This is a genomic window from Streptomyces sp. NPDC032721 (genome assembly GCF_055579625.1).
On sequence record NZ_JBVIMX010000014.1, the window covers coordinates 103,192 to 159,417 of the forward strand.

Genomic DNA, 56,226 nt, shown 5'->3' on the forward strand with positions numbered 1-56,226 from the left:
AGCGCAGCCTGCGCAGCGGCCCACCCTCGTCGGCACCGCGTGCCGCGTCCAGCAACTCCCGTGCGGCTGAGGGCACTTCACGCCGCGCGAGCCACTGCTCGATCTCGGCGCGCACCGCCACCTCGGGGAAGTGGCCGACCGCGTCCAGCAGGACGTCGGCGCCCTTGTCCGCGAGGTCGCCCACCGCCGGGGCGTCCACTCCGGCCTCCAGCATCCGGGCCCGTACGCCGTACAGACCCAGCGGGGTCAGCCGGACCATGCCGTACCGCGCCACGTCGTCCTCGTCCAGTTCGCCGTCCGCCGAGGGGACCGGCTCCTCTCCCTCCTCGGCCATCAGCGCCTCGTCGACGGGCGTGTACTCCACGAGCCCGACCGGCTCCAGCACCCGGAACTGGTCGTCGAGGCGCATCATCGCGTCCGACACCTGTTCCAGTACGTCGTCGGTGGGCTCGCCCATGTCGTCGGGGACGATCATCGAGGCGGCGAGCGCGGGCAGCGGGACCGGGCCCTCGCCCGTACCGCCGTCGGCGACGGTCAGCAGGTACAGGTTGCCCAGGACACCCTCCAGGAACTCCGCCTCCCGCTGCGGGTCCCAGTCCAGGGCGTCGAGGTCGAGCCCGCTGTCCTCGCCGAGCAGTGCGCCGAGGTCGTCGAGCACGGGGGCGGTGGCGTCCGCGAAGGCCGTCTCGAACGCCTCCAGCCACAACGCGAGGACGTCCTGCGGGCTGCCTCCGGCGAGCACGGCCAGCGCCTCACCGGGGGCGGCGGTGCCCTGCGCGTCCTCGGCCTCGGGGTCCTCGGGGTCGGTGATGTCGACAAGTCCGGTGTCGACGGCGGTCCGCCAGGCCTCGCTGGCGTACGCCGCCGCGTCCTCGGCGTCCTCCACCCCGTCCGCCGGGCCGAGGCCCAACTCGGCTGCCGCTGCGGGGAGTTGCTCCTCAACGAGTTCACCGCCGGCGCCGACCCTGGTGTCCGGCGAGGCCCAGCGGGCCAGCTTCACGGCCCGGGCGAACAGCGGCGCGGCCAGCGCGTCCCGCGCCAGCTCCGCGTCCGAGTGCAGCCGCACCGGCGGCAGGGTGGGGCGGTCTTCGGACATCTGGGGGTTCTCCTCGGGCGAAGCGTAGTGAGGTGCGGTCCGGCGCGATGACGCGGATCCGCGGAATGAGGGGGTTCGAGCGGCACCCAGCGTAGACGCATTTGCACCGGTCCCATGGGGTTCATGTACCCGTCAGGTTTCGTGCATCCGGGGATCACCGTCCGAACCTTGACAACACCCCTGCTCAGACAAGAGATTGACGCGCGTAGAAACGTCGTGCGAAACCCCGCTCAAAACGTTTGCCCGAAACCTTCGCCCGACGTCTTCGACCGACACCTTTCCTTCCACGCCTGCCCTCACCCTCGGAGTACCCGATGACGTCCCGCCGTTCCTTGCCGAGAACCACCGCGGTCGCCACTCTCCTCACCACCGCCCTCGCCGCCGGGCTGCTCACCGGCGCGACGAACGCCGCCGCGGGCGACACCGACACCTCGGCCGCGGCCCCGGTCCGCATCCACGACATCCAGGGCACCACCCGGATATCCCCGCTGGCCGGACAGCAGGTCACCGACGTCGAGGGCATCGTCACCGGCGTCCGCGCCTACGGCTCGAAGGGCTTCTGGTTCCAGGACCCCCGGGGCGACGGCAACGCGGCCACCAGCGAGGGCGTCTTCGTCTTCACCGGCTCGAACCCGACGGTGGCCGTCGGCGACGCGGTCAAGGTGTCCGGCACGGTCGGCGAGTACGTCCCCGGCGGCGCGGCATCCGGCAACCAGTCGCTCACCCAGATCGCCAAGCCGACGGTGACGGTCGTCTCGTCCGGCAACCCGGTCCCGGCCCCGGTGGCCGTCACCTCCCGTACGGTTCCCTCGCGTTACGCCCCGGCGGGCGACCCGGCGGCCGGCGGCAGCATCAACGCGCTGGCGCTCGCTCCGGCGCGCTACGCCCTCGACTACTACGAGTCCCTCGAAGGCACCAACATCCGCATCGGCACCTCCCGGGTGGTCGGCGCGACCGACGCGCACGCCGAGCTGTGGGTGACCGTCAAGCCGCACGAGAACGACAACCGGCGCGGCGGCACGGTCTACGGGAGCTACGACTCCCAGAACACCGGCCGCATCCAGATCCAGCAGCTCGCCCCGCTCGCCCAGCAGCCGTTCCCGAAGGCGAACGTCGGCGACGTGCTGACCGGCACCACCGAGGGCCCGCTCGACTTCAACCAGTACGGCGGCTACACCCTCACCGCCCGTACCCTCGGCAAGGTCGCGGACCGGGGCCTGAAGCGCGAGCAGACCCGCAAGCAGTCGCGCGGCGAGCTGGCCGTGGCCACGTACAACGTGGAGAACCTCGACTCGACCGACCCGCAGGAGAAGTTCGACGCCCTCGCCAAGGCGGTCGTCACGAACCTCGCCTCGCCCGACATCATCGCCCTGGAGGAGATCCAGGACGACAACGGCGCCAAGAACGACGGCACCGTGGGCAGCGCGGCGACGGTGAAGAAGTTCACGGACGCGATCGTCGCGGCGGGCGGCCCCGCGTACTCCTCGACATCGATCGACCCGGTGAACAACAAGGACGGCGGCGAGCCCGGCGGCAACATCCGCCAGGTCTTCCTCTACAACCCTGCCCGGGTCTCCTTCACCCACCGCGCGGGCGGCGACGCGACGAAGCCGACCGGTGTCGTACGGGAGAAGGGCCACGCGGCCCTGACCCTCTCCCCCGGCCGCATCGACCCGGCCAACACCGCCTGGGAGAACAGCCGCAAGCCGCTGGCCGCCGAGTTCTCCTTCCGGGGCGAGCCGGTCATTCTGATCGCCAACCACTTCGGCTCCAAGGGCGGCGACGAGGCCCTGACCTCGCACCACCAGCCGCCGGTCCGCTCCTCGGAGGTCCGCCGCCTGCAGCAGGCACAGACGGTGAACACCTTCGTCAAGGACGTCCTGAAGGCCGACCGCCGGGCGAACGTCCTGGTACTCGGCGACATCAACGACTTCGAGTTCTCCGCGACGACGAAGGCACTGACGGCGGACGGCGCCCTGAACGCCGCCGTCAGGTCGCTGCCCCGCCCGGAGCGCTACTCGTACGTCTTCCAGGGCAACAGCCAGGTGCTCGACCAGATCCTGACCAGCCCGTCGATCCGCGACTTCGCGTACGACAGCGTGCACATCAACGCGGAGTTCGCCGACCAGAACAGCGACCACGACCCGCAGGTGCTGCGCTTCCGGCCGTAGGGCTCCGTGTCACACGGTTACACGCCCGCGCTCAGGCTGAGCGCGGGCGTGTAACGCCGCACCCGGTGGGTGCCCTTCAGGCCGGGGAACTCGTGCACCCGCCGCCAGGCCTCGTCCGGTACCCCCTCCTCCTCGCCCGCTCCCGCCATCATGGCCAGGTGCGCGGCGGCATCCGTCCACTCGGCGAAGTTCAGGGCGCGGGTGCCGTCCACGCCCACGTGGAAGTGGGCGGACAGGGAACCCTCGTCCGGACCGGACTCGTCGCCCGACGCGAGGAACACGGCGTCCACCCATTCCCGCACCCGGCCCCGGTCCGGCCCGTCGAACTCCACCTCGACGGTCACCACGCAGCCGGGCACGCGGTCGTCGCCCTCGGTGATCCGGCTGCGGTACAGCTCGTAGGCGTGCAGCCCGAGCCGCTGGACGCCGGGCACGGCGGCGGTGATGTCGGCGTTCCGCTCGTCCCGCCCCCGGGCGAAGAAGGCCTGGTGAGCGGCCTCGTCGCGCCACTGGCTGTAGTGCAGCAGCGTCCGCCCGTCCTCACCCGCGTACACGTTGTACGAGAGCAGCCCCAGGTCCGGCCACGACCTCGACCGCCACGCCTTCCCGATGGCCGCGACGGCGTCGCGCTGCCCCTGCGGCGAACCGACGTCCCAGGTGCTCACCTTCACCACGCCCACTCCCGAACGGGTCAGGTCGGGGTGGCTGTCGACCACTGTGTCAGTCATACGGGACTCTCCTCGCTTCGCTCCGGCCGCGGGACCGGTCCCCGCACGCCGTGTCGACGATCATCCTCAAACGTCAACCGCACCTGAGGTCAACCCAATTGACCGGACGTCTGACGGCACCCGTCACCGGGGCAGGGTCACCGACCACGGAGTGACATCGAACGCGTCGACCATCTCCACGTCCTTCTCCAGCGGGAAGCTCCGCGCGGGATAGCCCGGCCCGGCCCCGATCTCCAGCGCCTCGGCCTTCTCCACCCCGTCGTACGGCCGCCATTCGATCCGCGAGTACGCGACCCCGCCGGGCGGCAGCATCACCACGGCGTCCGCCTTCTTCCCCTCCTCCTCGACGTTCACCTCGACGTCGAGGGCCGTGCCGTCGGCGGCGTACGCCTTGACGGAGGGCCGGCCGGTGAGCTTGTAGGGCTCCTTGCCGCAGTTGGTGAGGGTGAGGGTGGCCAGCCGGTGCATCAGGGCCGACTGGATCGGCCCCATGTCGACGCGTACGCCCGCGTAGCAGTCGTGCGCGACGGGGGGACTGTACGTGGCCCCGGAGGGCGGCACCGCGTCCGCCGCCGGGGGCTGACCGGCCGGACGGGAAGCACCGGGAGCGGGAGCGGTGGGCGTGGGCCTCGGCGCCGCACTGCTCTTCGCCGCCCTGGGCTCCCCCTCCCCCGCGGGCACCAGAAAACCGTCGCACCCGGCCAGCAGCACCGCCCCCACCAGCACGCCGCACAGGGCACCCGCCCCGCCCCTGACCCGTATCGCCACGTCGCTGCTCTCCCCGCCCCGGTAACTCTTCAGCTCGTCGCCCTTGCGGGGATCATGCCAGACCCCCATCGGGCCGAACCGCCAACCCCTCACCAACCCTTAACCTTCAACCGGAGCAGATCTAAGTAGACCTTCACGGTCCTCGCGCCGGACACTGCACCTATGACGCTCCCCGCCCTCGCGGCACCTTTCGGCCGCGCCCTGTGCGCGATGATCACGCCGTTCTCGCCGACCGGCGATCTGCTCGACCTCCCCGGCGCCCAGAAGCTGGCCACCGTCCTGACCGCGCCGGGCGGCTGCGACGGCCTGGTCCTGAACGGCACCACCGGGGAGTCCCCGACCACCTCCGACGCCGAGAAGTCGGCGCTCGTCCGGGCGGTCAGGGAGGCGGTGGGCCCCGACGTACCGCTCGTCACGGGCGTGGGCAGCGCGGACACCGCGCACACCGTCGAACTGGCCCGGCAGGCCGAACGGGCGGGCGCGGACGGCCTGTTGGTGATTCCGCCCTACTACAGCCGCCCGCCCCAGGCGGCGATCGAGGCCCACTTCCGCCGGGTCGCGGACGCGGTGGACCTCCCGGTCGTCCTGTACGACATCCCGGGGCGCACCGGAGTCCGCATCGAGGTCGAGACGATGCTGCGCCTGGCGGAGCACCCGCGCATCACGGCGGTCAAGGACTGTGCGTACGACCTCCTGGGCAGCTCCAAGGTGATCGCCCGCACGGGCCTCGCCTACTACTCGGGCTGCGAGGAACTCAACCTGCCGCTCCGCGCGGCGGGCGGCGTCGGCTTCATCAGTACGGTGGCGAACGTCGCGCCGCAGACGATGCGCGCGTCCCTGGACGCGTACGCGAACGGCGAGGTCGCCCCGGCCACGCGCCACCACCAGCGCGCACTCCCCCTGATCGACCTGATGATGGCCTCCGGCCTCCCGGGCACCGTCACCGCGAAGGCCCTCCTGTCCGCACTCGGCCTCCCCGCCGGCCCGGTCCGCGAACCACTGCAGCCCGCCGCCACGGAGGTGGTCGACGAGCTGCTGGCAGCCCACGAAGAACTCACCACACCTCAGGACTGACCAGCACCCCCCGGAACCTCGGGCGCATCCGGCGCCTCGGCCCCCTCCACGACATACGTCCGCCCGAGGATCGCCGCATGCTCCAGCACGTCTTCGAGGGGGTCGTCGATCTGCCCGGTGTCGATGAGGGTGACGCGGGGCGCGTTGTGCGAATTCTGATGGGTCTCATCGGCGTAGGCGGCCGGGGCGGCCGCGAGGAGGACGGCGCCGAGACCGAGGGCGCCGAGCAGACGGATCAGCTTGTGTGCTTCATTCATGATCCGCTTAACCACTCCCCCGGCCCAAAGGACACGGACCCCCGTGACCCCCCGGCCACCGTCGAATGCCCCTCCCCGCCCCTTCCCTAGACCGCTGGCCGCGGGGCCGGGGGTTCGTTACGCGCGGGCCGGTGGTGGGTTGCTCGCGCAGTTCCCCGCGCCCCCAAAAAACAACCACTCGTGTCCAGCGCCGCACAGTTCCTGGCGCCCGTCGGCGACGAGTACTTCAGGGGCGCGGGGAACTGCGCGATCAGCCACGCACACACCCGCACATGACCACCGGCCGTGGCCGGGCCCGCCACCTCTGCCCCACCCCGGGGGCCGGAAGCCCACCCACCCCCGCCCGGGCCGCACGGGCCGGGGCCTGGGGCAGCGCCCCAGTTTCGGGAAGGGGCGGGGAGGGGAAGAGCCCCGCGCAGCGGACCCCGCCCCCACCGCCCCGCCCCCCTCACTCAGTTGTGGCTGTGCAGCACCTCGTTCAACCCACCCCACACCGCATTGTTCGGCCGCGCCTCAACCGCCCCACTCACCGAGTTCCTCCGGAACAGAATGTTCGACGCCCCCGACAGCTCCCGCGCCTTCACGATCTGCCCGTCCGGCATCGTCACCCGCGTCCCCGCCGTGACATAAAGCCCCGCCTCGACGACACACTCGTCCCCGAGCGCAATCCCGACCCCGGCCTCGGCCCCCACCAGGCACCGCTCGCCGATGACGATCCGTACGTTGCCGCCGCCCGACAGCGTCCCCATCGTGGACGCCCCGCCGCCGATGTCCGAGCCGTCGCCGACCACGACACCGGCCGAGATGCGGCCCTCGACCATCGAGGTCCCCAGCGTGCCCGCGTTGAAGTTGACGAAGCCCTCGTGCATGACCGTGGTCCCGGCGGCCAGGTGCGCGCCGAGGCGCACCCGGTCGGCGTCGGCGATCCGGACACCCTTCGGCGCGACGTAATCCGTCATGCGCGGGAACTTGTCGACCGACGTCACCTGGAGATGCAGCCCCTCGGCACGCGCGTTGAGGCGCACCTCTTCGAGAGAGTCCACCGCGACCGGGCCGAGCGAGGTCCAGGCGACGTTCGCCAGGAGGCCGAAGAGGCCGTCGAGGTTCTGGCCGTGCGGCCGCACCAGGCGGTGCGAGAGGAGGTGCAGGCGCAGGTACGCGTCGTGCGCGTCCAGCGGCTTGTCGTCGAGCGAGGCGATGACCGTACGGACCGCGACGACCTCGACGCCGCGTCGGGCGTCGGGGCCGATGGCCTTGGGCGCGGAAGCACCCAGCAGTTCGGTGGCGCGCTCTGCGGTGAGCCGCTCGGTGCCGGCCGGGCCCGGCTCGGCGACCAGCTCGGGAGCGGGGAACCAGGTGTCGAGGACGGTGCCGTCGGCGGCGATCGTGGCGAGTCCGGCGGCGACGGCGCCGGTGGTGCGAGAAGCAGTCGTTTCGGTCATGACAGGAAACCTAACCGGCACCGCCCCGCCCGGGCGAACCGGTCTCGGCCTACGAACGCGCGCCACCCCCGACCAAGGCCACCTCACCGCCCTACGAGGACACGTCACCGCCCCGCGAGGCCACTTCACCACCCTGCGAAGACACGCCACCATCCCCCGAGGACACGTCACCACTCCTCAAAGGCACGCCACTACTCCGCGAGGACACCTCACCACCCCGCGAAGGCACCTCACCACCCCCCGAAAGCACATCACCTCGCACCTCCCCCCGCTCCCTCCCCCTCAGCCGCCCCGCCCCCATCACCGCAAGCCCCGCCGCCACCGCCACTCCCGTACACACCGGCCACAACAGCCCCGGCGCCGCCGCGTAAAGCGAGCCACCCAGCGGCGGCGCCAGCACCACCCCGCTCACCGACACACCCGCGTACAGGCTCTGGAACCGGCCCTGCGCGTGCTCCGGCGCCTGGTCCGCCACATAGGCGCTGGCCGGGGTCTTGTAGAGGATCTCCCCCGCCGTGACCAGCAGCATCATCGCCACCGCGAGCGCGATCCCCGCCCCGAGCATCAGCACCCCGTACCCGAGCCCCACGAGCACCAGCCCTGTCCCGACGATCACCAGCGGCGCGAACCTCCGCAGCACCGCGGCAGCGGGCAGTTCGAGCAGCAGGATCACGCCGCCGTTGATGGCGAACAGCCACCCGTACACCTGGCTGTCGAAGCCGTGGTCGCCGAGGAAGACCGGGAAGGTCGAGAAGAGCTGCCGGTACACGAGGTCGGCGAAGAAGCTCGCCACCAGCAGCAGCAGAACGGCCGGGCGGTCCCTCAACTCCCGCCAGATACCGCGCCGTTCACCCCCTCCACCCTCCCCGCCCGACTCCTTGACCCTGCCCCGCGCCGGCAGCACCCGCGCCGCGTACGCGGCGAAGAGCAGCGTCCCGACGCCGTCGGCGATGAAGATCGTGGCGTACGAGAACTGGGTGGCGATCAGCGCCCCGAGCGGTGCGCCCACGGTGAACCCGGCGTTGCCCGCCGCCCGCATGACCGCGAAGCCCTGGCGGCGCACGCCGTCCGGGACGGTCACCGCGACGAGGGTGGAGTTGCAGGCGCGGACGGCGCCCTGCGCGTAGTTGCAGACCGGCAGGACCGCGTACAGCGCACCGATCGGCACCAGGGGCAGCAGCATGAGCGCCGACCCGGCCAGCACGGCGGCGCACAGCAGCGCCCGCCGGTGTCCGAAGCGGTCGCCGAACCAGCCGCCGGTGAAGTTCCCCGCGATCAGCCCGACGCCGCCGATGCCGCTGATCAGGCCCGCCTGCGCGAGGGGCAGCCCGCGCTCCTCGGTCATGTAGAGGAAGAGATAGATGAACGTGAAGGCGACGGCGCTGTTGAAGAAAACCCCGAAGGCCAGCATCCAGACGACTCTCGGAATGTCCCGATAGGTCCCCAACTCCGCCACCCCGTTTCTCAGTTCCCATTCGGAACTGACTATGGCAGCATCATCACCGCAGGTCAACGACACGGGGAGCAGATCCAATGAGCACCACACCGGGCACCACACCGGGCATGACGACGGACATGGCGACGGACTCGACGGCGAGCCTCGCAGCGCCCCCGACAGCCGGATCAACGACCGGATCGACAGACGGATCGCCGGTCGGATCGCCGGTCGGATCGCCGGTCGGATCGACAGCCGGATCAGCGACCGGCCTGACCCGCCCCGAGCTCCACCGACTGCACTCCCTCCGCGGCACCCGCCTCCCCGACCTCCGCCTCCAGGACGACACCGACCGGCCGCGCGACCCGGTCGCCCCCGACACCCCGTACACCGTCCTGTACTTCTTCCCCGGCGCGTACGCCCGCCGCGACGCCTATCCGCCCGGCTGGGCCGGCATCCCCGGCGCCACCGGCTGTACGCGCCAGTCCTGCGCGTACCGCGACCAGCTCGCCGAGTTCCGGGCGGCGGGCGCGACCGTGCACGGTGTGTCGGCCCAGCCGCCGCACGAGCAGCGGGAGTTCTCCGCGAAGGAGGGGCTGCGCTTCCCGCTGCTCTCCGACGCGGACCTCGCCCTGGCCACCGCCCTCGGCCTGCCGGTCTTCGACGTCGCGGGGGTACGGCGGCTGCGGCGCCTGACGATGGTCGTCGACCGGGACCGTACGATCCGCGAGGTGATCCCGGCGGCCGGCGACGTGGCCGACAGCGTACGGACGGCCCTGGCCGTCGTCCTCAGTGCGCCCCGCCGAGATTGAGCAGGACCACTCCGCCGATGACGAGCCCGACGCCCGCAAGTTTGGCGGCGCTCGCCGACTCACCGAGGAAGACCATGCCGATACAGGCGACGGCGGCCGTGCCGACTCCCGCCCAGATCGCGTAGGCGGTGCCCACCGACATGGTCTTGAGGGTCTGCGCCAGCAGGCCGAAGGCCAGCAGATAGCCGACGGCAGTGATGAGGGAGGGCCAGAGACGGGTGAAACCGTCGCTGTACTTCATGGCGGTGGTACCCGCCACTTCCGCCGCGATGGCCGCGGCCAGCAGAACGTAGGGCATGCGCCCGAGAGTACGCATGCCCTGCACACCTATCCCCCGTTCTCCTCGCCGCGCACCACGCCGTACGTCCGCACGGAGCGCGCCCGCCCGGACGCGGTGGTCCGGTCACTCGCTGACGGTGAAGGTGACCGCCCGCGCCTTCTTCCACTCCGCCTGCTCCAGGTCCTTCGCCGCCACCCCGTCCCCGTACCAGTCCACCGCCCCGCAGTCCGCGACCAACTGCACGCGCGCGCCCGGCACTTCGAGGTCCGGCACCGCGACGACGCACTCCCAGCCACCCGGGTCGCCGCCCGGCAGGTCCATCAGCCGGGCCGCGCCGTGCCCCGGCTGCCCGTCCCACGCGTACAGGGCGTACGGCCCGCTGCCGCCGTCGTCGCCGTCGGCACCCCACGCGCCGGCCACGATCAGGTACTGGTCGGCGGAGTTGCGCCGCAGGTCACGGATGCCCAGCCCGTCCAGATCGAGCAGCACGGGCTCACCGAACCGCGCCCGCCCGCCGCAATCGGCCCACTCAGCCACCAACTCGTCCACGTTCATCACGGGCACGAGCAGCGCCTCACCGCCCGCCTTGGCGGGGACCAGCGGCGCCCGGAAGCCGACGTACGCGACACTCGTACTGCCGGGGGCGAATTCAAGGCCCTCCGCGTTGAACCCGTCGATCCGCCCCGGCACCCGCCCCCCGGCCGCCCCGGCCGCGAACCCCAGCTCGCCGCCGCGCCGTTCGTCCCAGGCGATCAGGTCGGCACGCAGATGCCGGTAGGCGCCCGCGTACTCCAGGACGGTGTCCCGGCCGGCGCCCCGTACGACCGTGGCGAACACGGTGGAGCGGTCCTCCTTCACCTTGCCGTCCTTGCCGTTGGACATCGACCCCAGCCAGTACGCGGTGTCCCCGGCGCGGGCCACGCCCTCGATGTCGATCTCCTTGCGGACGGCGAGCCGGTCGGCGAAGTCCCAGGTGCGCAGCGGGCCGCCGGAGGTTCCCCGGTCGTAGAGCCGCAGCAGGTTCGACTCGTCCTCGGCGAGTACGAGGTACCCGTCACCGGCGTCGAGGGCGGCGGACGCGTCGCTGAGCCCGGTGAAGTAGCGGGTGTCCCCGGCGCACCGGACGGCCCCGGACGCGGCGAAGTGCAGCACCGCGGAGGCCGTGGCGCCGCCGAGGCCGGTGGCCCGCAGCGTCAGGTCGCAGTGGCCGCGCGCCCGCGCCCGTACCGACACCTCACGCCGGTCGCCGCGACCGCGCACCGTGACGTCGCCCGCCCCCGCCACCCGCGAGTCGGTCGAGGCGACCGCCACCACGGACAGATCGGCGGCCCCGGCCCCGTCCTGTGTGACGGAAACCGGAACCGTCGGATCGGCGGTCGCGCCGACCGCACCGGAGAGATGGTCGAAGGACAGGGCGAGAACCGGGGCAGCGGACGACGAGCTCATGGCAACGCCCTTCTCCAGCACGGCTGTTGGGCGACAACCTAGGACGGACCGGCCTTGAGCAGAACACCCGGCGCCGCTCTTGCGACCGTCCCGTGCCGCGCCCTTGGTGTTCCTTTGGCATTCCCTTGGCATTCCGCGGTCCATCCGAACCCGGCTACGGTGGACCGCCGATCACGCGTACGGCCACCACGAACACAGCCCCACACCACACACACCACGGAGCACGCAGTGACCCACTTCTCGGGCGGTCCCTACGGAAGCCCCCCGCCCGGCCCGCCGGGCTCGCCGGGGCCCGGCTGGGGAGGCGGCTGGGCGCCGCCGCCACCGGAAGCACCGAAGCCCGGGGTGATCCCGCTGCGCCCGCTCACCGTCGGCGACATACTCAGCGGCACCTTCGCCGCCTTCGGCCGCCACTGGAAGCAGCTGATGGGCATCGCCGCGCTGGCGTACGGCCTGGCGCTCGCGGTCACCGGCGGGGCGGTGGCCCTCGCGATCGGCTCGCTCGGCGACGAGTTCGACGTGATCGAGCGGTCGATCCGCGCCAACGAGCACGACCCGCCCTGGGAGGCGTTCCGCACGATCGGCATCACCTTCGGCGTCGTCGCGCTCCTCGGCATGCTGTGCATGCTGCTCGCCACCGCGCTGACCCAGGCCGCCACCCCGGCAGCGCTCCAGGAAGCGGTGCTCGGCAACCGGACCACCTTCGGGACGGTCTGGAACCGCACCCTCCGCAGGTTTCCCTCGGTGCTCGGGGTGCTGATGGTGCCGTGGCTGATCATGTTCGTGGTGCTGGGGCTGCTGATGACCGGTTACGGGGCCCTGATGTACACCGTGCTCGACGAGGGCGGCACCGGCCTGTCCGCCACCCTGACCGGCGTCGGCCTGCTCGGCGGCCTGCTGCTCGGCCCGCTGGCGACCTGGCTCTGGGTGCTGTTCAGCCTGGCCCCGTCCGTCGCCGTCTTCGAGACCGCGGGCCCGGTACAGGCACTGCGCCGCTCGGCCCGGCTGGTCAAGGGCGCGTGGTGGCGGATCTTCGGGATCTCCGCGCTGGTCTGGATGATGGCGATGGTGGCGAGCTGGTTCATCCAGGTGCCGTTCGGGTTCCTGGGGATGTTCTCGATGATTCCCGGGATGACCGTCGACGGCACGAGCAGCCCCGAGACGGAGTTCTTCCAGGTCATGACCGCCCTGGGCGGCTACCTGCTGATCACCATGCTGGGCGGCTTCCTCAGCCAGATCCTGGTGACCTTCTTCCCCCAGCTCGCCACCGCCCTGCTCTACGTCGACCAGCGCATCCGCCGCGAGAACCTGGCCCCGGCGCTCGCCGAGGCGGCGCAGGTCCCGCCCGGGTACCCCCCGTACTAGACGGGGACAGCGGGGAAAACGGCTGTGCCCCCGGCGCTCGCAGGAGCTCCGGGGGCACAGCCACAGGTACGGCTCAGATACGGCTCAGACGTTGAAGCCGAGCGCGCGCAGCTGCTCGCGGCCGTCGTCCGTGATCTTGTCCGGGCCCCACGGCGGCATCCAGACCCAGTTGATCTTGAGTTCGTTGACGATGCCCTCGGTGGCGGACTTCGCCTGGTCCTCGATGACGTCGGTCAGCGGGCAGGCCGCGGACGTCAGCGTCATGTCGAGGGTGGCGATGTTGGCGTCGTCGACGTGGATGCCGTAGATGAGGCCGAGGTTGACGACGTCGATGCCCAGCTCGGGGTCGACCACGTCGTACAGGGCTTCGCGGACCTCTTCTTCGGAGGCCGGCTTGGTGGTCAGGGTCTCTTCGCTCATGCCGTCTCCTTCTTCGCGTCCGCGCCCAGGGCCTGGGCGGTCGCGTCCTTCCATGCCATCCAGCTCAGCAGCGCGCACTTCACCCGGGCCGGGAACTTCGACACTCCGGCGAACGCGACCGCGTCCTCCAGGATGTCCTCCATCGCGTCGTCCGGCTCGACGGAGCCCTTGGACTGCATCAGCTCCAGGAAGGTCTCCTGGATCTTCTGCGCCTCGGCGAGGTCCTTGCCGACGAGGAGGTCGTTCAGTACGGAGGCGCTTGCCTGGCTGATCGAGCAGCCCTGCCCCTCGTAGCTGACGTCCTCGATGCGCGCGCCGTCGTACTTGACCCGGAGCGTGATCTCGTCGCCGCAGGTCGGGTTGACGTGGTGCACCTCGGCGTCGCCGTCGCGCAGCCCCCGCCCGTGCGGGTGCTTGTAGTGGTCCAGGATGACTTCCTGGTACATCGAATCCAGCTTCACTTCGCTACCCGCCCCTACCCGAAGAAATTCCGTACGTGCTCCAGGCCGTCGACCAGGGCGTCGACCTCGGCCGGCGTGGAGTACAGATAGAAAGACGCTCGCGTGGTCGCGGGAATTCCGTACCGCAGGCAGACCGGACGTGCGCAGTGGTGTCCGACGCGGACCGCGATGCCCTCCTCGTCGAGGACCTGGCCCACGTCGTGCGGGTGGATGTCGCCGAGCGTGAAGGAGATCGCCGCACCCCGGTCCTCGGCCGTGGCCGGGCCGATGATCCGCAGGTCGGGGACTTCGAGCAGGCGCTTGACCGCGTACTCGGTGATCGCGTGCTCATGGCGCGCGATGTTCTCCATGCCGATCGCCGAGAGGTAGTCCACGGCCGCACCGAGGCCGACGGCCTGCGCGATCGGGGGCGTACCCGCCTCGAACTTGTGCGGCGCCGGGGCGTAGGTGGAGGAGTGCATCGAGACCGTCTCGATCATCTCGCCGCCGCCGAGGAACGGCGGCAGGTCCTCCAGGAGCTCCTGGCGTCCCCACAGCACACCGATGCCGGTCGGGCCGACCATCTTGTGGCCGGTGAAGGCCACGAAGTCGGCCTGCAGCGCCTGCACGTCCAGCACCATGTGCGGGGCGGCCTGCGAGGCGTCGATGCAGACCAGGGCGCCGACCTGCTGGGCGCGCCGGATGATCGTCTCGACCGGGTTGACGGTGCCCAGCAGGTTCGAGACCAGCGTGAAGGAGACGATCTTCGTCTTCTCGTTGATGATCTCGTCGATGTTGGACAGGTCGAGGCGGCCGTCGTCGGTGAGGCCGAACCACTTCAGCTTCGCGCCGGTGCGCTGCGAGAGCAGCTGCCACGGGACGATGTTGGAGTGGTGCTCCATCTCCGTGATGACGATCTCGGTGTCGCGGTCCACCCGGTAGGGCTCGTCCGCCCAGCCGAGCATGTTGGCCACGAGGTTGAGCGACTCCGAGGCGTTCTTGGTGAAGATCACCTCGTCGCGGCTCGGCGCGTTGATGAAGGCCGCGACCTTGTCGCGGGCGCCCTCGTACAGCGCCGTGGCCTCCTCGGCGACCGTGTACACACCGCGGTGCACATTGGCGTTGTGCCGCTCGTAGTACTCGTTCAGCGCGTCGAGCACCTGGCGCGGCTTCTGCGAGGTCGCGGCGGAGTCCAGGTAAACGATCTTCTTGTCCCCGTGGACGATGCGGTCCAGCAGGGGGAAGTCCTTGCGGATCGCGTCCGTGTCGAGGAGGCCCGGCAGGTTTGTCACGCGGCTGCGCCACCCTTCGTGTACTTCTCGTAGCCCTCGGCCTCAAGCTGGTCGGCGAGCTCGGGGCCACCGGACTCGACGATCTTGCCCGCCGAGAAGACGTGCACGAAGTCCGGCTTGATGTAGCGCAGGATGCGCGTGTAGTGCGTGATCAGCAGGGTGCCGACGTCACCGGTCTCGCGGACGCGGTTGACGCCGTCGGAGACCTGGCGGAGCGCGTCGACGTCGAGGCCGGAGTCGGTCTCGTCGAGGATGGCGATCTTCGGCTTCATGAGCTCCATCTGGAGGATCTCGTGACGCTTCTTCTCACCGCCGGAGAAGCCCTCGTTGACGTTGCGCTCGGCGAAGGACGGGTCCATCTGGAGCTGCTCCATCGCGGACTTGACCTCCTTCACCCAGGTGCGCAGCTTGGGGGCCTCGCCGCGCAGCGCGGTGGCCGACGTGCGCAGGAAGTTGGACACCGAGACGCCGGGGACCTCGACCGGGTACTGCATGGCCAGGAACATGCCGGCGCGGGCGCGCTCGTCGACGGACATCTCCAGGACGTCCTCGCCGTCGAGGGTGACGGTGCCGCTGGTGATCGTGTACTTGGGGTGACCCGCGATCGAGTACGCGAGGGTGGACTTGCCGGAGCCGTTGGGGCCCATGATGGCGTGGGTCTCGCCCTGCTTCACGGTCAGGTCGACGCCCTTGAGGATCTCCTTCGTACCGTTCTCGGTGTCGACGGAGACGTGCAGGTCGCGGATTTCAAGCGTTGCCATGGGGTACTCAGGACTCCTGGGTGACGGAGACGAGCACATCGTCCCCTTCGATCTTTACGGGGTAAACGGGGACGGGGCGCGTCGCGGGAAGGCCGGACGGCTTGCCGGTACGGAGGTCGAAGCTGGAGCCGTGCAGCCAGCATTCGATGGCGCAGTCCTCCACCTCGCCCTCGGACAGCGAGACGTTCGCGTGCGAGCAGATGTCGTTGATCGCGAAGACTTCGCCCTCGGTGTGGACGAGCGACACCGGCGTGCCGTCGACCTCGACCCGCTTGGGGGTGTCGGCCTGAAGCTCGCTCAGCGCGGCAACCTTCACGAACGCCATCAGACGGACGCCTCCAGCTCCGCATCGATCTTCGCGAGCAGTCGCTCCTCGACGTCGTCGAGGCCGATCTGCTGCACCAGCTCGGCGAAGAAGCCGCGGACGACCAGGCGGCGCGCCTCGTCCTCGCGGATGCCGCGCGACTGGAGGTAGAAGAGCTGCTCGTCGTCGAAGCGGCCGGTCGCCGAGGCGTGGCCCGCTCCGGCGATCTCGCCGGTCTCGATCTCCAGGTTGGGGACCGAGTCGACGCGCGCGCCGTCGGTCAGCACCAGGTTGCGGTTCATCTCGTACGAGTCGGTGCCCTCGGCGGCGGCCTGGATCAGGACGTCGCCGATCCACACGGCGTGCGCGTCCTGGCCCTGGAGGGCGCCCTTGTAGGCCACGTTCGACTTGCAGTGCGGGACGTTGTGGTCGACCAGGAGGCGGTGCTCCTGGTGCTGGCCCTGGTCCGTGAAGTACAGGCCGAACAGCTCGGCGGAGCCGCCGGTGCCGGCGTACGAGACACGGGGGTGCAGGCGGACCACGTCGCCGCCGAAGGTGACGACGACCGACTTGAAGGAGGCGTCGCGGCCGATCAGCGCGTTGTGCTGGGCGACGTGGACTGCCTTGTCGTCCCAGTCCTGCACCGAGACGACGGTCAGCTTGGCGCCGTCACCGAGGACGTAGTCCACGTTGGCGGCGAGCACGCCGTCACCGGTGTGGTCGATGACCACGACGGCCTCGGCGAACGCGCCGAGCTCGATCACCTGGTGCCCGTAGGCGGTGCCGCCCTCGCCGTGCACCGCGATGCGGATCGGCTCGGTGAGCACCGCTTCCTTGGGAACCGAGACGACCGAGGCCTTCTCGAAGGAGGAGTACGCCTGGGCGGCGACCCGGTCCACCGGCTTGCCGGCCCTGCCGAGACGCGCGTCCGTGCGGTCGACCGTCTCGACGGTGACGGCCTCGGGGGCCTCGACCCGGACGGTCAGCACGCCGCCCGCTTCGGCGGTGCCGTCGTGCAGCCCGCGCAGCCGGGAGAGCGGGGTGAAGCGCCACTCCTCCTCGCGGCCGTGCGGCACCGGGAAGTCCGCCACGTCGAAGGACGGCGGCGCACTCATGCGGGTGGCGGTGGTGGACTCCGCCGCTACCGCGAGGGAACCGGCGGTGGTGGAGCCCACCGGGATGTTCTGAGCCTCAGCCATGGCTGTCGTAGCGCTCTCTCTCTGGATCAAGAAGAAGTCGGTTGCTGCTAAAGGGAGTCCGGTCAGCCGACCGAGCCCTCCATCTGCAGCTCGATCAGCCGGTTGAGCTCCAGCGCGTACTCCATGGGGAGCTCCTTGGCGATCGGCTCGACGAAGCCGCGCACGATCATCGCCATCGCCTCGAACTCGGTCATGCCGCGGCTCATCAGGTAGAAGAGCTGGTCCTCGGAGACCTTGGAGACGGTCGCCTCGTGGCCCATCGACACGTCGTCCTCGCGGACGTCCACGTAGGGGTACGTGTCCGAGCGGGAGATGGTGTCGACCAGCAGCGCGTCGCAGAGCACGTTGGACTTGGAGCCCGGGGCGCCCTCGCCGATCTCGATCAGACCGCGGTACGACGTACGACCGCCGCCGCGCGCCACCGACTTCGAGACGATGTTGGACGAGGTGTTCGGCGCCATGTGCACCATCTTGGCGCCGGCGTCCTGGTGCTGGCCCTCGCCCGCGAAGGCGATGGACAGGGTCTCGCCCTTGGCGTGCTCGCCCATCAGGTAGACGGCCGGGTACTTCATCGTCACCTTGGAGCCGATGTTGCCGTCGACCCACTCCATGGTCGCGCCCTCGTACGCCACGGCGCGCTTGGTGACCAGGTTGTAGACGTTGTTGGACCAGTTCTGGATCGTCGTGTAGCGGCAGCGGCCGCCCTTCTTCACGATGATCTCGACGACCGCGGAGTGCAGCGAGTCCGAGGAGTAGATCGGGGCGGTGCAGCCCTCGACGTAGTGCACGTAGGCGTCTTCGTCGACGATGATCAGCGTCCGCTCGAACTGGCCCATGTTCTCCGTGTTGATACGGAAGTAGGCCTGGAGCGGGATCTCGACGTGCACGCCCTTCGGCACGTAGATGAACGAGCCGCCGGACCACACGGCCGAGTTCAGCGACGCGAACTTGTTGTCGCCGACCGGGATGACGCTGCCGAAGTACTCCTGGAAGAGCTCCGGGTGCTCCTTCAGCGCGGTGTCGGTGTCCATGAAGATGACACCCTGCGCCTCCAGCTCCTCGTTGATCTGGTGGTAGACGACCTCGGACTCGTACTGGGCCGCGACGCCCGCGACGAGGCGCTGCTTCTCCGCCTCCGGGATGCCGAGCTTGTCGTACGTGTTCTTGATGTCCTCGGGCAACTCCTCCCAGGAGGTCGCCGCCTTCTCGGTCGAACGCACGAAGTACTTGATGTTGTCGAAGTCGATCCCCGACAGGTCCGAGCCCCAGTTCGGCATGGGCTTCTTGCCGAACAGCTTCAGACCCTTGAGACGCAGCTTCAGCATCCACTCGGGCTCGTTCTTCTTCGCCGAGATGTCGCGGACGACAGCCTCGGACAGGCCTCGCTTGGCCGCGGCGCCTGCCGCGTCGGAGTCGGCCCAGCCGAACTCGTACGTACCCAGGCCCTCAAGTTCGGGGTGGGCAGTCTCCTCGATAGGGAGAGTCATGCGGGGTTCCTCCCGGCCGTGCTTGCTGATGCTGAATGACTGGTCTTGGGGATGTACGTCGTGCAGACCCCGTCGCCGTGGGCGATGGTGGCCAGTCGCTGGACGTGGGTCCCGAGCAGCGCGGAGAAGACCTCGGTCTCCGCCTCGCAGAGCTGCGGAAACTGTTCCGCGACGTGGGCGACAGGGCAGTGGTGCTGGCACAGCTGCTCTCCGACCGGTGCGCTACGCGCCGTAGCAGCGTACCCGTCGGCGCTCAGGGCCTTGGCAAGAGCCTCGGTGCGCTGTTCGGGGGGTGCGGCCTCGACGGCCTCGCGGTAGGCCTCGGCCTGTGCGGCGATCCGGGCGCGGGCGAACGCGGTGACGGCCGCCTCGCCCTGCTCGCCGCCGCCGGCCGCCCGGGAGATCCAGGTGAGGGCGTCCGCCGCGAGCTTGTCGTAGGACTGCTCGAAGGCGTCCCGGCCGCAGTCGGTGAGGGCGAAGACCTTGGCGGGCCTTCCTCTCGTACGAGCGCCGTAGACGCGCTGTTCCTTCGCCTCGACCACCTCGTCCCCGGCCAGGGCGTCGAGATGGCGGCGCACTGCGGCCTGGGTGAGGCCGAGGCGCTTCGCCAGGTCGGCGACGGTGGACGGGCCGTGGTCCAGGATGGAGCGCGCGACGCGGTTGCGGGTGGACCGCTCGCCGGTCGCGACATCCTCCTGCGGGACCTCGCCAACGTATTTCACAACGCCATTGTTGCGTAATTCCTCAGGGCCTGACAACCCGGGTCCGGGCCCCGGCCCGGTGCCCTGCGTCACTTAGGCAAACCTAAGCTGACCTGCGGAAATGATCATTTCGGCAGGTCAGCGCCATCGGCCGGGGAGGTACACGTCAGCCCTCCCGGCACACCCCGGAGGCGTAGAAATAAAGCCCGCCGAGCCTGCCCGGCGGTCTCCTCGACGTTCTCCGCGATGCTGATCACCCTTCGACGCCAGGACCGTCCCGCGTCCCCTCCTGTCCGAAAAAGTCACCTGTTGCGAGCCTTCCGGCCCCCGCGCCGCCGGGACCTACGGCTCCTGCCTAGACTTCCCCGCATGTCACATGAGCCCGTCGTCCAGGTCCAGGGCCTGGTCAAGCGGTACGGCACCAAGACCGCGGTCGACGGCCTCGATCTCACCGTCGCCGCAGGCACCGTCACCGCAGTACTCGGCCCCAACGGCGCCGGGAAGACCACCACCGTCGAGACCTGCGAGGGCTACCGGAAGCCGGACGCCGGTTCGGTACGGGTCCTCGGCCTCGACCCGGTCGCCGACGCCGCGAAACTGCGCCCGCGGATCGGGGTGATGCTCCAGTCCGGCGGCGTCTACTCCGGCGCCCGCGCCGACGAGATGCTGCGCCACATGGCCAAGCTGCACGCCCACCCGCTGGACGTGGACGCCCTCATCGACCGCCTCGGGCTGGCCAGCTGCGGCCGTACGACCTACCGGCGGCTGTCCGGCGGGCAGCAGCAGCGGCTCGCGCTGGCGATGGCCGTGGTCGGCCGCCCGGAGCTGGTCTTCCTCGACGAGCCGACCGCCGGGCTCGACCCGCACGCCCGCCGCTCCACCTGGGACCTGGTGCGCGAGCTGCGCACCTCGGGCGTGAGCGTCATCCTCACCACCCACTTCATGGACGAGGCCGAACAGCTCGCGGACGACGTGGTGATCGTCGACGCGGGCAGGGTCATCGCCCAGGGCGCCCCGGCCGACCTGTGCAAGGGCGGCGCCGAGAACACCCTGCGGTTCACCGGCCGTCCCGGCCTGGACCTCGCGTCCCTGCTCAAGGCCCTGCCGACCGACACCGTCGCCCAGGAGCTGATCCCCGGGACGTACCGCATCGGCGGCGAGATCGACCCACAGCTGCTGGCCACCGTCACCTCCTGGTGCGCCCAGCACGGCGTCATGCCGGACGGCATCTCGGTCGAACGCCGCACCCTCGAAGACGTCTTCCTTGAGTTGACCGGTAAGGACCTGCGTCCATGAGCACTGCCCCTTACACCCCCATGCCGGGAGCGGCCCCGCTCGGCCGGATGATCGGGGCGCAGACCGCGCTCGAAACGAAGATGCTGCTGCGCAACGGCGAGCAGCTGCTGCTCACCGTGATCATCCCGGCGCTGCTGCTGGTCCTCTTCTCGGCCGTCGACATCATCGACACCGGAAAGGGCAAGTCCGTCGACTTCCTCGCGCCCGGTGTCCTCGCCCTCGCCGTCATGTCCACCGCCTTCACCGGGCAGGCCATCGCCACCGGTTTCGAGCGGCGGTACGGAGTGCTCAAGCGGCTCGGCACCTCGCCGCTGCCGAGGTGGGCGCTGATGACCGCCAAGACGCTGTCGGTGCTGGTCACCGAGGTGCTCCAGGTGGTGCTGCTGACCGCCATCGCGTTCGGTCTCGGCTGGTCGCCGCAGGGCAGCCCGTTCTCGGTGCTCCTGCTGCTCGTCGTCGGTACGGCGGCCTTCTCCGGGCTCGGACTGCTGATGGCAGGCACGCTCAAGGCGGAGGCGACGCTGGCCGCCGCGAACCTGGTCTTCCTGCTGCTCCTGGTCGGCGGCGGCGTCATCGTGCCGCTGGACAAGTTCCCCGACGCGGTCCAGTCCGTGCTCGGGATGCTGCCCATCTCGGCGCTCTCCGACGGGCTGCGCGACGTCCTCCAGCACGGGGCCTCGATGCCGTGGGGCAACCTCGGGATCCTCGCGGTGTGGGCGGTGCTGGGGCTCGGCGCGGCGGCGAAGTTCTTCCGCTGGGAGTAGCCCGGCGAGGGGCCTGAGCGGGCGGCGGGGGCCGGTTGGGAGTGACGTCACAGGCCGCCACGGCCCCCCTCGTGAAATCCTGCACAAGCACCCGCCTACGATGGTTGCCGTGTTGAACCCCCTCGCTCTCATCGCCCAGCGGTGGACTCCGACCCCCCGCGCCCTGCGGCGCGCCGCACTCACAGCCGTGGTGATGAGCGTCTTCATCATCGTGACCGGCGGTGCGGTCCGTCTGACGGGTTCCGGCCTCGGCTGCGACACCTGGCCCAAGTGCACGGAAGACAGCCTGTTCGTGACGCCCGAACAGGGCTTCCACGGGTTCGTCGAGTTCGGCAACCGGATGCTCACGTACGTCCTGTGCGCCGCGGTCGGCCTGGCGATCATCGCCGTACGGTCGGTGAAGCCGCGCCGGCGCGGACTGACCCGTACCGCCTGGTCCATGTTCTGGCTGGTGATGTGCAACGCCGTCATCGGCGGCATCACCGTGTGGATGGGCCTCAACCCCTGGACGGTCGCCGGGCACTTCCTGCTCGCCAACGTCCTGCTGACCATCGCGACCGTCGTCTGGCACCGCACCGGCGAGGGCGACGGGGACCCCAGGCCGCGGGTGCCGCGCCCGGTCCGCAAGCTGTCGTGGGCGCTGGCCGCCGTCACCGTGGTCCTGATCGTCCTCGGTACGTCGGTGACCGGTTCGGGCAAGCACGCGGGCGACAAGAGCGAGGTGCCGCGCATGCCGTGGGACTGGACCGCCGCCGCCCATCTGCACGCCATCGCCGCCTGGGTGGTCTGTGCGCTGGCCATCGCGATGTGGCTGGTGCTGCGGATGGTCGACGCCCCCGCCGACACCCGGGCCCGCGCCCGTGACCTGCTGCTGGTGCTGCTCGCCCAGGGCGCCATCGGTTACGTCCAGTACTTCACCGGCGTACCGGAGATCCTGGTCGGCCTGCACATGCTGGGCTCGGCGCTGCTGTGGATCGCGGTGGTGCGCCTCATGCTGAGCCTGCGCGAGCGGACCGAGGAGAGCGCGGAGATCCCCGCGCAGCCGGCCGCCTCGCTCGGCGCGGGCGTCTGAGCCCCAGCGGTCCGAGCTCCGGCGGTCCGGGCTCCGGCGGGTCCGAGCCTCAGCTCTTCTGCCCGCCCCGCTCCGAAAGCCCGTAGACGCGGCGGGCATTGCCCGCCGCGATCAGCCCCGCCACCCGTTCCGCGTCCGCCCCGGACCACGCCCCGTCGGCCACCCAGCCGCCGAGCACCCGGCCCAGTGCGGCGCGGAACACCTGTGCGCCCACCACGTGCAGTTCGGGCAGCCCGCGCGCGCCGCTGGAGAACAGCAGCTTGCCGAAGGGCGCCAGTTCGAGCACTTCCGCCAGTACGTCGGGGGCCCGCGCCCCGGTGTGCGCCAGTACCGGCCCCAGATCCGCGTACACGTGCGGGAAGGCGCTCGCCAGCTGGGCCGCCTGCCGGTGGTACGGGTAGCAGTGCAGCAGCACCAGGTCCGTGCCGAGCCCGGCGCTCGCCGCCGCGAACTCCGTCAGCAGCTCCGGCTCCCCCGCCGTGTGCAGCTGGAGCGGCAGCCCCCGGCCGATCGCGTTCCACAGCAGGTGCCGCAGGAGTACGGGGTCGGCCAGCCGGCCCCCCACCCGGCGCCCGGCCAGCCACCGCGCCGCCGCCCCGCGCACCTCACCGGGCCCCGGCGGGTGCGGTGCGAGCGCGAGGCCGTGCCGTACTCCCGCCACCGAGGTGAAGGCCACCGCCGACGAGGTCGCGGCGTGCATCGCCTCGGCCAGATTGGCGAGAAACCCCTCGGCGGTCCCCGAGGTGTCGGCGATCTGCTCCGCCAGCGGTTCCAGACGTACGATCTCCCGCGCCTCGGCATCCCCCGCGGCCGCCAGTTCCGCGGGCCCCATCAGGTCCCCGCCCGGCCCGGTGTCCACCAGGTACGTGACGATGCCGGTGCCGCGCAGCAGCAGCCGTCCGGCCTCGGGGACGCCCAGCTCGCGGCGTCTGGCCAGGTAGTGGGCGGGCGGGCAGTGCGGCTCCAGGCCCAGCAGGGGCGGGCACCAGCGGCGTACCGCGAAGCCGGTCTGGGTGTCGAAGAAGGTGGTGCCCGGTGCGGGCGGCGCGGGGGTGCGGCCGAGGTGGGCCTCGAAGGTGCCGAGGCCCAGCTCGGTGCGGAGCACCCCGTGGCAGTACTGGTCCACCAGGGGCAACGGGGTGACGAACATCGGGGCTCCCGGTACGGATCCGTGCGGATGTGACTCCTGCACAGGGCCTAACGGGTGAGCCCCGCCCCGGGGTACTGCCGGGACTCGGGGGCTAAAACCTGGCGGCTAGGACTTGGCGGCGGGCGGGTTGGGCGTGCCGCCGATCTGGAGCCCGGCCATCCGCTTCCACTCGTAGGGGCCGGTCTCGACCTTGGCGGCGAACTCGCCGTCGAAGTCCTCGTGAACGGTGATGCCGGCCTTCTCGGTGGCCGCCTTCGCCACGTCGTACGTCGGGGCCACCAGGTCGCCCCAGGCGCCGTCCTCACCGACCAGGACGATGCGGGTGCCCCGCTGTCCGATGTACGCGAGCTGCCCCTCGGCACCGCCGTGCTGCCCGGCGAACGCACCGATCTGCTTGGCCAGCTTGGCGGTCCTGCGCTCGGCCGACTTCTCGGCCCGCTCTGCCTGCTTGGTGTCTGCCATGAGCAGGATGCTACCGACGAGTAGCCCCACGCGCGACGGGCGGGACACGTGGCCTTGACCACGTGTCCCGCCCGTCGGCGGCGGCGTACCGGCCAGGTACCCGCTAGAAGCGCAGGAAGGGGTCCACGGCGACCGCCACGAAGAGCAGCGAGACGTAGGTGATGGACCAGTGGAACAGCCGCATCTCCTTGAGCTTGGCGCCCGTCACCTCGGCCTTGGCGCGGTTCTGGAGGCCGTGCGCCTCCCAGAGCCACCAGCCGCCGGAGACGGCGGCGACCACGGTGTAGAACCAGCCCGTGTAGCCGAGCGGCTGGAGCAGCAGGGAGACGGCGACCATCACCCAGCTGTAGGCCACGATCTGCTTGGCGACGGCCTTGTTGCCCTTGATCACCGGCAGCATCGGCACGCCCGCGCGGGCGTAGTCGTCCTTGACCTTCATCGACAGCGGCCAGTAGTGCGGCGGCGTCCAGAAGAAGATGACCAGGAAGAGGATGACCGCGGCCCAGGACATCGAGTTGGTCACCGAGGACCATCCGATGAGCACCGGCAGACAGCCCGCGATGCCGCCCCAGACGATGTTCTGCGCGGTACGGCGCTTCAGGATCATCGTGTAGACGACGACGTAGAAGAGCAGCGCGCCCAACGACAGTGCGGCGGACAGCCAGTTGACCAGCAGACCGAACCAGAGCGTGGAGATCACCGCGAGCGAGATGCCGAAGACCATGCACTCGGCCGGGCTGACCATGCCGGTGACCAGCGGCCGCTGCGAGGTCCGGTCCATCACCGCGTCGATGTCGCGGTCGATGTACATGTTCAGCGCGTTCGCGCCGCCGGCGGAGAGATAGCCGCCGAAGCAGGTGGCCAGTACCAGCCACAGATCCGGGACACCCTGCTCCGCCAGGAACATCACCGGAACGGTGGTGATCAGCAGAAGCTCGATGATCCTCGGCTTGGTCAGTGCAACAAACGCCTTGACCCGCGCTCCGAACGGCCGATGGCCCCCCGGGATGGGAGTCGAAGCGACCCCTGCGGGTCGGGACTCGACGGCCGTCACGCACACCCCTGACAGAGAATTCCTGAAGCAAGCACCGGGCGTGAAGGCCCGGTAAAGACTTGCGCGTACCACGCCACTCTAGACGTTGCCCATACGTCGCCCTTCGTCGGGGTGCCCCGTGTTGGGCCGACCGTGAACGGGCCACGGAGCGGGCCGGGAGCCGTCGTACGTGAGGAGTACTGTCCGTATGTATACGCAAATGCACCCGCCGGGGGTCCGCCGGGAGGCGAACTCCATACCCCGCACGCACTCTGGATGTACGTGCCTTTTTCAAGTCGCGGGTGTCCACGAGGAGCCGAAATTTCGCACGTTCCTGCGGGGGTAGGCTCGACAGCGCCCCGGTGCGGCGAATAGTCACCGGGCCTTAAATCATTGTGGAGAGGAGCCCTGACCCAGGGTGAGCACCAAGCCGACCACCACAGACCTTGAGTGGACCGAATTGGACCAGCGGGCCGTAGACACCGCCCGCGTCCTGGCCGCGGACGCCGTACAGAAGGTCGGCAACGGCCATCCGGGTACGGCGATGAGCCTCGCGCCGGCCGCGTACACCCTCTTCCAGAAGGTGATGCGGCACGACCCGGCGGACGCCGAGTGGACGGGCCGCGACCGCTTCGTCCTTTCCGCGGGCCACTCGTCCCTCACGCTCTACATCCAGCTGTACCTGGCCGGATTCGGCCTGGAACTGGACGACCTGAAGGCGTTCCGTACCTGGGGTTCCAAGACGCCGGGACACCCGGAGTACGGCCACACGACCGGTGTCGAGACCACCACGGGCCCGCTCGGCCAGGGTGTCGCGAACGCGGTGGGCATGGCGATGGCCGCCCGCTACGAGCGCGGTCTCTTCGACCCCGAGGCGGCGCAGGGCGAGTCCCCGTTCGACCACTTCATCTACGCCATCGCCGGTGACGGCTGCCTCCAGGAGGGCATCTCCGCGGAGGCGTCCTCGATGGCCGGGCACCAGAAGCTCGGCAACCTGATCCTGCTGTGGGACGACAACCACATCTCGATCGAGGGCGACACGGAGACGGCGATCTCCGAGGACACGCTGAAGCGGTACGAGTCGTACGGCTGGCACGTCCAGCGGGTCGCGCCCAAGCCGGACGGCGACCTGGACCCGGAGGCGCTCTTCAACGCCATCCAGGCCGCGAAGGCCGTCACCGACAAGCCGTCGTTCATCGCGATGCGCTCGATCATCGCCTGGCCCGCGCCGAACGCGCAGAACACCGAGGCCGCGCACGGCTCGGCGCTCGGCGACGACGAGGTCGCGGCCACCAAGCGCGTGCTGGGCTTCGACCCGGAGCAGACCTTCGAGGTCACCGACGAGGTCATCGCCCACACCCGTGAGGCCCTCGACCGGGGCCGCGAGGCCAGGGCCGAGTGGGAGAAGGGCTTCGCCGCCTGGCGCACCGCGAACGCGGACCGCGCGGCCGAGTTCGACCGCATCTCCGCGGGCGAGCTGCCTGCCGGCTGGGAGGAGAAGCTCCCCGCCTTCGAGACCGGCAAGGGCGTGGCCACCCGTGCCGCCTCCGGCAAGGTCCTCCAGGCGCTCGGTGCGGTCATCCCCGAGCTGTGGGGCGGCTCCGCCGACCTCGCGGGCTCGAACAACACGACGATCGACAAGACCTCGTCGTTCCTGCCCGAGGGCAACCCGCTGCCGGAGGCCGACCCGTACGGCCGCACGATCCACTTCGGCATCCGCGAGCACTCGATGGCCGCCGAGATGAACGGCATCGCGCTGCACGGCAACACCCGCATCTACGGCGGCACCTTCCTGGTGTTCTCCGACTACATGCGCAACTCCGTGCGCCTGTCCGCGCTGATGCACCTGCCGGTGACGTACGTCTGGACGCACGACTCCGTCGGTCTCGGCGAGGACGGCCCGACCCACCAGCCGGTCGAGCACCTCGCCTCGCTGCGCGCCATCCCGGGCCTCAACGTGGTCCGCCCGGCGGACGCCAACGAGACGGCCATCGCCTGGCGCGAGATCCTCAAGCGCTACACGAAGGTCTTCGGCAAGGGCGCCCCGCACGGCCTGGTGCTGACCCGTCAGGGCGTACCGACGTACGACGCCAACGAGGACGCCGCGCGCGGCGGTTACGTGCTCTTCGAGGCCGAGGGCGGCGAGGCCCAGGTGGTCCTCATCGGCACCGGCTCCGAGGTCCAGCTCGCCGTCGAGGCGCGCGAGGCGCTCCAGGCCGAGGGCATCCCGACCCGTGTGGTCTCGATGCCGTCCGTCGAGTGGTTCGAGGAGCAGGACCAGGAGTACAAGGACTCGGTCCTGCCGCCGTCCGTCAGGGCGCGAGTGGCGGTCGAGGCCGGTATCGGTCTGACCTGGCACCGTTACGTCGGTGACGCGGGCCGGATCGTGTCGCTGGAGCACTTCGGTGCCTCGGCGGACGGCAAGGTTCTCTTCAAGGAGTTCGGTTTCATCGGCGAGGCAGTCGCTGCCGCCGCCCGGGAATCGATCTCCGCCGCCCAGCGCTGACGCCCGTACACACGACATAGGAGATGCAGAACTCATGACAGACGCACTCAAGCGCCTCTCCGACGAGGGCGTTGCGATCTGGCTCGACGACCTGTCGCGCAAGCGGATCACCTCCGGCAACCTCGCCGAGCTGATCGACCAGCAGCACGTCGTGGGCGTCACCACCAACCCCTCGATCTTCCAGAAGGCGATCTCGCAGGGCGACGGCTACGACGTCCAGCTGACCGACCTGGCGGCCCGCAAGGTCACCGTCGAGGAAGCCATTCGCATGATCACGACGGCGGACGTGAGGGACGCCGCCGACATCCTGCGTCCGGTCTTCGACGCGACGCAGGGCCAGGACGGCCGGGTCTCCATCGAGGTCGACCCGCGCCTGGCGCACAACACGCTGGCGACGGTCGCCGAGGCCAAGCAGCTCGCCTGGCTGGTGGACCGCCCCAACACGCTCATCAAGATCCCGGCGACGAAGGCCGGCCTGCCGGCCATCACCGAGGTCATCGGCAAGGGCATCAGCGTCAACGTCACGCTGATCTTCTCGCTGGAGCGCTACCGCGAGGTCATGGACGCCTACCTGGCGGGCCTGGAGAAGGCGAAGGCCGCGGGCCTGGACCTCGCCAAGATCCACTCGGTGGCCTCCTTCTTCGTGTCCCGCGTGGACACCGAGATCGACAAGCGCCTGGACGGCCTGGGCACGGACGAGGCCAAGGCCCTCAAGGGCAAGGCCGCGCTGGCCAACGCCCGGCTCGCCTACCAGGCGTACGAGGAGGTCTTCGCCTCCGAGCGCTGGGCGGCCCTGGACAAGGCGCAGGCCAACAAGCAGCGTCCGCTGTGGGCCTCGACCGGCGTCAAGGACCCGTCGTACAAGGACACGCTGTACGTCGACGACCTCGTCGCGCCGGGCACGGTGAACACCATGCCGGAGGCGACCCTGGAGGCCACCGCCGACCACGGTCAGATCACCGGCAACACCATCGCCGGGACGTACGAGCAGGCGCGCGCCGACCTCGACGCGGTCGAGAAGCTGGGCATCGCCTACGACGACGTCGTGGCGCTCCTGGAGACCGAGGGCGTCGACAAGTTCGAGGACGCCTGGAACGACCTGCTCAAGTCGACCGAGGCCGAGCTCAAGCGCCTCGCACCTTCGGAGGGCTGACCACTTTGTCCAGCAGCAATCCGCTGCGTGACGCACAGGATCGACGGCTCCCGCGTATCGCGGGGCCGTCGGGCCTGGTCATTTTCGGCGTCACGGGCGATTTGTCCCGTAAAAAGTTGATGCCTGCTGTGTACGACCTGGCCAATCGCGGCCTGCTGCCGCCGGGCTTCTCGCTCATCGGCTTCGCGCGCCGCGACTGGGAGAACGAGGACTTCGCCCAGGTCGTCCACGACGCCGTCAAGGAGCACGCGCGCACCGAGTTCCGCGAGGAGGTCTGGCAGCAGCTGATCCAGGGCATGCGCTTCGTCCAGGGCGACTTCGACGACGACAAGGCGTTCGAGACGCTGAAGTCGACGATCCAGGAGCTCGACGAGCAGCAGGGCACCGGCGGCAACTTCGCCTTCTACCTCTCGGTCCCGCCGAAGTTCTTCCCCAAGGTCGTCCAGCAGCTGAAGAAGCACGGGCTGGCGGACCAGAAGGAGAACTCCTGGCGGCGTGCCGTCATCGAGAAGCCCTTCGGGCACGACCTGGCCTCCGCGCAGGAGCTCAACCGGATCGTCCACGAGGTCTTCCCGCCGAACGAGGTCTTCCGTATCGACCACTACCTGGGGAAGGAGACGGTGCAGAACATCCTGGCGCTGCGTTTCGCCAACCAGATGTTCGAGCCGATCTGGAACCGGTCGTACGTCGACCACGTGCAGATCACCATGGCCGAGGACATCGGCATCGGCGGCCGGGCCGGCTACTACGACGGCATCGGCGCCGCCCGCGACGTCATCCAGAACCACCTCCTCCAGCTGCTGGCCCTGACCGCGATGGAGGAGCCCGCCTCCTTCGACGCGGACGCGCTGGTCGCGGAGAAGACCAAGGCACTGGGCGCGGTCAAGATCCCCAAGGATCTGGGCCGGGACACCGTGCGCGGGCAGTACGCGGCGGGCTGGCAGGGCGGTGCGAAGGCGGTCGGTTACCTCCAGGAGGAGGGCATCGACCCGCAGTCGAAGACCGACACCTACGCCGCCGTGAAGCTGGAGATCGACAACCGCCGCTGGGCGGGCGTCCCGTTCTACCTCCGTACCGGAAAGCGGCTCGGCCGCCGGGTCACGGAGATCGCGGTCGTCTTCCAGCGCGCCCCGCACTCCCCCTTCGACCACACCGCCACCGAGGAGCTCGGCCAGAACGCGATCGTCATCCGCGTCCAGCCGGACGAGGGCGTCACGGTGCGCTTCGGCTCCAAGGTCCCGGGCACCTCCATGGAGATCCGGGACGTCTCGATGGACTTCGCTTACGGCGAGTCCTTCACGGAGTCGAGCCCGGAGGCGTACGAACGCCTGATCCTGGACGTCCTCCTCGGCGACGCCAACCTGTTCCCGCGCCTCGAAGAGGTCGAACAGTCCTGGCGCATCCTCGACCCGATCGAGGAGTACTGGGACACGCACGGCAAGCCCGCGCAGTACCCCTCCGGTACCTGGGGCCCCGACGAGGCGAACGAAATGCTCGCACGAGACGGACGGAGCTGGCGCCGGCCATGAGGATCGACCTGACGGACACCACGTCCAGCAAGATCAACAAGGCACTCGTGCAGGGACGGCGGGCGATCGGAACCCCCGCCGTCGGCATGGTGCTGACCCTCGTCATCGTCACCGACGAGGAGAACGCGTACGACGCCCTGAAGGCGGCGAACGAGGCCTCGCGCGAGCACCCCTCGCGCAAGCTCATCGTCATCAAGCGGCCCTCGCGTTCCCCGCGCGACCGCGCCAAGGCGCGCCTGGACGCGGAGGTGCGGCTCGGCGCCGACGCGGGCAGCGGCGAAACGGTTGTCCTGCGGCTGTACGGCGAGGTCATCAACCACGCCCAGTCGGTCGTGCTCCCGCTCCTGCTGCCCGACGCCCCCACGGTCGTCTGGTGGCCGGTGAACGGCCCCGTGGACCCGGCCAAGGACCCGCTGGGTGCCCTCGGCCAGCGCCGCGTGACCGACACGTACGCCGCCGAGCAGCCGATCCACGAGCTGTCGGCACGCAGCGAGAACTACACCCCGGGCGACACGGACCTGTCCTGGGCCCGCATCACCCCGTGGCGCTCGATGCTGGCCGCCGCGCTCGACCAGCTCCCCACCCAGGTCTCCTCCGTCGAGGTGGAGGGCGAGGAGTTCAACCCGAGCTGCGAGCTGCTCGCCATGTGGCTGGCCGACCGCCTCGGCGTGCCGGTGAAGCGCACGCTCTCCGCCGGTCCCGGTCTGACGGCCGTACGGATGGAGACGGCCGACGGCCCGATCGTCCTGGACCGCGCGGACGGCTCGCTGGCCACGCTGTGCATGAACGGCCAGCCGGACCGTGCGGTGGCGCTCAAGCGCCGCGAGACGGCGGAGCTCCTCGCGGAGGAACTGCGCCGCCTCGACCCGGACGACACGTACGCGTCGGCGCTGAAGTTCGGCGTGGACCGGCTGGGGACGGTGGTCGAGACGGAGAAGGCGGACGAGAAGACGGAAGCGGAAGCCCCGGCCTCCGGCTCTGGCTCTGGCTCTGCCTCGGCCTCTGCCTCTGATCCGGCATCCACTCCTGCTCCGTCTCCGTCGGAGAAGAAGGCCGCTCCGGCGAAGAAGGCCGCCCCCGCCAAGAAGGCGGCCCCCAAGTGATGAGCAGCGCACCGCAGTTGGTGGTCCACCGGGACAAGGAGCTGATGGCGCAGGCCGCGGCGGCCCGGCTGATCACCAAGGTGGTCGACGCGCAGGCCGCTCGCGGCAGCGCGTCGATCGTCCTCACCGGTGGCCGCAACGGCAACGGCCTGCTGGCCGCGCTCGCCACCTCGCCGGCCCGGGACGCGATCGACTGGTCGCGCCTGGACCTGTGGTGGGGCGACGAGCGGTTCGTCCCGGCCGACGACCCGGAGCGCAACTACACCCAGGCCAGGGCTGCCCTGCTGGACTCGGTCCCGCTGGACCCGGCCAGGGTGCACGCGATGCCGGCGTCGGACGCGGGGTACGACGACGCGGACTCGGCAGCGGCGGCGTACGCGGCCGAACTGGCGGCGGCGTCCGGTCCCGAGGACCACGGCCCCGTCCCCACCTTCGACGTCCTGATGCTGGGCGTCGGCCCGGACACGCACGTCGCGTCGCTCTTCCCGGAGCACCCGGCGGTACGTGAGACGGAACGGACGGTGGTGGGCGTCCACGGCGCCCCCAAGCCCCCGCCCACCCGCATCTCCCTGACCCTCCCGGCGATCCGGGCGGCCCGTGAGGTGTGGCTGCTGGCGGCGGGCGAGGACAAGGCGAAGGCCGCGGCCATCGCGTTGTCGGGCCCCGGCGAGATCCAGGCCCCGGCGTCGGGCGCGTACGGCAGGGCACGCACGCTGTGGCTCCTGGACGCGGCAGCGGCCTCGGAACTCCCGCGCTCGCTGTACCCCCCGGCATCTGCCTGACACGGCTGTTGCCGGACGGCCCGGCCGCTCCCCCCTTCCGGGGAGCGCCCGGGCCGTCGTGCGCGGGTGGGGAAAAGTCAGTGCGTCCGCTCCAGGAACGGCCCCAGCAACCCCGGCACCGCTTCCTCCGCGAACACCAGCCCCTCGCTGTCCTCCGCGTCGTACGCCGAGTACGCCCCCGCTCCGGCGGCGGTCGTCGCCGTGACGGTGATCAGTCCCGCCCGGCGCTGGAACACCGACTGCTTCACGGTGAAGCCGATCACCCCGTCCCGCCGCAGCGCGACCGTGGCCCGGCGCACCGTCCCGGACCGGACCACCAGATAGTTCCCCGTCATCCCGTGCCCGAGCGCCCGGTACGCGTCCACCGCCAGCGCCACCGCCGCCGGCAGCAGCACCACCGCGAGCCCTCCGGCCACGTACAGCAGGACGTCCGTCAGCAGCAGGCCGAGCACCACCAGCACCACCAGGAACAGGATCGCCGCTCCCAGCGACCACCGCAGGCGTCGTCCGCGCGCCGCGACCGGATGCGGGCGGAGCCGGGCCGCGGCGGTCGGTGAGACCGGCTCGCGCAGCACCTTGGCCGCCACCTCGTCCGCCAGCGCCTTCGGTGCCGCCGGAACCAGCGTCTTGTGGTCGGTCTTGGTGTCGGCCTCACCCTCGGCGAGGCCCGTCGCCACCGCGTCGACGCGGGCCGCGCCGGCCAGTCGTACGCCCAGCGGTTCGACGACCTCCACGCCTCGCAGTCTGCGCTCCTCGATGGAGATCGACCTGGTGGTGAACAGTCCGCGCTGGACCCGCAGGGTGCCGCCGGGCTCGCGGTCCAGGCGGTAGTTCCACCACATTTCGACGAAGAGTCCCAGTGAGCCGATGAAGCCCGCGACCAGCAGCACCGCCGCGATCACCAGGATCATCCAGACCACGGAGAACTCGCTGAACAGGTCACCGACCCACTGGATGACCCCCATCTGCATCCCGAACCACTCGCTGACCTGCATCACCGCGCCGCCCGCTGCGGCTCCCAGGAGAGGGGCGACGACGGACAGCGGGGCGTACCTGATCCAGCCCGGGTCGAGGGTGGCGAGCCGTCCGTCCGGGTGGTCTCCGTCGGTGGTGGCGGCGGCCCGGGTCAGCAGTTCGCGGCGCAGCCGGTCCGCCTCCAGGCGGGTCACCGGGTGGAGCACCAGGGTGGATTCGGCGGAGCCTCCGTGGTGCTCGCCGGTGCCGATGCGCACCTTGACCAGGCCGAAGACCCGCAGCAGGGGGTGGGCGGTGAGGTCGACGCTGCGGATCCGCTCACGGGCCAGCGAGCGCCGCTTCACCAGCAGCAGCCCGGTGTGCAGTTCCGCCCGCCGGTCACCGATCCGGTACCGGGTGTGCCGCCACCGTATGTACTCGGCGCCGGCGCTCGCCCCGATCAGCAGCACCGCTCCCAGCACCACCCAGCCGAGCGCCGCCAGGAAGCCGAAGGGGACCGTGAGTGCGATCAGGGCGGGCACGCCTCCGCTGACGACGATGCCGCCCATGAGCAGCGAGGCGACCAGGACCGTACGCCGGTCCAGCTGCCGCCACTCCCCCGCCGCACCCTCCCCGGCCGTGTCCTCTCCGGCCGTGTCCTCCCCCGAGGTGCCGTCCTCGCTCATGTCGCGTCCCCCGGGGTGATCCCGGTGATCCGCGTCAGCTGCTCGGCGAGCTCCGCCGCCACCTCGCGGTCCAGGCCCTCGATCTTCACCGCGCCCTTGGCGGACGCGGTGGTGACGACCACGGAGGAGAGCCCGAAGAGCTGCTGGAGCGGGCCGCGCACGGTGTCCACGGTCTGGATCCGGGACATCGGCGCGATCCGCCACTCCTGCCAGAAGAACCCGGTCCGTACGTAGACCGCGGTGTCCGTGACCTCCCAGCGGTGCACCCGGTACCACCACAGCGGCAGCAGGAAGGCGACCAGCAGCCCCGGTACCGCGATCACCACCGCGGGCAGCAGCAGCCAGAACCTGGCCGGAGTGATGAGGATGCCGAGGAGTACCAGGACGAGGACGGGCGGCAGGATCAGTGCCAGCCACTGCGACTGCCACCAGCGGACCGCCCGCGGGTCGAGCTCGTTGTTCGGCGGTCTGAGCCGCACACCCGACGTCCCCGTCACCTGATACCCCTCACCTGGTCAACGGCCTCAGCGACCGCGCAGCGAACGGTACTTGGCGACCAAGCCCGCGGTCGAACTGTCGAGCTGGTCACCACCCTCGCCCTTGGTGAGCACCGGCTCGATCTTCTTCGCCAGGACCTTGCCCAGCTCAACGCCCCACTGGTCGAAGGAGTCGATGTTCCAGATCGCACCCTGGACGAACACCTTGTGCTCGTACAGCGCGATCAACTGGCCCAGCACGGACGGGGTCAGCTCGTCGCTGAGGATCGTGGTGGTGGGGTGGTTGCCGCGGAAGGTCTTGTGCGGGACCAGTTCCTCGGCCACGCCCTCGGCCCGTACCTCGTCGGGCGTCTTGCCGAAGGCCAGCGCCTGCGTCTGGGCGAAGAAGTTCGCCATCAGCAGGTCGTGCTGGGCCTCCAGACCGGGCGTCAGGTCGGCGACCGGACGGGCGAAGCCGATGAAGTCGGCCGGGATGACCTTGGTGCCCTGGTGCAGCAACTGGTAGTACGCGTGCTGCCCGTTGGTGCCCGGGGTGCCCCAGACGACCGGTCCGGTCTGCCAGTCGACGGGGTTGCCCTCGCGGTCCACGGACTTGCCGTTGGACTCCATGTCGAGCTGCTGGAGGTAGGCGGTGAACTTCGACAGGTAGTGGCTGTACGGGAGGACCGCGTGGGCCTGCGCGTCGAAGAACGCCCCGTACCAGACGCCCAGGAGGCCGAGCAGCAGCGGAACGTTCTCCTCGGGCGGCGCGGTGCGGAAGTGCTCGTCGACCTGGTGGAAGCCGTCGAGCATCTCGCGGAAGCGGTCCGGGCCGATGGCGATCATCAGCGAGAGGCCGATCGCCGAGTCGTAGGAGTAGCGGCCGCCGACCCAGTCCCAGAACTCGAACATGTTGGCCGTGTCGATGCCGAAGTCGGCGACCTTCTCGGCGTTGGTGGACAGCGCCACGAAGTGCTTGGCGACGGCGGAATCGTCGGCACGCAGGTTCGTCAGCAGCCAGTTGCGGGCCGAGGTGGCGTTGGTGATGGTCTCGATCGTGGTGAAGGTCTTGGAGGCGACGATGAACAGGGTCTCCGCCGGGTCCAGGTCGCGCACCGCCTCGTGCAGGTCGGCGCCGTCCACGTTGGAGACGAAGCGGAAGTCCAGCTCGCGGTCGCTGAAGGAGCGCAGCACCTCGTAGGCCATGGCGGGGCCGAGGTCGGAGCCGCCGATGCCGATGTTGACGACCGTCCTGATCCGCTTGCCGGTGTGCCCGGTCCACTCGCCGGAGCGGACCTTGTCGGAGAAGGCGGCCATCTTGTCGAGTACGGCGTGCACGGCCGGGACGACGTTCTCGCCGTCGACCTCGATCACCGCACCGCGCGGGGCGCGCAGCGCGGTGTGCAGGACGGCGCGGTCCTCGGTGGTGTTGATCTTCTCGCCGCGGAACATGGCGTCGCGCAGCTCGGCGACCCCGGTCGCGGCGGCCAGTTCGCGGAGCAGGCCCAGCGTCTCGTCGTTGACCAGGTGCTTGGAGTAGTCGAGGTACAGGTCGCCGACCTGGAGGGTGTAGCCCGTGCCGCGTGCCGGGTCGGCGGCGAACATCTCGCGCAGGTGCGCCTCGCCCAGCTGCTCCCGGTGCTTGCCCAGCGCCGCCCACTCGGGAAGCTGGTTCAGCCTGGCCCGGCCGCTCTTCGAATCCATTGCGTTCATCTCGGACATCAGCCCACTTCTACTCGTATCCGCATGCATCCCCCGCTGCTTCCCCCAACTTAATTGATCAGGGGTACGAGTGCGGCAACGGACAAGGTGAACAGTCCGGCGGCCATCAGCATCGGCGTGTTCAGCCCCCAGGCCGATGCCACCAGCCCGCCGAGCAGGGCGCCCAGCGGGGCCCCCGCGACGGCCAGGGTGCGGAAGGCGGCGCTCATCCGGCCGAGCATCCGCGCCGGGGCGCGCTCCTGCATCAGCGTCACCTGGTTCGCGTTCCACACGGTGCCCATCAGGCCGAACACCGCCAGCGCCGCGACCGCCGCCCACAGCGCGTGCACCGTGCCCAGGACGACCAGGGCGCCGGTCTGGACGGCCCCGGCGAGAAAGACGCTCCGTATTCGGCCGATCCGCCCGGCCAGCCAGCCGGCCCCCAGCCCGCCGGCCACGGCGCCCGCCCCGTACGCCATGACCGCCACCGCGTAGCCGGACTGCCCGGCGTCCAGCCAACCAGTGACGTGCAGCACCAGGGTGGCGATCAGCGCGCCCACCCCGATGTTGCACAGGGTGGTGGCGACGCAGAGCCCCCGCAGCGACCGGTCCGCCCACAGGGCCCTGAGTCCGGCCGCGATGTCCCCGCGCAGGGTGGCGCCCGCCGGACGCGGCTCCCGCTCCGGGGCGGGCGTGCGCAGCGACGCGATGAGCACGGCCGCCAGTACGTAGCTGAGCGCGTCGGCCGCGTACGGCACGGAGGGGCCCCACATCAGCAGCACCGGCACCAGCGGCGCCGCCAGGAAGGTGCCCGCTATCTGCTGCCCGGTCATCAGCCGGGCGTTGGCGCTGCCCAGCGCGTCCGACGGCACCAGGGAGGGCAGCAGGGCGGTGGCCGCGTTGTCGAAGAGCGTCTGGAGGGTGGTGAGGACGAACGCCACCGCGATCAGCAGCGCGATCGAGGCGTGTCCCAGCGCGACCGCCACCGCGAACGCGGCCATCAGCAGTCCCCGTACGAGATCGACGGCCCACATCGCCCGCCGCTGGTCCACCCGGTCCGCGACCGCCCCGCCGACCAGGCCGAACAGCAGCCACGGCAGGAAGCCGCAGGCCGTCACCAGCGAGACCAGCACCGGGTCGGAGGTCAGCGAGGCCGCGAGCAGGGGCATGGCCGCCCCGCGCAGCGAGTCGCCGAACCGGGAGACGACGGCCGCGGAGAACAGCCGCCCGAAGCCCCCGCGCCAGGCGGGCGCGACCCCCCTCCCCGCCACCGCTCGCGCTCCCGCCACAACGACCCCCGCCCGTACGCCTGTTCCGATCTTGCGAGAACCCTAGACGGCACCACTGACAATCGCCCCGGCCTGCGCGAACGCCAGTGGCCCGGACACCTCGAAGGTGTCCGGGCCACTGGCGGAGCATATGCGCGTGCTTGCGTGCGTATCCGTATGCGTGTGCTTGCGTGCGTGTGCTTGATGCGTGCGGGTGCGCTTGCGCGTCCTGTGGTGCGGAGCTAGATCTCGCCGCGCAGTTTCGCCAGCGCCTCCGCGAGGATCGCCTCGCCGTCCGCGTCGCTGCGCCGTTCCCGTACGTACGCGAGATGCGTTTTGTACGGTTCGGTGCGGGGCGGGGCGGGCGGGTCGTCCCGGTCCTGTCCGGCCGGGAATCCGCAGCGGGGGCAGTCCCAGGTGTCCGGAACCTGCGCGTCGCTGGCGAAGCTCGGCTGTGTCTCGTGCCCGTTGGAGCACCAGAAGGAGATGCGCAGGCGGGGCGCGGACTCGCCGCGCTCTGCCTCGCCCATCGGGCCCGCTCCGACCCGGCTTCCCCGGATCGCGTTGCCACTTGCCACGGTCGTAACTCCCTGCGTGATGGTGCTGCGAGGCTCCGTCGAACTGCCTCGCGGCGGGCGCCCAGTCTCGTTAAGGCCCAACGCGCGTCCAGTGACGGGAGTTACACCCCGGCGGCGGGACGCTTGGCCCATGATAGGCCGCGCCCGCCCCGGTGCAGCCGGAGACGACCGGTCAGCCGTTGAGCTTCATCAGCAGCGCGAGCACCACGATGATCGCGAACCAGATCACGGCGACGACGATGGTGATCCGGTCGAGGTTGCGCTCGGCGACCGAGGACCCTCCGACGGAGGACTGCATGCCGCCGCCGAACATGTCGGAGAGGCCGCCGCCCTTTCCCTTGTGCATCAGAACCAGCAGCATCAGCAGCAGGCTGAATACGATCAGGGCGATCGAGAACCCCATAACCACGGCTGGACCAACTTCCTCGGATCTAGAAAAACCAACGGGGCCGGTGGCTGGCCACCGGCCCCGTCAGAGTACGACGGATCGGCCCGAGGGCCTACTCAATGCCTGGTACTACTGGTCGCGGAAACGCACGATCTTGACGAACTCGTCCACGTCCAGCGCCGCGCCGCCGATCAGGGCGCCGTCGACGTCCGGCTTCGCCATGATCGCGGCGACGTTGCCCGACTTGACCGAACCGCCGTACTGGATGCGGACCTTGTCGGCCAGCTCCTGCGAGTACAGCTCGGCGAGACGGCCGCGGATCGCCCCGCAGACCTCCTGCGCGTCCTCGGGGGTGGCGACCTCGCCGGTGCCGATGGCCCACACCGGCTCGTACGCGATGACGATGGACTCGGCCTGCTCGGCCGGGATGTCCTTCAGTCCGCCGTCGACCTGGGCGAGCGTGTACTCGACCTGCTGGCCGGCCTTGCGGACGTCCAGGCCCTCGCCGACGCACATGATCGGGGTCAGGCCGTGCTTGTACGCGGCCTTCACCTTGGCGTTGACGACCTCGTCGCTCTCGTGGTGGTACTGACGGCGCTCGGAGTGCCCGATCGCGACGTACGCGCACTTGAACTTGGCGAGCATGGCGCCGGAGATCTCACCGGTGTACGCGCCGGAGTCGTGCGCCGACAGGTCCTGGGCGCCGTACTTGATCTTCAGCTTGTCGCCGTCGACCAGGGTCTGTACGGACCGCAGGTCGGTGAAGGGCGGCAGGACCGCGACCTCGACCGCGTCGAAGTCCTTGTCGGCCAGCGCGAAGGCGAGCTTCTGGACGTGGGCGATGGCCTCAAGGTGGTTGAGGTTCATCTTCCAGTTGCCCGCCATCAGCGGGGTACGGGTGGTGCTCATGTAAGGATCAGTCCTCCAGTGCGGCAAGGCCGGGAAGGGTCTTGCCTTCCAGGTATTCGAGGCTTGCGCCGCCGCCGGTCGAGATGTGGCCGAAGGCGTTCTCGTCGAAGCCGAGGATGCGGACCGAGGCGGCGGAGTCGCCACCGCCGACGACCGTGAAGGCGTCGGAGTCCAGCAGCCCCTGGGCCACGGCAGCGGTGCCGCCCGCGTAGTCGGGGTGTTCGAAGACGCCCATCGGACCGTTCCAGAAAACGGTGGCCGCGTCGGCGAGCTTCGATGCGTACAGCTTGCGGGTCTCGGGGCCGATGTCCAGCCCCTCCTGGTCGGCGGGGATGGCGTCCGCGGCGACCGTGGTGGGGTGGGCCGGGGCCTTGGTCTTCAGGTCGGGGAACTCCGCCGAGACCAGGACGTCGACCGGAAGGACGAACTCGACGCCCTTCTTCTTGGCCCTCTCCAGGTACTCCAGGACCGTCGGGATCTGGTCCTCCTGCAGCAGCGAGATGCCGACCTCGTGGCCCTGGGCCTTGAGGAAGGTGTACGCCATGCCGCCGCCGACCAGGATGCGGTCGGCCTTGTCCAGGAGGTGGTCGATCACGCCGAGCTTGTCGGAGACCTTGGCGCCGCCGAGGACGACCACGTACGGCCGCTCGACGTCGTCGGTGAGCTTCTTCAGTACGCCGACCTCGGTGGCGATGAGGTCGCCGGCCGCGTGCGGCAGGCGGGCCGGGAGGTCGAAGACCGAGGCGTGCTTGCGGTGCACGGCCCCGAAGCCGTCGCCGACGTAGAGGTCGGCGAGCTCGGCGAGCCGGTCGGCGAAGGCGCCGCGCTCGGCGTCGTCCTTGGCGGTCTCACCGGCGTTGAAGCGCAGGTTCTCCAGGACGGCGACCTGACCGTCGGCAAGGCCCTCGACCGTGGCGCGGGCGGAGTCGCCGACCGTGTCGGTGGCGAACGCCACGTCCGCACCGAGGAGCTCACCGAGCCGGGCCGCGGCCGGGGCCAGCGAGAAGGCCGGGTCCGGGGCGCCCTTGGGGCGGCCCAGGTGGGAGGCGACGATCACTCGGGCGCCCGCGGCGGCCAGCTTGCTGATCGTCGGGGCGACGGCGCGGATGCGGCCGTCGTCGGTGATCGTGGTGCCGTCGAGCGGCACGTTGAGGTCGGCGCGGACGAAGACCCGCTTGCCCGCGACCCCGTCGGCGATGAGTTCGTCGATCGTCTTCATGAAGTACGGCTCCTCAGAAGGGCTGGACAGACGGCAGGGCCCGCACAGCGCTCCTTCGCGCTGCCCGAGCCCTGCCGCTCACATCGTGATGATCTCAGTACTGCGTGATCAGAGCTGACCGCCGACGAAGACGGTCAGGTCGACCAGGCGGTTCGAGTAGCCCCACTCGTTGTCGTACCAGCCGAGGACCTTCACCGTGCTGCCGCCCTGGACCATGGTCAGGGAGGAGTCGAAGGTGCAGGACGCCGGGTCGCTGACGATGTCCGAGGAGACGATCGGGTCCTCGGTGTAGTACAGGATGCCCTTGAGGTCGCCGTCGTCGGCGGCCTTCTTGAACGCGGCGTTGACCTCGTCCTTGGTGACCTCGCGGCCGAGGTCGACGACCAGGTCGGTGGCCGAGCCGGTCGGGACCGGCACGCGCATGGCGATGCCGTCCAGCTTGCCCTTGAGCTGCGGGAGGACCAGGGCGGTGGCCTTGGCGGCACCGGTCGTGGTCGGGATGATGTTCTCCGCGGCGGCACGGGCGCGGCGCAGGTCCTTGTGCGGGAAGTCCAGGATGCGCTGGTCGTTGGTGTACGCGTGGACCGTGGTCATCAGGCCCTTGACGATGCCGAAGTTCTCGTCGAGAACCTTGGCCATCGGCGCCACACAGTTGGTGGTGCAGGAGGCGTTGGAGATGACGTGGTGGTTGGCCGCGTCGTACTTGTCCTGGTTGACGCCCATCACGATGGTGATGTCCTCGTCGGAGGCCGGAGCCGAGATGAGGACCTTCTTCGCGCCGCCGGCGATGTGCTTCTCGGCGTCGGCCTTCTTGGTGAAGATGCCGGTGGACTCGATCACGATGTCGACGCCCAGGTCGCCCCACGGGATGTCGGCGGGGTTGCGCTCGGACAGCACCTTGATGGTGTGACCGTCGACGGTGATGGTGTCCGCGGTGTGCGACACCTCGGCCTTGAGGCGGCCCAGGATGGTGTCGTACTTCAGAAGGTGCGCGGTGGTGGCGGTGTCACCCAGGTCGTTGACAGCCACAATCTCGATGTCCGCACCCTGCTCCAGCAGCGCCCGGAAGTAGTTGCGCCCGATACGGCCGAAGCCGTTGATGCCTACGCGGATCGTCACGAACCGATCTCCTCGTTGGTACGCCGGGTTTCGACGCCACGGCGAGTTGTATGGGATGTCCCCGACCGCTTCCGACCCTACCTCTCCGTAGACCTTGACGCCGCATCGAGTGGGCCCGAGCGGGGGCCGGAAGCGGGCCGACGACCCGTACTCCCCAGTAATGGAGCGGGGAGTACGGGTCGTCGGGACCTTCGCCCCGACTACTCTCGGTGAGCATCAGAAGCGGTACTTGACATCAGATGAGCGAGGTGCTGCTCACCCCTTGATGCTCTTGAGCGCCTTCTCCAGGATCCTGGCGCGCTGTCCGGCATCCGGGACGTGTTCCAGGCCGAAGCCGAGGAGTGCGGTGTCACGCGTGGTGATGGCCGCGTACGTCTGGAAGAGCTCGCCGGTACGGGCCCAGGGGGCCGTCACCGCCGGGCTGCCGGCGGGCGCGGCGGTGGGTGCCCAGACGCCCAGCGAGGTCTCGAAGCCCTCGGTGTCCCTGTCGGCGCCGCCGACGGAGAGCCGGGTGTCGTCGAAGAACACGCCCCGGCCCAGGTCGCTCGGGTCGGTGACGTAGCCGAGGGACAGCTCGACCTTCTTGCCCGCGTAGGCGCTCAGGTCGAAGGAGACCTGCTTCCAGCCGCCGGAGGAGCCGGTGAAGCTGTTCCAGGCGCCGGAGGTGCCCGACGCCGTGCAGCCGGCGTCGCCGCGCGTCAGGTAGTGCGTCAGGAAGGGGTGCGCCTCCATGAAGAAGCCCTGCTCGCACTGGGACGGGACGGTGGTCTTCGTGGCGCCGCCCAGTTCGGGGAGCGTCGTCCAGTCCTCGGCCCCGGCGGTGTGCGCCTCCAGGAGGGCGTGGTCGTAGCCGTTCTCGGTGGACCAGTTGAGCGCGCCCTTGAGGGTGGGCCGGTCGGCTGCGGTGACCCCGGTCAGGTCGACGGTGCGGGTCAGCCGCTTCCAGTTGCCGCTGTTGCTGGTCGCGGACGCCATCCAGGAGCCCTGGTACGGGGCGTACGGGTTGGCGACCCCGGTGTAGCGGCCCGCCTGCGCGCTCTTGAACTGCGGGAACTGCGCGGCCGGCAGGGCGTCGGAGGTGACCAGGTAGGCGCCTGCGGTGTCCAGCGGGTTGGCCGGGGTGCCCGCGAGCGGGGAGCTGACCCCGGCGAGGCCGCCCGCTCCGGCGATTCCCGTGACGCCTGGGGCGTTCACCCGGCCGTACGCGCCGAGGTAGTACTGCGCGAAGTCATCGGTCAGGGCCGGGCCGAGCTGGGCGGCGCCGCCCGCCTTCTCACCGGCCTCGACCAGCTTGCCGCCCTCGTTGAGGTACTGGCGCAGCTGGTACTGGGTCGCTCCGCCGGGGGTGTTGGCCCCGGTGTAGTGCACGACCGAGTCGAAGTGGCCGAGGACGCCGAGCGAGTGCGGGGCACCCTGTGTGGCGACGTCCCAGACGGTGGCCGAACGGCCGTTGGCCCTCAGCGCGTCGACGTACTTCTGGACCTCGGTGGCGGGTGCGCCCTCCTCGGCGACCACCAGGTGGGCGGCCTTGGGGCGCTGGGCGAGCGTGTAGGTGAAGTGCTCGCTCTCGGTGCGCTTCCCGGCCTTGGTCTCGCCGGTGAACCAGACCTCGACCTTGTCGCCGGGCCTGCCGTCCTGGACCTTGGCGCGGTAGTCGTCGAAGTACGTGTTGTCCTCGTCGCCGTACGTCTCGCCGCCGTCCCAGGCCTTCAGCGCCTGGTCGTGGACCTTGCCACCGTTGACCCGGTACCGGAGTTCCTTGTCGCGCACCGACTTGCGGGCGGTGACGTTGATCTCCTGGTCCTTGTCACGGGCGTACGAGGTGGTGAACGGGTCCAGCGTGAAGTCCGGGGCGTCGATGCCGACGGAGGAGACCGGCTGGTCCGGCGTCAGGGAGGTCTCGGCGACGGAGATCGCGAACGGGATGTTCTTGGCGAACTCCTGCTGGATCAGCTTCTCGTCGTCGGGGAAGTTGAAGCCCGACATGCAGTCGCGGGCGTTCCACCGGTCGTTCGGGTCCAGGTCGGAGATCGTCTGGCAGGTCGACATCTCGGGCGTGAACATCTTGATGCCGTTGACGTTGCCCGCGTGGCCGTCGGCCTCGCCGTTGGTGACGTACAGCTCCGAGGAGACCTGCGGGTAGTAGCCGGGGACGGCCGAGTTCTCCGGGGTGCCCGCGAGGGCCTTGAGGGCCACGTCGTCGGGGGTCGGGGTGGCGACCTGCCAGCCGACGCCGTAGAGGAGCAGTTCGGCGGCCGAGTGGTAGTTGATGGCGTACTTGAAGCCGATGCGCTTCTGGAAGCGGTCGAGCGCCGTCGTCTCCGGCTCGGACATCGCCTTGGGGCCGCGGTAGGTCTCGTCCGTCGGGTCGGGCGACGAACCCTCGTTGTCGTAACCCCACTTGTAGGCGAAGTTGCGGTTGAGGTCGATGCCGTCGCCGGTCTCGGTCTTTCCGGTGCCGTTGGTGTCGCGCAGGTTCTTGCGCCACAGCCGGACGCTGCGGTCGGTGGGAGCGGTGTGCGTGTAGTCGTAGCCGTCCGGGTTGGCGGAGAGCAGGAACCACAGCTCGCTCTTGTCGACCAGCTTGGTGATCTTCTGGTCCTTGCCGTAGTTGCCGATGTAGTGGTGCATCAGCCGGCGGGTCATCTCCGGGGTGATCCACTCACGTGCGTGCTGGTTCGACAGGTACAGCGTCGAGGGCTTGGAGCCGTCGGCGGACTGCTTGGCGTTCTTGGTCAGCTTGAGCGCCAGGATGTCCTTGCCCTGGACGGTCTTGCCGATGGAGACGACCTTGGTGATGCCCGGGTTCTGCTGGGCGGTGGCCAGGATCTCCTCCTGGAGGCCGCCCTTGCCGCTGTACGGGCGGTAAACGCCGTCTCCGGCGATCTTGGCCCTGGCGTTGTTCGCGACCTTGTGCTCGGCGATCTCGACGCCCTGGGTGCGGAGTTCACCGGCCTGCTTCGCGGTGAGGATGAGCTCGACGGTGGCGGTTCCCTTGGCCGGCACCTGCTCGCTCAGCTCGTGGGCGTCGGTGCCCGCCTTGAGCAGGAGCGGCACCTGGGCCTTGCTGACCTTGGCGTTCCACACCGAGATGCTGTCGCCGCCCCCAGCGGCGTTCCCGGCACTCCCGGCGTTCCCGGCGGGCTGGGCCTGGGCCGCGGGTACCGCTGCGACTCCGGCTATCAGCAGTGAAGAAGCGGCGAGGATCGATCTCGCTCTGCGTCTCATGTGCCCCCCTTGCTGTTGTCTGTCACGTGAGTGAACAGACGTCAGAATCATGACCATTCATGGTCATGTCAATAGGGCATTGCGGACACAAACAAACTGCCCCTGACAGCCAAGTGGGCGTCAGGGGCAGCGAGTTGAAGCGGAGCCGGGGATTCGGCGGAGGCGGTGCGGATCAGCCGCCCATGGCGCCGGTGAGACCACCGGCCATTCCGTTGGCCAGACCCTTGGCCATTTCTTCCTCGATCTCCTCGGTCATGTCCTCGGTCAGATTGCACTCCGTACCGGGGATGCCGAGGTCCTGGGCGCGCTTGTCCGCCATGGCAAGCAGCCGGCGGATCCGGCCCGCGACCGCGTCCTTGGTGAGCGGCGGGTCGGCGAGTGCGCCCAGCTCCTCCAGCGAGGCCTGCTTGTGCTCCATGCGCAGCCGGCCGGCCGCCGCGAGGTGCTCGGGCACCTCCTCGCCGAGGATCTCCAGCGCACGCTGTACGCGGGCCCCGGCGGCGACCGCGGCACGCGCCGAGCGGCGCAGGTTGGCGTCGTCGAAGTTGGCGAGCCGGTTGGCGGTGGCCCGGACCTCGCGGCGCATCCGCCGCTCCTCCCAGGCCAGTACGGACTCGTGGGCGCCGAGCCGGGTCAGCAGGGCGCCGATCGCGTCGCCGTCCCGTACGACGACCCGGTCCACGCCGCGCACCTCGCGCGCCTTGGCGCCGATGGAGAGCCTGCGGGCCGCGCCGACCAGGGCGAGCGCCGCCTCCGGGCCGGGGCAGGTGACCTCCAGCGAGGAGGACCTGCCGGGCTCGGTGAGGGAGCCGTGCGCGAGGAAGGCCCCGCGCCAGGCCGCCTCGGCGTCACAGGTGGCTCCGGAGACCACCTGCGGCGGGAGACCCCGGATGGGCCGTCCGCGGCCGTCCACGAGGCCGGTCTGGCGCGCCAGTTGGTCGCCGCCCGCCACCACCCGTACGAGATAGCGCGAACCCCGGCGCAGTCCGCTGGGGGCCATCACCACCAGCTCCGAGCTGTGCCCGAAGATCTCCAGGATGTCCTTCTTGAGCCTGCGTGCCGCGTAGCTCGTGTCCAGCTCCGCCTCGATCACGATGCGACCACTGACCAGGTGGAGTCCGCCCGCGAACCTGAGGATCGCCGAGACCTCCGCCTTTCTGCAGCAGGTCCGGGTGACGGGGAGCCGGGAGATTTCGTCCTTCACCGCTGCCGTCATCGCCATGGGCCGATCCTTCCATGCATCCGAAAAATACGGTCGTACGCGGCTGCCAGGAGCTCCGGGTCGTGCTTGGGGGCTCCGTCGGGCCGGGCCACCGGCGCCAGCTCGACCGTCGCACCGAACCGTTTTGCGGCATCGGCGAGTGAGGGAAGGTCGGGCACGGCGGCCTGATCGGCCAGCACCACGTCGAGGGCGAGTTTAGGGGCGTGTCGGGCCAAAACCTCCAAATGACGCTGCGGTGAAAAGCCCTCGGTTTCGCCCGGCTGGGGTGCCAGATTGAGGGACAGGATCCGCCTCGCCTTGGTCTCCACCAGGGCATCGAGCAGTTCCGGCACCAGTAGGTGGGGGATCACCGAGGAGAACCAGGAACCGGGTCCGAGAACCACCCAGTCGGCGTCAAGAACCGCCGCCACGGCCTCCGGAACGGCGGGCGGATCGTGCGGTACGAGGTGCACCGACTGGACCTCGCCGGGGGTGAGCGCGACCGTCGCCTGCCCCCGTACGGTGTCGACGTCGTCCGGGCGCGCCGGGTCGTGGCCCCGTACGAGCGCCTGGAGCTCCAGCGGGACCGCCGACATGGGCAGCACCCGGCCGTGCGCGCCGAGGAGCTTGCCGACCAGGTCCAGGGCCTGGACGTGGTCGCCGAGCTGTTCCCACAGGGCGACGATCAGCAGGTTGCCGACCGCGTGCTCGTGCAGGTCGCCCTTGGACTGGAAGCGGTGCTGGATGACCCGCGACCAGGTCTGGCCCCAGTCGTCGTCCCCGCACAGGGCCGCCAGGGCCTTGCGCAGGTCGCCGGGGGGCAGCACGCCCAGCTCCTCCCGGAGCCGGCCGCTGGAGCCGCCGTCGTCGGCGACGGTGACCACCGCGGTGAGGTCGCCGGTGATCCGGCGCAGCGCGGCGAGCGACGCCGACAGGCCCATGCCGCCGCCGAGGGCGACGACCTTGGGCGTGGCGCCGCGCTTGGCGCGTGCGGCGCGCGGGGCCGGTGAGCCGTCCAGGCCGGGGGTGACCCGGCGCAGACGGCGCAGCCGGACAGTGCGGTTGGTCACTCGCGCCCCATGTCCCGGTGTACGACGACGGTCTCGACGCCCTCGGAGGCGAGGCGGGCGGCGAGCTTCTCGGACATGGCGACCGAGCGGTGCTTGCCGCCGGTGCAGCCGACGGCGATGGTGACGTACCGCTTGCCCTCGCGGCGGTAGCCGGTGGCGATCAGCTGGAGCAGCTCGGTGTACTGGTCGAGGAACTCCTTGGCGCCGGGCTGGTTGAAGACGTAGCCGGACACCTCCTCGTTGAGGCCGGTGAAGGGGCGCAGCTCCGGGACCCAGTGCGGGTTGGGCAGGAAGCGGCAGTCCACGACCAGGTCGGCGTCGACGGGCAGGCCGTACTTGTAGCCGAAGGACATGACGGTGGCGCGCAGCTCCGGCTCCTCGTCGCCGGCGAACTGGGCGTCCATCTTGGCGCGCAGCTCGTGGACGTTGAGGCTGGAGGTGTCGATCACCAGGTCGGCGTCGCCGCGCAGCTCGCGCAGCAGGTCGCGCTCGGCGGCGATGCCGTCGGTGATGCGGCCGTCGCCCTGGAGGGGGTGCGGGCGGCGGACCGACTCGAAGCGGCGGACCAGTGCGTCGTCGGAGGACTCCAGGAAGACGATGCGCCGGGTGACGCCCTTGGCGTCGAGGTCGGCGAGGGACTCGCGGAGGTTGTCGAAGAAGCGGCGGCCGCGGACGTCGACGACGACGGCGATGCGGGCCACGTTCCCCTGGGAGCGGGCGCCGAGCTCCACCATGGTGGGGATCAGCGCGGGCGGCAGGTTGTCGACGACGAACCAGCCGAGGTCCTCCAGGCACTTCGCGGCCGTGCTGCGGCCGGCCCCGGACATGCCGGAGATGATGACCAGCTCGGGGATGGGCGTCTCGGCCGGCTCGGCGGTGTCCCGCGTCGTGCCCGTACTCACGTGTGCTCCGTCTCTGTCGCGGTCCTGGACCTGGTCGCGGTCCTGGACCGGGTCATGTTCTTGGCGCTGTTCGGTCATCTGTGCTGCCCCCGTTCTCCGACGGGACTGCCGCGGTTGCGGTTGCCTCGTCGTCCTCAATGATCTCTCCTGTCGCCGTGTTCACGGCGGGTGCGGCCGGGGCCGCGTTCGCGAGGGTGGCGGCGACGGTCTCGGCGGTCTTGCGTCCGATGCCGGGAACCTCGCAGATCTGGTCAATTGTGGCGGATCGCAGCCTCTTCACCGAACCGAAGTGCTTGAGCAGTGCCTGCTTGCGGGTCTCGCCCAGTCCGGGGACCTCGTCGAGAGGACCGCTGCGGAAGCGCTTGGCCCGTTTGTTGCGCTGGTAGGTGATGGCGAAGCGGTGGGCCTCGTCACGCACCCGCTGGAGGAGGTAGAGGCCCTCGCTGCTGCGGGGCAGCACCACCGGGTCGTCCTCGTCGGGCAGCCAGACCTCTTCGAGCCGCTTGGCCAGACCGCAGACGGCGACGTCGTCGATGCCGAGCTCGTCGAGCGCCCGCTTGGCCGCCGCCACCTGCGGCTGGCCACCGTCGACGACCACGAGCTGCGGCGGGTAGGCGAACCGCTTGGGCTTCCCGTCGTCCTCGTCCGCCGCCTCCGCCGAGACCTCACCGCCCACCCACTCCCCCGTCTGCTCCTTGTTCTGCAGGTACCGCTTGAACCTGCGCCCGATCACCTCGTGCATGGACCGGACGTCGTCCTGCCCCTCGAAGCTCTTGATCTCGAAGCGCCGGTACTCGCTCTTGCGCGCCAGCCCGTCCTCGAAGACCACCATCGACGCGACGACATCGTCCCCCTGGAGGTGCGAGATGTCGAAGCATTCGATCCGCAGCGGTGCGCCGTCCAGGTCCAGGGCCTCGGCGATCTCCTCCAGGGCCCGGGAGCGGGTGGTGAGGTCGGAGGCGCGCTTGGTCTTGTGCAGGATCAGGGCCTGCTGGGCGTTGCGCTGGACCGTGGCCATCAGGTCCTTCTTGTCGCCGCGCTGCGGGATGCGCAGCGAGACGTTCGACCCGCGCTTGCCGGCCAGCCACTGGTTGACGGCGGCGGCGTCCTCGGGGAGCGCGGGGACCAGGACCTCCTTGGGCACCGCGTCGCCGCTCTCCTCCCCGTACAGCTGCTGGAGGGCGTGCTCGACGAGGCCGGCCGTGTCGACGTTCTCCACCTTGTCGGTGACCCAGCCGCGCTGGCCGCGCACGCGTCCGCCGCGTACGTGGAAGATCTGCACGGCGGCCTCCAGCTCGTCCTCGGCCAGGGCGATGAGGTCGGCGTCGGTGGCGTCGTTGAAGACGATCGCGTTCTTCTCCAGGGCCCGCTTGAGTGCCTCTATGTCGTCGCGGAGGCGGGCGGCCTTCTCGTACTCCATGTCCTCGGCGGCGATCATCATCTGCTGCTCGATGCGCTTGAGGTACGTACCGGTGCGGCCGGCCATGAAGTCGCAGAAGTCCTCGGCCAGTTCGCGGTGCTCCTCGGGGGTGACGCGGCCGACGCAGGGGGCGGAGCACTTGCCGATGTAGCCGAGCAGGCAGGGGCGGCCGGAGCGGGCCGCGTTCTTGAACACCCCGGCGGAGCAGGTGCGGACGGGGAAGACGCGGAGCATCAGGTCGACGGTCTCGCGGATCGCCCAGGCGTGGCCGTACGGACCGAAGTAGCGCACGCCCTTCTTCTTGGGGCCGCGCATGACCTGCACGCGGGGGAACTCCTCGTTCAAGGTCACCGCGAGGGACGGATAGCTCTTGTCGTCGCGGTACTTGACGTTGAACCGGGGGTCGAACTCCTTGATCCAGGAGTACTCCAGCTGGAGCGCCTCGACCTCGGTGGACACCACCGTCCACTCCACGGACGCGGCGGTGGTGACCATGGTGCGGGTGCGCGGGTGGAGGTTGGCCAGGTCCTGGAAGTACGAGGACAGGCGCGGGCGCAGGCTCTTGGCCTTCCCGACGTAGATCACCCGGCGGTGCTCGTCGCGGAATTTGTAGACCCCCGGGGAGTCGGGAATCTGCCCCGGCCGGGGCCTGTAGCTGGACGGGTCTGCCATGCCCGCAAGCGTACTTGCGGGCACTGACAGTCGGGGCGCCCCGGGTGGGACGCCCCGACTGTTACAGCAGGTGCGGTGCGATCGTGCCGCGCGGCGGTCCGGCTGCCGTGCCGTGCGGCGGTCCGGTCACTGCTGCTCGCGGCGGCGCCGGCGTACGACGGTGAAGCCCGCGAGGGCGAGCAGGGCGGCTCCCCCTGCCGCGGCCAGGGGCGCCGACGGGGTGGTGCTCGCGGCGGGCTGCGCGTCGCTCGCCGCCGGGGTGCCGGTGGTCTGCTGCTGCGCGTAGCCGCCCGCCTTGCCCTCCTTGGCGTAGGCGGTGCCGGGGAGCTTGTCGGCGTACGCCTTGTGGACTCGGGTCCGGTACGCGGCCAGGGTGGTGCCCTTGGCGCCGACCGCGCGGGCGGCGTCCTCGTCCAGGGGCAGCACGCGCGTGGTGTCGGCGACGTACCAGGCGTCGATCTGGGGTTCGCGGAAGACGGTGCCGCCGGGGAGCCTGCGGGCGCCCTCGGCCGCGTAGCGGGTCTCGTCGTCGCCGGTGGCGATGTTCACCACCTGCCACTTGCCCTGGAGGGGCGCGGTCCACAGCGAGGCCTTCTGGCCGTCCGAGGAGACGGCCGTGGATGCCATGAACTCCAGCTGTCCGACCGGGGCACCGGAGCGGCCCGCGACGAAGTCCGGGGAGAGCGTGTTGACCTCGACGGTCGCCCCCTGCACGCGCGGGGCGGCGGCGCTGCGGCTGACCGCGCCGTCCCTGGCGAAGAAGCGGGACAGGGTGTCGAGGGTGGCGGGGGCGGTGGCCGCCTTGTGTGCGGCGGCCTTGTCGGGCTTGGGGACGGGACCGCCGGCCGCGGTGGCCTCGGCGGCGGAGCCGAGCAGGAGGGTGGCGGTGACGGCGGCGACCGCGGCGGATCCGAAGTGGGAGGTCATCCTCGTCACGCCCCGATCTTGTACAGCGAGTGGGTCCAGGAGAAGGAGTTGTTGTTCACGTACCAGGCGTGCGAGCCCCAGTTGTAGCGGCTGCTGGTCTGCCACGGGTCGCCCCAGTAGACCCAGCTGCTGGCGGTGTCGTACCCGTAGATGACGTGCATGTGGCCGCCGCCGCTCTGCCACTGGATGCGGGTCTCGATGGGGCGGTCGGCGGTGATCTCGCTCTGCACGGTGGTGTAGCGCAGATAGCCGGTGACGTACGAGCCGGGGTTGATGCCCGCCCAGTCGAGACCGTTCTGGACGTTGCCCAGGGTGGCCTGGTTGTTGGGGCAGGCGGTGTTCTGGTTGCGGCCGAAGGCGGCGTTGCAGAACTGGTTCTGGCTGTAGTTCCTGCGGAACCAGTTGGCGATGGTGTTGCCGCCGGCGGCCCAGCACCAGTTGGTCTTCTCCTGGGCCTGCATGGTGATGTTGAGGCGCTTGGCGGCGAGCAGCGGGGCCTGCGGGGCCGCCTGGTCGTCCGCCTGTACGACGGGGACAGGTGCGGGGGTGGGGACGGGGACGGGTGCTGCGGTCGCTGTCGCCGTGGGGACGGCGAGCAGGGCCGCGGTGGCGGTGGCGAGGACGGCCTGGGTGAGCCGTCTCCTGTGGGTGGGGTGGCGCATCGCGTTCCTCCCGTGGCGGGGATTGATGGAGGAGCGCGTCCGGACGCTGCTGAGGAGCATCGGGTGTTGTCGAGTGCAGGTCAACACGCTTCAATGCGGGGTGACGCGGTGCTGTGAACGGTGTGACCGGGGTGTGAACGCCCGGTTCCCGCCCACCAGCCCGCTTCACCGACGGCGGCAGGCCGGTGCGGTGTGCCGTCGTGAATGTTCACCGCCACCCCAAGGAGCTGTGATGCGGCAGCACCCGTCGCCGGACACCGGCCTTCCGGAGCATCCCGTACCGGCCCGGACGCTTACGGGCCAGACACTCCCGGCCCAGGCACTCCCCCACGAACCCGCCGGGGCGGACCTCGAACTGCTGCTGCGCACCGGGCCGTTCCATCTGGCGCTGCGGGCGGCGCTGGCGCTGCGCGGGCTGCCGTTGCAGCGGGTGCAGCACCATCTGGCGGGCCGGGGCGTCAAGGTCGGAGTGACCAGCCTGAGCTACTGGCAGCAGGGGGCGCGCCGCCCGCAGCGGCCCGAATCGCTGCGGGCGGTACGGGAGTTGGAGGCGGTGCTGAAGCTGCCGGCCGAGTCGCTGATCCGGCTGCTGGTGGCGGAGGGCCCGGGCGGCGAGTCGGAGCGGCCCGCGACGCGGTCCTACCGGGCGCTGGTGGAGGCGTCGGGCGCGGTGGAGCGGCTCCTCGCCGAGCTGGAGTCGCCGCAGGACGGCGGGCTGCACACGGTCGGCCACCACGAGCGGGTACGGATCGGCCCCGACCGGGCGCTGGTGGGCCGCGATTCGCAGCAGGTCGTACGGGCGCACCGGGACGGCATCGACCGCTACCTCGCCATCCACCACGGCGACCCGGGCTGCGATCCGGAGCGGGTGGTGGTGCGGGCGCGGGAGAACTGCCGTACGGGGCGGGTGCGCTGGCAGCGGGAGACGGGTCTGGTGATCGCGGAACTGCTCTTCGACGCACGGCTGCGGGCCGGGGACACGTACCTCTTCGGGTACGGCTTCGAGGACGGCACAGGTGGTCAGAGCGGCGAGTACGTACGGGGCTTCAGCTTCGCGGGCGGACAGTACGTACTGCAGGTCCGCTTCGACGAGGCGGCCCTGCCGGTACGCTGCCGTCGCTTCGCCCAGACGTCGGCCGTGGCGCCGCGCACGGCACGCCAGGACCTGACGCTGAGCGGGCGGCACGGGACGGTGCACTTCGTGGAGCAGGGGGTGCGGCCGGGGATCCTGGGGGTGGACTGGGACTGGGACTAGGCCCGCCGTGGTCCGTGCGTGACCGCTCTCAGGCGTCCGGACCCGCCACCAGCTTGCCGTCCTTCACCTTGACCGGGACGGCGGGCAGCGGGGCGGTGGCGGGGCCCTTGAGGGCCTTGCCGGTGGTGACGTCGAACCGGCTGCCGTGGCAGGGGCAGTTGCCCTCGTTGGCCTCCAGCTTGTCCAGGACGCAGCCCGCGTGGGTGCACTGGGCGCTGAACGCCTTGTACTCGCCCTTGGCCGGGCAGCTGACGACCAGCCGCTGCTCGCGGTACAGCTTGGCGCCGCCGACCGGGACGGCCGTGGCGTCGCCGAGGTCGACCGGGGCGGTGGGGGTCGGCGTCTCGGCGTGCCCCAGCTTGGACTCGGTGGAGCAGGCGGCCACGCCCAGTCCGGCCGCGCCGGCGAGTGCGGCGCTCTTGAGCACGGTGCGGCGGGGGGTGGGCTGGCCGGACATGGTGTCTCCCGTGGTACGAGGGGGTGGTGGTGCCTGATCGACGATACCGGGGGCGGGGACGGGGACGGGGAGCGCCCCGGCCGGGGACGGCAGCTTCCCTCCCCCGCCCTCACCGGACGCGCGCTCCCCTCGGCCGCGCGCGGGACCGGACGGCACCGGCGCTGGGTCGGCGCCGGTGCCGGGAATCACCGGGTGGTGGCCTTCTTGGCGGCGGAGGCGGGCTTCTTGGCCGCCTGCTTGGCCGGAGCCGGAGCCTTTGCCGCCGCCTTCTTCGCCACCGCCTTCTTGGCCGCCGGCTTGCGCGCCGGAGCCTTCTTCACCGCCGGCGTCGCGTCACTGATCCTGCTCGGGTCCAGGATGTCCCGCAGGAACTTGCCCGTGTGGCTCGCGGCCACCCCCGCGACCTCCTCCGGCGTGCCCTCCGCGACGACCAGGCCGCCGCCCTTGCCGCCCTCGGGCCCCATGTCCACGACCCAGTCGGCCGTCTTGATGACGTCGAGGTTGTGCTCGATGACGATCACCGAGTTCCCCTTCTCGACCAGGCCCTCCAGGATCTTGATGAGCTTGCTGATGTCCTCGAAGTGCAGACCCGTGGTCGGCTCGTCGAGGATGTACACGCTCCGCCCGGAGGACCGCTTCTGGAGTTCGGCGGCCAGCTTGACGCGCTGCGCCTCACCGCCGGAGAGGGTGGTGGCGGCCTGCCCCAGGCGCACGTACCCGAGCCCGACCTCGTCGAGCGTCTTGAGGTAGCGGGCGATCGAGGTGACCGGCTCGAAGAAGTCGAGGGCCTCCTCGATCGGCATGTTGAGGACCTCGGCGATGTTCTTGCCCTTGTAGTGCACTTCGAGCGTCTCGCGGTTGTAGCGCGCGCCGTGGCACACCTCGCACGGGACGTAGACGTCCGGCAGGAAGTTCATCTCGATCTTGATGGTGCCGTCGCCGGAGCAGTTCTCGCAGCGGCCGCCCTTGACGTTGAAGGAGAACCGGCCCTGCTGGTAGCCGCGGACCTTCGCCTCCGTCGTCTCCGCGAACAGCTTGCGGATCTTGTCGAAGACACCGGTGTACGTCGCCGGGTTGGACCGGGGGGTGCGGCCGATCGGCGACTGGTCGACGTGCACGACCTTGTCGAGGAGGTCGTCGCCCGCCACGCGCGTGTGCCGTCCGGGAACGCTGCGCGCCCCGTTCAGCTCGCGTGCCAGGTGGGTGTAGAGGATGTCGTTGACCAGCGTGGACTTGCCGGATCCGGAGACTCCGGTGACGGCGGTGAGGACGCCCAGCGGGAAGGACACGTCGATGTCCCGCAGGTTGTTCTCGCGGGCGCCGTGCACGACGAGCTGGCGCCCCGGGTCGACGGGGCGGCGTACGTCCGGGGTCGGGATGGCCCGCTTCCCGGAGAGGTACTGGCCGGTGATCGACTGCTTGTTGGCGAGCAGCCCCTTCATGGACCCGCTGTGCACCACCTGGCCGCCGTGCTCACCGGCGCCGGGGCCGATGTCGACGATCCAGTCGGCCACCTTCATGGTGTCCTCGTCGTGCTCGACGACGATCAGGGTGTTGCCCATGTCGCGCAGCCGTACCAGCGTCTCGATGAGGCGGTGGTTGTCGCGCTGGTGCAGGCCGATGGACGGCTCGTCCAGTACGTACAGGACGCCGACCAGTCCGGAGCCGATCTGGGTGGCGAGGCGGATGCGCTGTGCCTCGCCGCCGGAGAGGGAGCCCGCCGGGCGGTTGAGCGAGAGGTAGTCGAGGCCGACGTCGACGAGGAAGCGCAGCCGCTCGTTGACCTCCTTGAGGACCCGCTCGGCGATCTTCTTGTCGCGGGCGTTGAGGGTCAGCTGGAGCAGGAAGTCGGCGCACTCGCTGATCGACATCGCGGAGACCTCGGCGATGGACTTGTCCATCACCGTGACCGCGAGGACGAGCGGCTTGAGGCGGGTGCCCTCACAGGTGGGGCAGGGCACCTCCCGCATGTAGCCCTCGAAGCGCTCGCGGCTGGAGTCGCTGTCGGACTCCGCGTGCCGCCGCTTCACGAAGGGGACGGCCCCTTCGAAGGAGGTGGTGTAGGCGCGCTCGCGGCCGTACCGGTTGCGGTAGCGGACCTCGATCTGGGTCTTGTGGCCGTACAGCAGTGCCTTCTTGGCGCGCTGCGGGAGGCCCGCCCAGGGCATCTCCGTACTGAAGCCGAGTTCGCTCGCCAGGGCGTTGATCAGGCGGGCGAAGTAGTCCTTGGTGTGGCCGTGCGACCAGGGGTGGATGGCGCCCTCGTCGAGGGACTTCTCCGGGTCGGGCACGATCAGCTCGGCGTCGACCTCCATCCGCGTACCGATGCCGGAGCAGTCGGGGCAGGCGCCGAAGGGCGAGTTGAAGGAGAACGAGCGCGGCTCCAGCTCCTCGAACGACAGGTCGTCGTAGGTGCAGTAGAGGTGCTCGGAGTACATCCGCTCGCGGTCCGGGTCGTCCGCGTCGAGGTCCACGAAGTCAAGGATGATCATGCCGCCGGAGAGGCCGAGGGCGGTCTCCACCGAGTCGGTCAGGCGGCGCTTGGCGCTCTCCTTGACGGTGAGGCGGTCGACGACCACCTCGATCGTGTGCTTCTCCTGCTTCTTGAGCGTGGGCGGCTCGGTGAGCTGGATGGTCTCGCCGTCGACCCGGGCGCGGCTGAATCCCTTGGTCTGGAGGTCGGCGAAGAGGTCGACGAACTCGCCCTTGCGCTCGCGCACCAGCGGCGAGAGCACCTGGAAGCGGCTGCCCTCGGGCAGCTCCAGGACCTTGTCGACGATGGCCTGCGGGGACTGCCGGGAGATCG

At 70.4% G+C, this 56,226-nt stretch carries 50 protein-coding genes (2 of these 50 cut by a window edge); 13 read left to right on the forward strand and 37 right to left on the reverse strand.

Annotated features, from left to right (window positions below):
• Window positions 1-1,096: the 5' portion of a hypothetical protein gene (locus tag ACZ5PB_RS27935; RefSeq protein ID WP_468694742.1), read on the reverse strand. Its footprint begins 383 nt before the window's first position; 1,096 of the gene's 1,479 nt are visible here — the first part of the coding sequence; the start codon lies at window positions 1,094-1,096; its stop codon lies beyond the left edge, outside the window.
• 314 nt (window positions 1,097-1,410) lie between these two features.
• On the opposite strand from ACZ5PB_RS27935, the gene ACZ5PB_RS27940 reads away from it, so the two are divergent.
• Window positions 1,411-3,267 (forward strand): endonuclease/exonuclease/phosphatase family protein, encoded by a 1,857-nt coding sequence (locus ACZ5PB_RS27940; protein WP_468694744.1) that lies wholly within the window; start codon window positions 1,411-1,413, stop codon window positions 3,265-3,267.
• 17 nt (window positions 3,268-3,284) lie between these two features.
• On the opposite strand, the gene ACZ5PB_RS27945 is transcribed toward ACZ5PB_RS27940, so the two are convergent.
• On the reverse strand, window positions 3,285-3,995 hold the full coding sequence (locus ACZ5PB_RS27945; RefSeq protein WP_468694745.1) for an antibiotic biosynthesis monooxygenase: 711 nt from the start codon (window positions 3,993-3,995) through the stop codon (window positions 3,285-3,287).
• A gap of 123 nt (window positions 3,996-4,118) precedes the next feature.
• On the reverse strand, window positions 4,119-4,832 hold the full coding sequence (locus ACZ5PB_RS27950; RefSeq protein WP_468694748.1) for a DUF4232 domain-containing protein: 714 nt from the start codon (window positions 4,830-4,832) through the stop codon (window positions 4,119-4,121).
• Between the two features lie 93 nt (window positions 4,833-4,925).
• Between ACZ5PB_RS27950 and dapA the strand changes: the two genes are divergently transcribed.
• Complete coding sequence (gene dapA, locus ACZ5PB_RS27955; protein WP_468694749.1) at window positions 4,926-5,837, forward strand: 4-hydroxy-tetrahydrodipicolinate synthase; 912 nt, start codon at window positions 4,926-4,928, stop codon at window positions 5,835-5,837.
• Here the strand turns inward: dapA and ACZ5PB_RS27960 are convergent.
• From ACZ5PB_RS27960 to ACZ5PB_RS27970, 3 genes are all read right to left on the reverse strand, one after another.
• On the reverse strand, window positions 5,828-6,094 hold the full coding sequence (locus ACZ5PB_RS27960; RefSeq protein ID WP_468694751.1) for a hypothetical protein: 267 nt from the start codon (window positions 6,092-6,094) through the stop codon (window positions 5,828-5,830). The genes dapA and ACZ5PB_RS27960 overlap by 10 nt on opposite strands.
• A gap of 452 nt (window positions 6,095-6,546) precedes the next feature.
• Window positions 6,547-7,536, reverse strand: coding sequence for a 2,3,4,5-tetrahydropyridine-2,6-dicarboxylate N-succinyltransferase (gene dapD / locus ACZ5PB_RS27965; protein ID WP_468694752.1), 990 nt, complete (start codon window positions 7,534-7,536; stop codon window positions 6,547-6,549).
• Between the two features lie 91 nt (window positions 7,537-7,627).
• On the reverse strand, window positions 7,628-8,947 hold the full coding sequence (locus ACZ5PB_RS27970) for an MFS transporter (protein WP_468694754.1): 1,320 nt from the start codon (window positions 8,945-8,947) through the stop codon (window positions 7,628-7,630).
• 122 nt (window positions 8,948-9,069) lie between these two features.
• Between ACZ5PB_RS27970 and ACZ5PB_RS27975 the strand changes: the two genes are divergently transcribed.
• The gene (locus tag ACZ5PB_RS27975; protein WP_468694756.1) at window positions 9,070-9,783 is read left to right on the forward strand and encodes a peroxiredoxin; all 714 of its coding nucleotides are present in this window, start codon (window positions 9,070-9,072) and stop codon (window positions 9,781-9,783) included.
• Here ACZ5PB_RS27975 and ACZ5PB_RS27980 read toward each other — a convergent pair.
• Both ACZ5PB_RS27980 and ACZ5PB_RS27985 read right to left on the reverse strand, forming a co-directional pair.
• Window positions 9,761-10,081 (reverse strand): DMT family transporter, encoded by a 321-nt coding sequence (locus tag ACZ5PB_RS27980; RefSeq protein WP_468694757.1) that lies wholly within the window; start codon window positions 10,079-10,081, stop codon window positions 9,761-9,763. The two genes, ACZ5PB_RS27975 and ACZ5PB_RS27980, sit on opposite strands and share 23 nt — an antisense overlap.
• A 105-nt stretch (window positions 10,082-10,186) precedes the next feature.
• Window positions 10,187-11,509: a DUF3616 domain-containing protein gene (locus tag ACZ5PB_RS27985; RefSeq protein ID WP_468694758.1), complete on the reverse strand. Its 1,323-nt coding sequence runs from the start codon at window positions 11,507-11,509 to the stop codon at window positions 10,187-10,189.
• Window positions 11,510-11,737: 228 nt separating this feature from the next.
• On the opposite strand from ACZ5PB_RS27985, the gene ACZ5PB_RS27990 reads away from it, so the two are divergent.
• Window positions 11,738-12,874, forward strand: coding sequence for a DUF7847 domain-containing protein (locus ACZ5PB_RS27990; protein WP_468694760.1), 1,137 nt, complete (start codon window positions 11,738-11,740; stop codon window positions 12,872-12,874).
• Window positions 12,875-12,958: 84 nt separating this feature from the next.
• On the opposite strand, the gene ACZ5PB_RS27995 is transcribed toward ACZ5PB_RS27990, so the two are convergent.
• From ACZ5PB_RS27995 to ACZ5PB_RS28030, 8 genes are all read right to left on the reverse strand, one after another.
• Window positions 12,959-13,294, reverse strand: a complete 336-nt coding sequence (locus ACZ5PB_RS27995; RefSeq protein ID WP_189821522.1) for a metal-sulfur cluster assembly factor — start codon at window positions 13,292-13,294, stop codon at window positions 12,959-12,961.
• Window positions 13,291-13,755, reverse strand: coding sequence for a Fe-S cluster assembly sulfur transfer protein SufU (gene sufU / locus ACZ5PB_RS28000; RefSeq protein WP_468694762.1), 465 nt, complete (start codon window positions 13,753-13,755; stop codon window positions 13,291-13,293). The genes ACZ5PB_RS27995 and sufU overlap by 4 nt, the downstream gene beginning before the upstream one ends.
• A 14-nt stretch (window positions 13,756-13,769) precedes the next feature.
• Window positions 13,770-15,026: a cysteine desulfurase gene (locus ACZ5PB_RS28005; protein WP_468694764.1), complete on the reverse strand. Its 1,257-nt coding sequence runs from the start codon at window positions 15,024-15,026 to the stop codon at window positions 13,770-13,772.
• Window positions 15,023-15,787 carry a Fe-S cluster assembly ATPase SufC gene (gene sufC, locus ACZ5PB_RS28010; RefSeq protein WP_468694766.1) on the reverse strand — a complete coding sequence of 255 codons (765 nt, stop codon included), beginning with the start codon at window positions 15,785-15,787 and terminating at the stop codon, window positions 15,023-15,025. Before sufC ends, ACZ5PB_RS28005 begins: the two co-directional genes overlap by 4 nt.
• Before the next feature lie 7 nt (window positions 15,788-15,794).
• Window positions 15,795-16,112, reverse strand: a complete 318-nt coding sequence (locus ACZ5PB_RS28015) for a non-heme iron oxygenase ferredoxin subunit (protein WP_468694767.1) — start codon at window positions 16,110-16,112, stop codon at window positions 15,795-15,797.
• On the reverse strand, window positions 16,112-17,290 hold the full coding sequence (sufD, locus tag ACZ5PB_RS28020) for a Fe-S cluster assembly protein SufD (protein WP_468694769.1): 1,179 nt from the start codon (window positions 17,288-17,290) through the stop codon (window positions 16,112-16,114). The genes ACZ5PB_RS28015 and sufD overlap by 1 nt, the downstream gene beginning before the upstream one ends.
• A 62-nt stretch (window positions 17,291-17,352) precedes the next feature.
• Window positions 17,353-18,777, reverse strand: coding sequence for a Fe-S cluster assembly protein SufB (gene sufB, locus ACZ5PB_RS28025; RefSeq protein WP_468694770.1), 1,425 nt, complete (start codon window positions 18,775-18,777; stop codon window positions 17,353-17,355).
• Window positions 18,774-19,499, reverse strand: a complete 726-nt coding sequence (locus tag ACZ5PB_RS28030; protein ID WP_468694772.1) for a helix-turn-helix transcriptional regulator — start codon at window positions 19,497-19,499, stop codon at window positions 18,774-18,776. The genes sufB and ACZ5PB_RS28030 overlap by 4 nt, the downstream gene beginning before the upstream one ends.
• A 348-nt stretch (window positions 19,500-19,847) precedes the next feature.
• Here ACZ5PB_RS28030 and ACZ5PB_RS28035 point away from each other — a divergent pair, with 348 nt between their 5' ends.
• From ACZ5PB_RS28035 to ACZ5PB_RS28045, 3 genes are all read left to right on the forward strand, one after another.
• Window positions 19,848-20,774, forward strand: coding sequence for an ABC transporter ATP-binding protein (locus ACZ5PB_RS28035; RefSeq protein WP_468694774.1), 927 nt, complete (start codon window positions 19,848-19,850; stop codon window positions 20,772-20,774).
• Window positions 20,771-21,538: an ABC transporter permease gene (locus ACZ5PB_RS28040; protein ID WP_468694776.1), complete on the forward strand. Its 768-nt coding sequence runs from the start codon at window positions 20,771-20,773 to the stop codon at window positions 21,536-21,538. Before ACZ5PB_RS28035 ends, ACZ5PB_RS28040 begins: the two co-directional genes overlap by 4 nt.
• Before the next feature lie 100 nt (window positions 21,539-21,638).
• Window positions 21,639-22,610 carry a COX15/CtaA family protein gene (locus ACZ5PB_RS28045; protein ID WP_468694777.1) on the forward strand — a complete coding sequence of 324 codons (972 nt, stop codon included), beginning with the start codon at window positions 21,639-21,641 and terminating at the stop codon, window positions 22,608-22,610.
• Window positions 22,611-22,659: 49 nt separating this feature from the next.
• Here ACZ5PB_RS28045 and ACZ5PB_RS28050 read toward each other — a convergent pair whose 3' ends face one another.
• From ACZ5PB_RS28050 to ACZ5PB_RS28060, 3 genes are all read right to left on the reverse strand, one after another.
• Complete coding sequence (locus ACZ5PB_RS28050) at window positions 22,660-23,760, reverse strand: amidohydrolase family protein (RefSeq protein ID WP_468694779.1); 1,101 nt, start codon at window positions 23,758-23,760, stop codon at window positions 22,660-22,662.
• Window positions 23,761-23,865: 105 nt separating this feature from the next.
• Window positions 23,866-24,222: a hypothetical protein gene (locus ACZ5PB_RS28055; RefSeq protein WP_468694780.1), complete on the reverse strand. Its 357-nt coding sequence runs from the start codon at window positions 24,220-24,222 to the stop codon at window positions 23,866-23,868.
• 103 nt (window positions 24,223-24,325) lie between these two features.
• Entirely contained in the window at window positions 24,326-25,282 is a 957-nt protein-coding gene (locus ACZ5PB_RS28060) for a heme o synthase (protein WP_468694782.1), read from the reverse strand.
• 391 nt (window positions 25,283-25,673) lie between these two features.
• On the opposite strand from ACZ5PB_RS28060, the gene tkt reads away from it, so the two are divergent.
• Genes tkt through pgl form a run of 5 tightly spaced genes read left to right on the forward strand, consistent with a single transcriptional unit; the run spans window position 25,674 to window position 32,328 of the window.
• On the forward strand, window positions 25,674-27,761 hold the full coding sequence (tkt, locus tag ACZ5PB_RS28065) for a transketolase (RefSeq protein WP_468694784.1): 2,088 nt from the start codon (window positions 25,674-25,676) through the stop codon (window positions 27,759-27,761).
• Between the two features lie 34 nt (window positions 27,762-27,795).
• The gene (gene tal, locus ACZ5PB_RS28070; protein WP_468694785.1) at window positions 27,796-28,914 is read left to right on the forward strand and encodes a transaldolase; all 1,119 of its coding nucleotides are present in this window, start codon (window positions 27,796-27,798) and stop codon (window positions 28,912-28,914) included.
• Window positions 28,915-28,919: 5 nt separating this feature from the next.
• Window positions 28,920-30,443, forward strand: a complete 1,524-nt coding sequence (gene zwf, locus ACZ5PB_RS28075; RefSeq protein WP_468694787.1) for a glucose-6-phosphate dehydrogenase — start codon at window positions 28,920-28,922, stop codon at window positions 30,441-30,443.
• Window positions 30,440-31,546 (forward strand): glucose-6-phosphate dehydrogenase assembly protein OpcA, encoded by a 1,107-nt coding sequence (gene opcA / locus ACZ5PB_RS28080; RefSeq protein WP_468694788.1) that lies wholly within the window; start codon window positions 30,440-30,442, stop codon window positions 31,544-31,546. Before zwf ends, opcA begins: the two co-directional genes overlap by 4 nt.
• Window positions 31,546-32,328, forward strand: a complete 783-nt coding sequence (pgl, locus tag ACZ5PB_RS28085) for a 6-phosphogluconolactonase (RefSeq protein ID WP_468694790.1) — start codon at window positions 31,546-31,548, stop codon at window positions 32,326-32,328. Before opcA ends, pgl begins: the two co-directional genes overlap by 1 nt.
• A gap of 77 nt (window positions 32,329-32,405) precedes the next feature.
• On the opposite strand, the gene ACZ5PB_RS28090 is transcribed toward pgl, so the two are convergent.
• The 16 genes from ACZ5PB_RS28090 to ACZ5PB_RS28165 form a co-directional block, all read right to left on the reverse strand.
• Window positions 32,406-33,968 (reverse strand): PH domain-containing protein, encoded by a 1,563-nt coding sequence (locus ACZ5PB_RS28090; protein ID WP_468694792.1) that lies wholly within the window; start codon window positions 33,966-33,968, stop codon window positions 32,406-32,408.
• A complete protein-coding gene (locus ACZ5PB_RS28095; RefSeq protein WP_468694793.1) occupies window positions 33,965-34,465 on the reverse strand; it encodes a PH domain-containing protein in 501 nt (166 codons plus the stop codon). Before ACZ5PB_RS28095 ends, ACZ5PB_RS28090 begins: the two co-directional genes overlap by 4 nt.
• Before the next feature lie 27 nt (window positions 34,466-34,492).
• Window positions 34,493-36,166, reverse strand: coding sequence for a glucose-6-phosphate isomerase (gene pgi / locus ACZ5PB_RS28100; protein ID WP_468694794.1), 1,674 nt, complete (start codon window positions 36,164-36,166; stop codon window positions 34,493-34,495).
• 50 nt (window positions 36,167-36,216) lie between these two features.
• The gene (locus tag ACZ5PB_RS28105; protein ID WP_468694796.1) at window positions 36,217-37,416 is read right to left on the reverse strand and encodes an MFS transporter; all 1,200 of its coding nucleotides are present in this window, start codon (window positions 37,414-37,416) and stop codon (window positions 36,217-36,219) included.
• A gap of 239 nt (window positions 37,417-37,655) precedes the next feature.
• Entirely contained in the window at window positions 37,656-37,991 is a 336-nt protein-coding gene (locus ACZ5PB_RS28110) for an RNA polymerase-binding protein RbpA (RefSeq protein WP_078557164.1), read from the reverse strand.
• A 172-nt stretch (window positions 37,992-38,163) separates the two neighbouring features.
• Window positions 38,164-38,400, reverse strand: a complete 237-nt coding sequence (gene secG, locus ACZ5PB_RS28115; RefSeq protein ID WP_468694797.1) for a preprotein translocase subunit SecG — start codon at window positions 38,398-38,400, stop codon at window positions 38,164-38,166.
• A gap of 108 nt (window positions 38,401-38,508) precedes the next feature.
• On the reverse strand, window positions 38,509-39,288 hold the full coding sequence (tpiA, locus tag ACZ5PB_RS28120; protein WP_468694798.1) for a triose-phosphate isomerase: 780 nt from the start codon (window positions 39,286-39,288) through the stop codon (window positions 38,509-38,511).
• A gap of 7 nt (window positions 39,289-39,295) precedes the next feature.
• Window positions 39,296-40,507 carry a phosphoglycerate kinase gene (locus tag ACZ5PB_RS28125; protein ID WP_468694799.1) on the reverse strand — a complete coding sequence of 404 codons (1,212 nt, stop codon included), beginning with the start codon at window positions 40,505-40,507 and terminating at the stop codon, window positions 39,296-39,298.
• 108 nt (window positions 40,508-40,615) lie between these two features.
• Entirely contained in the window at window positions 40,616-41,626 is a 1,011-nt protein-coding gene (gene gap / locus ACZ5PB_RS28130; RefSeq protein WP_468694801.1) for a type I glyceraldehyde-3-phosphate dehydrogenase, read from the reverse strand.
• A gap of 255 nt (window positions 41,627-41,881) precedes the next feature.
• Complete coding sequence (locus tag ACZ5PB_RS28135; RefSeq protein WP_468694802.1) at window positions 41,882-44,854, reverse strand: M14 family metallopeptidase; 2,973 nt, start codon at window positions 44,852-44,854, stop codon at window positions 41,882-41,884.
• Between the two features lie 172 nt (window positions 44,855-45,026).
• Complete coding sequence (gene whiA / locus ACZ5PB_RS28140) at window positions 45,027-46,076, reverse strand: DNA-binding protein WhiA (RefSeq protein WP_468694804.1); 1,050 nt, start codon at window positions 46,074-46,076, stop codon at window positions 45,027-45,029.
• Entirely contained in the window at window positions 46,067-47,125 is a 1,059-nt protein-coding gene (locus ACZ5PB_RS28145) for a gluconeogenesis factor YvcK family protein (RefSeq protein ID WP_468694805.1), read from the reverse strand. The genes whiA and ACZ5PB_RS28145 overlap by 10 nt, the downstream gene beginning before the upstream one ends.
• A complete protein-coding gene (gene rapZ / locus ACZ5PB_RS28150) occupies window positions 47,122-48,105 on the reverse strand; it encodes an RNase adapter RapZ (RefSeq protein ID WP_468694807.1) in 984 nt (327 codons plus the stop codon). Before rapZ ends, ACZ5PB_RS28145 begins: the two co-directional genes overlap by 4 nt.
• Entirely contained in the window at window positions 48,080-50,119 is a 2,040-nt protein-coding gene (gene uvrC, locus ACZ5PB_RS28155) for an excinuclease ABC subunit UvrC (protein WP_468694809.1), read from the reverse strand. Before uvrC ends, rapZ begins: the two co-directional genes overlap by 26 nt.
• A 126-nt stretch (window positions 50,120-50,245) precedes the next feature.
• Entirely contained in the window at window positions 50,246-51,046 is an 801-nt protein-coding gene (locus ACZ5PB_RS28160; protein WP_468694922.1) for a hypothetical protein, read from the reverse strand.
• Between the two features lie 5 nt (window positions 51,047-51,051).
• Complete coding sequence (locus tag ACZ5PB_RS28165) at window positions 51,052-51,708, reverse strand: papain-like cysteine protease family protein (protein WP_468694811.1); 657 nt, start codon at window positions 51,706-51,708, stop codon at window positions 51,052-51,054.
• A gap of 232 nt (window positions 51,709-51,940) precedes the next feature.
• Between ACZ5PB_RS28165 and ACZ5PB_RS28170 the strand changes: the two genes are divergently transcribed.
• On the forward strand, window positions 51,941-52,963 hold the full coding sequence (locus tag ACZ5PB_RS28170) for a hypothetical protein (protein ID WP_468694812.1): 1,023 nt from the start codon (window positions 51,941-51,943) through the stop codon (window positions 52,961-52,963).
• Between the two features lie 28 nt (window positions 52,964-52,991).
• Here the strand turns inward: ACZ5PB_RS28170 and ACZ5PB_RS28175 are convergent, their stop codons facing one another.
• Window positions 52,992-53,420 carry a Rieske (2Fe-2S) protein gene (locus ACZ5PB_RS28175; protein ID WP_468694814.1) on the reverse strand — a complete coding sequence of 143 codons (429 nt, stop codon included), beginning with the start codon at window positions 53,418-53,420 and terminating at the stop codon, window positions 52,992-52,994.
• 185 nt (window positions 53,421-53,605) lie between these two features.
• Window positions 53,606-56,226: the 3' portion of an excinuclease ABC subunit UvrA gene (gene uvrA / locus ACZ5PB_RS28180; protein WP_468694816.1), read on the reverse strand. It continues 379 nt past the right edge of the window; the window shows 2,621 of its 3,000 coding nt (coding positions 380-3,000); its start codon lies beyond the right edge, outside the window — the gene reads right to left on this strand; it ends in the stop codon at window positions 53,606-53,608.

Bases quoted from the DNA above. Each gene is read 5' to 3' on its own strand.
- ACZ5PB_RS27940 (WP_468694744.1), top strand. From the start codon at position 1,411: ATGACGTCCCGCCGTTCCTTGCCGAGAACCACCGCGGTCGCCACTCTC.
- ACZ5PB_RS27945 (WP_468694745.1), bottom strand. From the start codon at position 3,995: ATGACTGACACAGTGGTCGACAGCCACCCCGACCTGACCCGTTCGGGA.
- ACZ5PB_RS27950 (WP_468694748.1), bottom strand. From the start codon at position 4,832: ATGGGGGTCTGGCATGATCCCCGCAAGGGCGACGAGCTGAAGAGTTAC.
- dapA (WP_468694749.1), top strand. From the start codon at position 4,926: ATGACGCTCCCCGCCCTCGCGGCACCTTTCGGCCGCGCCCTGTGCGCG.
- ACZ5PB_RS27960 (WP_468694751.1), bottom strand. From the start codon at position 6,094: ATGAATGAAGCACACAAGCTGATCCGTCTGCTCGGCGCCCTCGGTCTC.
- dapD (WP_468694752.1), bottom strand. From the start codon at position 7,536: ATGACCGAAACGACTGCTTCTCGCACCACCGGCGCCGTCGCCGCCGGA.
- ACZ5PB_RS27970 (WP_468694754.1), bottom strand. From the start codon at position 8,947: ATGCTGGCCTTCGGGGTTTTCTTCAACAGCGCCGTCGCCTTCACGTTC.
- ACZ5PB_RS27975 (WP_468694756.1), top strand. From the start codon at position 9,070: ATGAGCACCACACCGGGCACCACACCGGGCATGACGACGGACATGGCG.
- ACZ5PB_RS27980 (WP_468694757.1), bottom strand. From the start codon at position 10,081: ATGCCCTACGTTCTGCTGGCCGCGGCCATCGCGGCGGAAGTGGCGGGT.
- ACZ5PB_RS27985 (WP_468694758.1), bottom strand. From the start codon at position 11,509: ATGAGCTCGTCGTCCGCTGCCCCGGTTCTCGCCCTGTCCTTCGACCAT.
- ACZ5PB_RS27995 (WP_189821522.1), bottom strand. From the start codon at position 13,294: ATGAGCGAAGAGACCCTGACCACCAAGCCGGCCTCCGAAGAAGAGGTC.
- sufC (WP_468694766.1), bottom strand. From the start codon at position 15,787: ATGGCAACGCTTGAAATCCGCGACCTGCACGTCTCCGTCGACACCGAG.
- ACZ5PB_RS28015 (WP_468694767.1), bottom strand. From the start codon at position 16,112: ATGGCGTTCGTGAAGGTTGCCGCGCTGAGCGAGCTTCAGGCCGACACC.
- sufD (WP_468694769.1), bottom strand. From the start codon at position 17,290: ATGGCTGAGGCTCAGAACATCCCGGTGGGCTCCACCACCGCCGGTTCC.
- sufB (WP_468694770.1), bottom strand. From the start codon at position 18,777: ATGACTCTCCCTATCGAGGAGACTGCCCACCCCGAACTTGAGGGCCTG.
- ACZ5PB_RS28035 (WP_468694774.1), top strand. From the start codon at position 19,848: ATGTCACATGAGCCCGTCGTCCAGGTCCAGGGCCTGGTCAAGCGGTAC.
- ACZ5PB_RS28040 (WP_468694776.1), top strand. From the start codon at position 20,771: ATGAGCACTGCCCCTTACACCCCCATGCCGGGAGCGGCCCCGCTCGGC.
- ACZ5PB_RS28045 (WP_468694777.1), top strand. From the start codon at position 21,639: ATGGTTGCCGTGTTGAACCCCCTCGCTCTCATCGCCCAGCGGTGGACT.
- ACZ5PB_RS28050 (WP_468694779.1), bottom strand. From the start codon at position 23,760: ATGTTCGTCACCCCGTTGCCCCTGGTGGACCAGTACTGCCACGGGGTG.
- ACZ5PB_RS28055 (WP_468694780.1), bottom strand. From the start codon at position 24,222: ATGGCAGACACCAAGCAGGCAGAGCGGGCCGAGAAGTCGGCCGAGCGC.
- tal (WP_468694785.1), top strand. From the start codon at position 27,796: ATGACAGACGCACTCAAGCGCCTCTCCGACGAGGGCGTTGCGATCTGG.
- opcA (WP_468694788.1), top strand. From the start codon at position 30,440: ATGAGGATCGACCTGACGGACACCACGTCCAGCAAGATCAACAAGGCA.
- pgl (WP_468694790.1), top strand. From the start codon at position 31,546: ATGAGCAGCGCACCGCAGTTGGTGGTCCACCGGGACAAGGAGCTGATG.
- ACZ5PB_RS28090 (WP_468694792.1), bottom strand. From the start codon at position 33,968: ATGAGCGAGGACGGCACCTCGGGGGAGGACACGGCCGGAGAGGACACG.
- pgi (WP_468694794.1), bottom strand. From the start codon at position 36,166: ATGTCCGAGATGAACGCAATGGATTCGAAGAGCGGCCGGGCCAGGCTG.
- tpiA (WP_468694798.1), bottom strand. From the start codon at position 39,288: ATGAGCACCACCCGTACCCCGCTGATGGCGGGCAACTGGAAGATGAAC.
- ACZ5PB_RS28125 (WP_468694799.1), bottom strand. From the start codon at position 40,507: ATGAAGACGATCGACGAACTCATCGCCGACGGGGTCGCGGGCAAGCGG.
- ACZ5PB_RS28135 (WP_468694802.1), bottom strand. From the start codon at position 44,854: ATGAGACGCAGAGCGAGATCGATCCTCGCCGCTTCTTCACTGCTGATA.
- whiA (WP_468694804.1), bottom strand. From the start codon at position 46,076: ATGGCGATGACGGCAGCGGTGAAGGACGAAATCTCCCGGCTCCCCGTC.
- rapZ (WP_468694807.1), bottom strand. From the start codon at position 48,105: ATGACCGAACAGCGCCAAGAACATGACCCGGTCCAGGACCGCGACCAG.
- uvrC (WP_468694809.1), bottom strand. From the start codon at position 50,119: ATGGCAGACCCGTCCAGCTACAGGCCCCGGCCGGGGCAGATTCCCGAC.
- ACZ5PB_RS28160 (WP_468694922.1), bottom strand. From the start codon at position 51,046: ATGACCTCCCACTTCGGATCCGCCGCGGTCGCCGCCGTCACCGCCACC.
- ACZ5PB_RS28165 (WP_468694811.1), bottom strand. From the start codon at position 51,708: ATGCGCCACCCCACCCACAGGAGACGGCTCACCCAGGCCGTCCTCGCC.
- ACZ5PB_RS28170 (WP_468694812.1), top strand. From the start codon at position 51,941: ATGCGGCAGCACCCGTCGCCGGACACCGGCCTTCCGGAGCATCCCGTA.
- ACZ5PB_RS28175 (WP_468694814.1), bottom strand. From the start codon at position 53,420: ATGTCCGGCCAGCCCACCCCCCGCCGCACCGTGCTCAAGAGCGCCGCA.